Source organism: Scandinavium sp. M-37 (genome assembly GCF_043558715.1).
GTDB lineage: Bacteria > Pseudomonadota > Gammaproteobacteria > Enterobacterales > Enterobacteriaceae > Scandinavium > Scandinavium vulneris_A.
This window is the reverse complement of record NZ_JBIGIN010000027.1, coordinates 1-57,671: the sequence shown is the minus strand read 5'-3', so window position 1 is coordinate 57,671 and position 57,671 is coordinate 1. Positions and strand designations below refer to the sequence as shown.

The following is a 57,671-nucleotide window of genomic DNA, read 5'->3' as shown; positions in this document are numbered from 1 at the left end:
CGCTGGTTCATAGTACAGTGAGGTAGTGCGCATGCCGCCAAAATGGATGAACTTAACAATATAACTGTTACTGTAAATAAGAATTGAGGATATTCTTTCTATTAAGGTGCTTTTTCCGGTTAAGATAATCTCAATCATTTCTAACGCAGCAATAGCAACAGCAATTATAACCATCAGTAAAAAGGCACGAAGCACTTTCCTGTGATTATGAGCAGAAATTTTTTTGAACCTTCCGGCACTAACCAGGGCAATAGTAAGAATCGTATAAACGAAAAGAAGTGTGGAAGTTAAATATTTCCCTGAATTCCAGACTTGACCGAAAACATAGTTATATAGAATTAACCCCACCCCAATCCCTAGCACAATAAAAAACTGCTTTAGATTAATATGCGCGATAAACAGGAATAATAGCACGGGTAAAAACGTGACAATGGTGATTGGGAAGCTTTCGCCGAGCTGGGCGATTTTGACGTTAACCAGCAGGTAGATTAACGGCAGCAGCAGATAGCTACAGATTCTGATAGAACGAGACATATTCCTCCAGCATCTGTTGTCCGCTGTAGGCCTGACGGCTGCGGGTGCGGAACGCGTCAAGCGTGGTGCCGAAAATGGCCTCCGCAATCTGCGCTTTCGGCAGCTGTACCAGCTGCAACACTTCCCCGGCGCTGACGGTGCGACCGCCGGATTTCGCCAGCACTTCCTGCGCCGCCTCGCTTGGGGTGGCGATCACTGGCACGCCGATGGACAGCGCTTCACACAGGATCAGCGGATAGTTATCGACCCGCGAGCTGAACAGCAGCGCATCCAGTTGATTGAGTTCGCTCATCAGCTGGCGCTTGTTGGTCAGGAAGCCGTGGTTGATAACGTTGCTCCCCTCGAACGGGGAGAACTTGCCGAAGGTGTGAACTTCCACTGCATCGCCGAGGGCGATGATGTCGCGCACCAGCTGCTGGTTGGTTTTGCCGTCGTAGCGTAAATCATGCGCCACCACCGCGATTTTCGGCTTGCTGCCGGTGACGCTCATCGGCTGCAGTTCTGCCAGAATGGCTTCGGTCGCCACATCAATACCGTTGTTAATAATCTGGCAGTGCCCTTCCCCGTACAGACGATTAAAGGCGTCGGCTACGTGCTGGCTCGGCGAGATAAACTGGCAGCTCAGGGCAATCATTTCGCGGAACAGCTGGCGCTTACCGTTGACTAACTGGCTCGCGCGGTCAATTTTAACCGGCGGATAGTTGGTCAGCGTCGGGCATTTGCCGCAGCCACTTTTCCACGCGTCGCAACCGTCGAGAAACGCACAACGTCCGGTTACGCTCCAGTGGTCATGCAGCGTCCAGACGAAATTCACGTCGCCCTTGTGCGCTTTCAGCTTGTGGCAAAAATCCACCACCTCTTCCAGATTCAGCCAGTAGCTGTGCAGCACGTGAAAATGCAGCACCACCGGCCCGGCCGTGCGGGTCACGGTGCGGTAGAGATTGTTCAGATTGCCGAACACATCACGATTGAACAGACGGAACAGCGCCAGGTTGGCCATTGAGGTCACACGCGAGGTGTGTTTGATGACGTTCGGGTAGTCGTCATGGCTGACGCTTTTCTTGCCGCCCTTGCCGTAACCGTAGACAAAACGCGATGCCATGCCCTGTTGCAGCGCGCGCTGGTGTAAATCCAGCGCCACGCCTGCCGCCCCGCCTTCTGCGAGACGGACGTTAAATTGCAGAATATTCATTTAATGACCTTTACTCACGCAGGCCATCGACCAGCCGTTTACCGTTACGCACCGACAACAGCGTCAGCATCGTACGCCAGGTCATGCGCTTGTTGCGGATCTGGTACAGCGTGAACAGCTGATACTTTTTGCTCGCGCGGTCGAATTTGTCTTTGTGCTTACGGTAGAAGTGGAAATAGCCGGAGAATTTTTTCGGCGAGGTGGTGATCCGCATTTCACCGTGGTTGATGTGCAGTATTTGCGTCGCTTCTTCCACCTTCCACGGATCGCCATATTCGGTGACCATCCGCAGGAAAATGTCGTAATCCTGTGCCGCCTTCAGCTCGGTATCGAACAGGCACTCTCTAAAGCGCCACGCCCAGCTAAAGACCTGATTACCAATGATGTTGCGCTTGAAGAACAGCTTGCGCGAGAACGGTGATTTCGGGTACAGCGGCAGGCTCGCGGGCTGGGAATAAACTTCACCTTCGCAGACGTAGTCATTGGCATACAGAAACGCGTGCGATGTGAGCTGGTGCTTGTGCTCGAGGAATACCGACAGACGGTTCGGCGTCCATTCATCGTCATCGTCGATGCCGGTGATGAACTGGCCTTTGGCCTGCAAAATCGCCTGATTGCGTACCGCGCACGCCCCGGAGTTGAAGTCGTTGCGCGTATAACGCACGCGGGCGTCATTCAGCCCGTCGACATACTGCTGCAACTGTTCAAAGGAGGAGGAACAGTCGTCGACGATAATCATTTCCCAGTGAGGATAATCCTGGCGCAGCACCGATTTGATGGCGCGAATGGCCAGCTGCTGCCGGTTCCAGGTTGGCATATAAATAGAGATCAAAGCGTGTTGTGTTGTCATGTTCTTCCCAGATGACGGAGTGACCCTCTTCGCTTCCACAGAAAGGGTTAGTTGCTATCAGATTTGTATTCGTAATAGCCGTAATCCTGATATCCCCCAGCCCGACGGCAGCTGTAGTTGAGGATCACGCCTTTGACGTGGATTCCATTCTGTTCAAAGCAGTTGAGGCTGGTCTCCACTTCCCGGAGGGTGTTGACCGCATAACGGGCCACCATTAGCGTAATGCTCGCATAACGACCCACAATCGCTGCGTCGGTGACTGAAAGAATTGGCGGAGTATCGATAATCACCAGGTCATAATTCTGGCTTCCCCATTTCACCAATTCACCGAAGCGTTCACCCATTAATAGCTCCGATGGATTAGGCGGGATCGGACCACTGGGCACGAGATCGACATTCGCTATCGACGTCTGCCTGACACAATCGGCAATCTCTGCTTTGCCCGCCAGCACCTCTGAGAGGCCGTTGTCATTTGTGCTTCCGAACAGTTCGTGGATATAGCTTTTACGCATATCGCAGTCGATCAGCAGCACACGTTTATCTGCCTGACCACTCACCACCGCAAGGTTAGCGCCAACGAAGGTTTTACCGATAGATGGGCTGACACCCGTTATCATTAACACGTTGTTATCCGCCTGCATCATGGCAAAGTGCAGACTGGTTCGAAGGCTGCGCACCGCTTCGATGGCAAGGTCAGTTGGATTCCCCAGAGCAAGCAGTTGCCCCTGCTTGTAGCGTCTTACGCCTTTAACGGTTTTGACCAGATCATGTTTATTCTGCCATTCCGATCGAGGAATACTGGCATACACATTGATGCCGTGGTCTTCCAGCACCTGCGGGCTTTCGATCCCTCTATGAAACAGGGAGCGCAGTAACACGCCGAGGATGGAAAGAATCAGACCCAGAATGATAGCGCCAAGAATGATCAGTGCTTTTTTCGGTTTGAGTGCACCGGGTTGGGTGACGGCCTGGTCCACAATACGCACGTTGCCAACGGTGCTGGCTTCCTGAATTTTCAGCTCCTGCTGTTTATTCAGCAACTGCATGTATACCTGCTGACCAGACTCAACATCGCGGGTCAGGCGCACAATTTCCTGCTGGATTTTCGGCATTGCAGTAATACGTTTGTTGAGTCTGGCCTTCTCTTCTTCCAGCGTTTTGCGCTTTTCCAACAGCGTGCGATAGGCCGGGTGGCGTTTGGTGTAGAGTTTGGACACCTCAGCTTCGCTGAAGGTCAGTTGGTTGAGCTGGGCATCAATGTTGACCAGCGAATCCAGCACCGACTTGGCTTCCAGCGTCATATCCACCGAGTCTTTTTTCTGACGATAGGCGTTGAGTTTATTTTCAGCCGCATCAAGGTGGCTACGCACTTCTGGTAGCTGTCTGGAGAGGAAACGTAAGCTACTGGACGCCTCTTCCGATTTACGGGCCACGTTTTGTGCCAGGTAATTTTGCGTAATGTCGTTGAGGATATTGCGGATCTGGTCTTTGTCTTCCCCGATATACGTCAGACTCAACACCCCGGTGTCTTTGCCGTTTTCCGTCACCGTCAGGTTATTTTTCAGGGCGTTAATCATCCCCGTCGTGGAAAACTTGATGACGGTAAATTCACTGCCTTTCTGGGCATCGAGAACGCTCACCAGTAAGCTCACGCCTGCTTTACTCAGCAGTTTCCCAACGACACCACGGGCGCTGAACCCATCGTCGCTGGTAAACAGATAACTATCTGGACCCAACACTTCAAGCGTAAAGGTTTGATCGTGCATTGCGGCAGGTAGCGTGAAGGTTGCCACAGCCACTTGCTCATTGGCGCGCCCCATCAGACGTTCCCAACCAGCCCCGATAATCGGCAGGGTATTTTTAGTGACTACGATATTCAGATTCAGGTCGTTTACCGTTTTGCCCAGCACCATACGGGACTGGATCAGCTGTATTTCTGCATCTGATGCAGGCGGTTTGCTGTTCAGCGCCAGGTTTAAATCCTGAACCAGCGCGCGGTTGCCGCTTTCCTGTTCAATCTGTACCAGCGCATCGGCGCTGTAGATAGGCGTCGCAAAAAGGGTGTACACCACCGCAGCAAGGGCGAACACTGCGGTTATACCGAGCACCCACCATTTTGCCTCAACCACGGTACCGACCAGGCGGCCAATATCGATTTCATCACTGCCCAATGCGTGTGGGGGCGACTGTTTTGCGTTATATGTCATTGTTATCTCTGCTGTACTTCCAGTGTCTGCGCCCACTGACGGGCAGACTGATCGAGTAAGTGGTAAACCGCTTCAAAAGCGTCGCGACTCTTGCGATAGGGATCGGGGATCTCACGTTCGTTATCCCAGTGACCGAAAAGCATCACCTTGCCGCGCATTTCCGGTGCGATGTCGTACAGCCGGGCAATATGCTGTTTTTCCATCGTCAAAATAAGATCGTATTCGCGGCACATCTTTGCGGAGAGTTGACGGGCGCAGTGCCCGTCCAGGGAAATGTTGTGAATGGCAGCCACGCCTGCGGCGCTGTCGTCTGCCCCTTTACCCACCAACGCTCCTAGCCCTGCTGACTCCACGGTGTGTGACGGAAGATAATTTTTCAGCAGCCGCTCTGCCGTAGGGGAGCGACAAATATTGCCGACGCAGACCACCAGAATTTTGTTGAACATCACGGATTACCAGGTATGGATATCTTTTGCTGCCTCTGTCATGTAGCGAACGCCACTGATGGTCGGCAGCAGTTGAGTAATAAGACGATTCCAGCGGGTAACCGGCGCAGTGGTGACGTACACCACGTCATACGGTTGCAGGGTGAAGTTGGTCGCCATCACCAGCGAAGTGGCATCAGACATATCGAGCTGGTAGATATTGGCAATCTTGCCATTCTTGTCGTCTTTCAGCGGACGAATAACGAAGATACCTTTGGCGTCGGACGACGTCATGTCGATACCCTCGGCCTGGCCCAGCGCTTCGGTCAGCGTCATGCCGCTGAGGTCCATTTTGAGGAAACTTTGTTTCTTCACCTCGCCCATCACGAAGACTTTCAGATCATCGTTACGCGGTACGAACAGGATATCGCCCGGATAGAGCAGATGATTCTGGCTCAGATCGCCGTTTTGCATCAGCGCCTGCAGGGAAATGCGCTGTTTAGCGCCATTGTGAGTCAGCACCACGTTGCGCCAGTCCGCCAATTCAGTCATACCGCCCGCGGCGTTGATAGCATCCAGCACCGTCAGCGGTACATTGGTGATAGCCTGCTGGCCGGACTTATTTACCTGCCCGGAGATGTAAGCTTTTTGCGAGCGAAACGCCGCCACATTCACGTCAACCTGCGGATCGGTGATGTAGGTTGACAGTCGATGGGTGATCACCGTGCGAATTTCAGACAGTGTTTTGCCCACCACCTGCACGCTACCGATGTACGGATAGAAGATAGAACCATCAGGCTGAACCCAGTTACCGGTGTCGCTGGAACTGCGATATTGCCCGGCGGGTGTCGTCAGTTCCGGGTGATCCCAGACCGTAATACTGAGCACATCACCTGCACCGACGCGATACCGATAGTGACTTAAAACCTGATCCAGTCCCGTATTGGGTTGAGCGACCACTGGTCGTGGACGTAACTGTTCAATGAGCTGCGGGGTCAGCGGGTAAACATTTACCATCTGGTCAATATTAAAGTCAGCATCTTGCTGCTTGATGACATTTTTACCGGAGGTAGACATATTACTACCGGGAAGAACCGTGCAAGCGCTCATCAGGATTGCGGACACCAGTATTGGTATCAATTTTAGTTGGGATTTCATCATTGATTATTTATCACGTTGAAAGAGAAATTATTCAGCGCTCGACGTTTTAACTCACGATTTTCGAGCGAATAAAAAATAAATTCTCAATTATTACAAAACACCTCCCTCAATAAATCAACCCATCGTCTAAAGATTAAACCGATCAAGAAAAAGGTTTTACGATATGAACAGGAAATGAAATAAGAGTATGCTACCGCCCTTCGCCATCACCCCAGGCGCATAAGGTCATATCTTATAGAGGGACAAGTCACACCATCGACTTACCCGTTGTTGTGGGAATAGGTTGTTTAGTCAGGAAAATAGCGTACAAAAAACACTGCGTGGAATAATAAAAATCGTAATTCAGTCAGACTACCGCCCAACTTTTAATGTTAAGAGATACCGAACAATTAATGCAGGCGCTATCATCTCACAATGGAAGTATCCTGCCTCGGTTATCTATGATGAATAACATCGACAATAGATCACAAGATACTTAACCACTTAAAAATAAAAAGCGAAAACTCCACAAACAGATGGAAATCCAATCTAAAGCAATCACATTAAATAGCAACAAATACAAATGAAACAAAATGTAAAAATGATTATAAACAGCATCGAAAGGCAGGCATGGCGGTGGGTAAGCATTATTTTCTATAAATCAAAATAGCTTAATTAGCAGATTCCAACCCTATTATTTCTATTTTTCCGTGGCGATAAAATTAATTTATCAAAAGACATCTTTCTCATTTATTTTGGTCCTACTGTGACCCGATACCACCGGCAGATGGCGTATCGCTGGCTTTTTTTTCACATTCCTGTGACATACTATCGGGTAACACCGCAGAGCTGAATGAAGGAGCGAATGATGAATAATAAGGGTGCCGGTCTGACACCGGAACAAGCGCTGAAACAACTCGATGCGCTCTACAATCAATCGGTGACTGCGCTGCGTGAAGCGATAGGCCGTTACATCAACGACAACGTTTTGCCCGATGCCGAACAGCGTGCCAAAGGATTATTTGTCTATCCGTCGCTGTCGGTCTCCTGGGATGGTGAAGCACATAACGCCCTGAAAACCCGCGCCTGGGGCCGTTTTACCCATGCCGGTTGCTACACCACCACCATCACCCAGCCCACGCTATTCAGCCATTACCTGCTGGAGCAGTTGACCTCGCTGTATCAGGATTACGGCGCGCACATTACCGTCGAACTGTCACAGCACGAAATTCCCTATCCTTACGTGATTGATGGCTCCACGCTGACCCTCGATCGCTCAATGAGCGCAGGTCTGACGCGCCATTTCCCGACCACCGATCTGGCACAGATTGGGGATGAAACCGCAGACGGCTTATTCCATCCTACCGAGCTGTATCCGCTGTCGCATTTTGACGCGCGCCGGGTGGACTTCTCTCTCGCCCGCCTGCGCCACTACACCGGCACGCCGGTCGAACATTTCCAGCCGTTCGTGCTGTTCACCAACTACACCCGCTATGTCGACGAGTTCGTGCGCTGGGGTTGCAGCCAGATCCTCGATCCCGATAGCCCGTACATCGCCCTCTCCTGCGCAGGTGGGGTGTGGATCACCGCCGATACCGAAGCGCCAGAAACCGCCGTGTCGGACCTGGCGTGGAAAAAGCACCAGATGCCTGCCTGGCATTTAATTACCAAAGACGGCCAGGGTATTACGCTGATCAACATCGGCGTCGGCCCGGCGAATGCCAAAAATATCTGTGACCATCTGGCGGTGCTGCGCCCGGACGTGTGGCTGATGATTGGTCACTGTGGCGGCCTGCGCGAAAGCCAGACCATCGGCGATTACGTGCTGGCGCATGCCTACCTGCGTGACGATCACGTGCTGGATGCGGTGCTCCCTCCGGACATCCCGATCCCAAGCATCGCCGAAGTGCAGCGCGCCCTGTACGACGCCACCAAGCAGGTGAGCGGCATGCCGGGCGAAGAGGTCAAACACCGTCTGCGCACCGGGACCGTGGTCACGACCGATGACCGTAACTGGGAGCTGCGCTATTCCGCGTCTGCGCTACGTTTTAACCTCAGCCGCGCGGTTGCCATTGATATGGAAAGCGCCACCATTGCCGCCCAGGGCTACCGTTTCCGCGTGCCGTACGGCACCCTGCTGTGCGTCTCCGATAAACCGCTGCACGGTGAAATCAAGCTGCCGGGACAGGCAAACCGGTTCTATGAAGGGGCGATTTCGGAGCATTTACAGATTGGTATTCGCGCCATTGACCTGCTGCGAGCCGAAGGCGATAAGCTGCATTCGCGCAAACTGCGCACCTTCAACGAACCGCCGTTCCGTTAACTTTCAGGATTAACACAATGCAAACCGCATCACCTCTTTCCGCCCTGCGCAGCCATCTGCTGGCGCAGGGGCTTGATGGCATGATTGTGCCGCGGGCCGATGCCTGGCAGAGCGAATACGCCGCGCCGCATGACAACAAATTAGCCTGGCTGACAGGGTTTACCGGCACCGCCGGGGTCGCCCTTGTGCTTCGCGATAACGCCCTGATTTTCGTCGATGGACGTTATCAGGTGCAGGTGCGTAACGAAGTGGATTTGCAGGCATGGGAGATCCATCATCTGCACAACGATCCGCTGGAAAATCACCTCCCCGCCAACAGCCGGATTGGCTTTGATCCCATGCTGATGGTCAACAGCCAGTTCGAATTGCTGAACGCGACCGACTGCGAACTGATCCCGCTGAAAGACGACCCGTTCGTCGCCGTGTGGCACGACAGACCTGCCGCCCCGCAAGGTGCGATCCGCGAGATGCCATTATCCATTGCTGGTGAAAGTAGCGCTGATAAACGCGCCCGCATTGCCGCCGGGCTGGATGCCCGTGGCGTGGATTATCTGGTGATCACCCAGCCGGATAACATCGCCTGGCTGCTGAATGTGCGTGGTTCTGATATCGCCACCAGCCCGGTGCCGCTGTCGTTTGCCCTTCTCAGCCGCACCGGTGAGACGCAGTGGTTTGTCGATACGGCAAAAACGGCGAATTTATCGCAGGAACTGCTGAGCAGCCTGACGCTGTCGCCGATGGAAAGCCTGGTGTCCCGCTGTCAGGAGATAGCGACCGGCAAGCGTATTCTGCTGGATGCCGATAGCGCCCCGGTCGCGCTGCGCTTTGCCGTCGAGCAACACGGCGGGGAAGTGAACTGGGCCGCCGATCCTATCACTCTCATTAAAGCGACCAAGAATAAGGTTGAGCTGGAAGGCTATCGCGACTGTCACAAAAAAGACGGCGCGGCGTGGGTGAATTTCCTGGCCTGGCTGTCGCATGAAGTTCCGGCCCGTCTGGCGGCTGGAAATCCGCTCACGGAGCTGGAAGCGCAGGCCAAACAGCTCGCCTTCCGCGAGCAGCAGGACACCTTTATCGAGCAGAGTTTTGGCACTATTTCCGCCGCGTCAGCCAATGCGGCGATGTGCCACTATCATTCCAGCGAGGCGACCAACGCCGCCATCACCGCCGACAGTTTCTACCTCAATGATTCTGGTGGGCAGTATCACACCGGCACCACCGATGCCACGCGCACCCTGGCGTTTGGTTCGTTAGATCCGCAGCGTAAATTGCACTACACCGCGGTGCTGAAAGGCTTTTTATCGCTGATCACCCTGCAGTTCCCTTCCGGCAGCTTTGGGCATCAACTGGATGCGTTCGCCCGCCGTCATTTGTGGGAGTTGGGGATTGATTTCGATCACGGCACCGGGCATGGCGTCGGGCATCAGTTGCTTATTCACGAAGCGCCGCATCGCATTGCGAAAAAGGTCAACCTGTGGCCGCTGGCGGCGGGCAACATCATGACCATCGAGCCGGGCTATTATCTGGAAGGCGAGTATGGGTTCCGGATTGAAAATCAGGTGGAGATTATTGACGCGATGCCGGGCTTCTGCCGCTTTGCCTCACTGACCATGATCCCGATTGATTTGAGCCAGGTTGAGCTCAACATGCTCACCGACCGCGACAAACAGTGGCTCGACGACTACCACCAGCAGGTGCGCGACACGCTTTCGCCGTTGGTCGACAGCGATGCCCGCCCGTGGCTGTTTGCCGCCACCGCCCCGGTTCGGGTCCAGGTGAGTTAAAACCCCTCGACACGCCCGGCGGCGCACGCTTGCCGGGCCTACTAAGCAACGCAGCAAACGCCAGGGTTCGGTATTCCACCGGACTCAGGCCCTATTAGCTTCAGGCTGATGCACTCGTTGTTGTAGTAGCTGATATCCTCTTCTATGCACCTTTCAGCTCTTCCGTACCGCTGAACTAAAAAGCAAAAAGCCCGCTTAAGTTTCCTTAAGCGGGCTTTTTAAATATGGCTCCTCTGACTGGACTCGAACCAGTGACATACGGATTAACAGTCCGCCGTTCTACCGACTGAACTACAGAGGAATCGTGTGAACGGGGCGCATATTAGCGATGCGCCCTCGCCTTGTCAAAGGCTGTTTTTCACATTTTAAATCGTTTGCCGATTTCTTCTCCAGGCTGAGTAAAAATCACTCCCAGGCCCGTTCCGCTTTCGCGGCATCGAACTGCGGCGGCGGCTTGCGAAAGCGCCCTGTCAGCCAGGCCAGATACAACACTCCGACCGCAGCCCACACCAGACCCAGTGTCAACGAAGTGGCTTCCAGATTGACCCACAGTACCGCGACGGTCGCCGCGCCAATCAGCGGCAGGATCAGATAATGGATTTTATCCTTCCAGGTTTTATTCCGCCCTTCGCGACGCCAGAAGTGGTTGAACACCGACAGATTGACGAAGGTAAACGCCACCAGCGCGCCAAAGTTAATCAATGCCGTGGCGGTCACCAGGTCAAAGAACAGCGCCGACAGCGCAACAACGCCCACCATCAGCACGTTCAGCGCCGGGGTGCGCCATTTCGGATGCACGTAGCCGAAATATTTCTCCGGGAACACGTTGTCACGGCCCATCACATACAGCAGACGTGAGACGCTGGCATGTGACGCCAGGCCAGACGCCAGGGTGTTCACAAAGGTGGTGCAGAGGAAAATCGACTGGAACAGTTTGCCCCCGACGTACAGCGCGATTTCCGGCAGCGCCGCGTCCGGGTTCTTAAAGCGGCTGGTATCCGGGAAGAACAGCTGCATAAAGAACGACGCCAGGATAAAGATGACCCCGCCGTACACCGCCGTCAGGAAAATCGCTTTCGGGATGGTCTTCGCCGCATCCGGGGTTTCTTCCGACAGGGTGGTCACGGCGTCAAAGCCGAGGAACGAGAAGCAGACTATCGTCGCCCCGGTGATGATCGGCACCAGATGCGCGTTTTGGCTGATAAACGGCTGGAGTGACCAGACTGTGCCGACGCCCTCGCCTTTATGTAAGCCTTCTACCACCAGGATAATGAACACCACTATGATGCAAATCTGCACCAGTACGAACAAGGTGTTGAAGTTGGCGACCAGATTCACGCTTTTAAGGTTGGCGGCGGTAAGGATCGCCACAAAGCCGACGACCCAAATCCATGGCGCGACGCCAGGGAACAGCGCGGACAGATAGATTTTCGCCAGCAGGACGTTAATCATCGGCAAGAACAGATAATCCAGCAACGATGACCAGCCGACCATAAACCCGACGTGCGGGTTGATCGCTTTTTGCGCATAGGTGTAGGCGGACCCCGCCTGAGGGAACTGGCGCACCAGTTTGCCGTAGCTGATGGCGGTGAACAACACGCCTGCCAGCGCCAACAGATAGGATGCAGGAACGTGGCCGCTACTGATCCCGGACACAATCCCGAAGGTGTCAAACACCGTCATTGGCGTGAGATAGGCCAGGCCCATCATCACGACCTGCCAGAGTTTTAACGATTTGCGCAGCTGCGGTTTACCCGTCTGCGACTGGAGTTCGAGAGAGGAATTAGTCGCCATGACGAAGCCCCCCCATGCGCGTCCAGGTTTGCGATGATGTCGTCGTTAGTGCAAACCTGCGTAGCCTGGGGGTGCGTCGTGGAGTCAAAGGAGTTAACGTCGGGTTATGACTGTTCGCCGGTCCGTCGTAGTCACTGCGGCAACGGCATTCACCTTCGCCGTGCGGGTATTTGAACATCTGCATCATCTCATTTCCTCGTCATACAATCTGTCGTTTAACTGAAGACCCGTTGCCGCCAGCGCTCCATTACGCGACTCCGGGAAATGGCAGGTTGCCCTGCAAAACGTCCGGCCTGACTCCGCTCAGACCGTATGATGCTGCTTATTCTTTCTTTTTTGCCCGGTTGCCCGGTGGTGCTTACGCTTACCGGGCCGACAAAAAACAGACCGGTCAGGCGTTTTTCAGCATCCACTCAATTTCAGTTTCTGTGATCAGACGCTCAAACTGAATCAACTCGTCATTCTTACAGGCGTGGAATACATGGCTGAAACGTTCTCCCATCAATTCACGCAGACTGTCGTTTTGCGCGAACTCCCACAGCGCATCGCTCTGGCGGATAGGGAACGGCAATCCCTCCTGTTCCAGACCGTTGCCTTCCACTTCTTCCTGTAACGGCAGGTCGTTATCCAGGCCATGCAAAATGCCCGCGAGGATCGACGCCATCACCAGATAGGGGTTGGCATCGGCACCCGCAACGCGGTACTCAACACGGTGATTGTCACGATCGCCACACGGGATGCGCAGCGCAACGGTACGGTTGTTGTGCCCCCATGATGCTTGGGTCGGCACATACATACCTGGCTGGAAACGACGGTAGGAGTTAACGTTCGGCGCTAACAGTGCCATAGATGCTGGCATCAGATCTATCATTCCTGCCAGTGAACGCTTGAGGATGCTCGAATCTTCGCCATCGGCATCGGCCAGCACGTTCTCGCCTTTGCTATTCAGCATACTGATATGAATGTGCATCCCGCTGCCCGCATGTTCCTCATACGGCTTGGCCATAAAGGTGGCGTGCATTTTGTGTTTCTCCGCCACGGTGCGCACCAGACGTTTTAACGCCAGCGCATCGTCGCAGGCATCGAGCACGTTATCGGTATGGTGGAGGTTAATTTCGAACTGACCCGGCGACGCTTCCGCCACCGCGCCATCGGCCGGAATCAACTGCAGACGTGCCAGATCGTCAATGTCAGTCAGGACATCTGCGAAGTGGTTGAGGTTATCAACGGAGTAAACCTGGCTCTGGGTGTTACGGTCATCGGTGCCCGGCGCGCACGGTGGCTGCAGGTAACCTTCATTATCGCGCTGACGGTCAAGTAAATAGAACTCCAGCTCTACCGCTACCACAGGGAACAGGCCGCGCTGGCGCAGTTGCTGCCAGAGTCGGTTCAGCACGTTCCGTGGCTCAACGTCAAAGGGAGCGCCATCTTCATCCAGCATAGTCAGCATCATCTGCCCGATAAACTCCGGGTCAGCTGCCGACGGGGTTAAGGTGCCCAGCACCGGAACACAGCTGCGGTCCGGTTCGCCCAACTCCTGCCCGAGCCCCGCCTCTTCGACAACGTTACCGAGAATGTCCATCGCAAACACCGACGCCGGGAAGTAGCAGCCTTTTTCAATCTTACGCAGGCTGGACACCGGAATACGTTTGCCACGGAAGCAACCGTTCAGGTCGGTCAGCAGGACATCAACATATTGGGTATTGGGATAACGTTCGAGAAAGGTTTTAACTTCGCGTGCAAACGCGCTACTTCGTCTCTCTTCGGAATGCTGAACAAAATTCTCAACTTCTACGATATTGGTTTCCATGATTCACCGCCGTTGCTTTGGATGCCGGTCGCTTTTTTGACCGTTAAATATAATGTCCACTTATCGACAATGGCGCTAACCAAAATGTTTGTCAAATGTTAAATTGAGTTTGCAAAGAGGTTATCGCACTGCTAGATTGAGAAAATATTGAACGGAAATGAGCCATATGGAAGAGTTTGGCAATAATTTAGTCCAGAATGTGAGGTTGATCATGGGCAATATATTTGACAAGCCAGTTATCGGTGTCGTGATGTGCAGGAACAGGCTTAAGGGTCATCAGACCCAAACATTGCAAGAAAAGTACCTGAATGCCGTTTTACATGCCGGCGGTTTGCCGATTGCCTTGCCACATGCGCTGGCAGAGCCGGAACTGCTGAATGCGCTGTTGCCAAGACTGGATGGGATCTTCCTGCCAGGCAGCCCCAGCAATGTGCAGCCGCACCTCTATGGTGAAAACGGCGATGAGCCTGACGCCGATCCCGGGCGTGATGAATTGAGCATGGCGCTGATTACCGCCGGGCTTGAAAGGCGCATCCCCATTTTCGCCATCTGCCGGGGTTTGCAGGAACTTGTTGTCGCCACCGGCGGGACTCTGTATCGTCGCCTGTGCGATCAGCCTCAGTTCCTGGAACATCGTGAAGATCCGGAACTCCCGGTGGAGCAGCAGTACGCACCATCACATGAAGTCCAGGTTCAACAGGGAGGATTGCTTTCAACATTAATACCGGGTTGCAACACGTTTTGGGTGAACTCATTACACGGACAAGGCGCTAAATCGCTCGGCCCGTTGCTGCGCGTGGAAGCCCGCTCGCAGGATGGCCTGGTGGAAGCCGCCAGCGTGCACGATCACCCGTTCGCGCTTGGCGTGCAGTGGCACCCAGAATGGAACAGTAGCGAATACGCCCTGTCGCGTTTGTTGCTTGAAGGTTTTATCACCGCTTGTCAGAACCACCTCGCTGAAAAACAGCGACTCTGACCCCTACAGTTAAGGAAATGCCAATATGAGCGATGACGGCCTGGCGCCGGGTAAACGTTTGTCAGCGATCCGCCAGCAGTTGGGTCTCTCTCAACGTCGTGCCGCCGAACTGTCTGGATTAACGCATAGCGCCATCAGCACCATAGAACAGGACAAAGTCAGTCCTGCCATCAGTACGCTGCAAAAGCTGCTGAAAGTTTATGGGCTGTCGCTCTCCGAGTTCTTCGCGGAACCGGAAAAACCTGATGAGCCGCAGGTGGTTATCAATCAGGACGACCTGATTGAGATCGGCAGTCAGGGGGTTTCAATGAAGTTGGTTCATAACGGAAATCCGAACCGAACACTGGCGATGATCTTCGAGACTTACCAACCCGGTACAACCACCGGGGAGAGGATTAAACACCAGGGGGAGGAAATCGGCACGATACTGGAAGGTGAAGTCATACTGACCATCAACGGCCAGGACTATCACCTCGTTGCAGGGCAAAGTTATGCCATTAACACCGGCATACCGCACAGCTTCAGCAACACCTCGGCAGGCATCTGCCGCATCATCAGTGCCCATACCCCCACCACGTTCTGATTTTCCTGGATTAAATTTGGCCTGAGGTTCTCAGGCCTTTTTAAACGCCGCCTTTTTTACAGGATTAATTTCCTGGGGCGTTTTGCAGCCCGATTTTGCCGTTAGCAGCAGAGAAAGACCGATTATCTTATTGAATTAAAAGGAGTCATCATGGACTTTCAGCATCTGAATTACTGGCAGGAAAAAGCGAAAAATGTCTCGCCTGAAACCCGTTTATTTATTAACGGCGAATATTGCCAGGCGCAGGATAACAGCACCTTTGAAATTATTGACCCGGCCGGACAGCGTCCGCTGGCGCAGGTGGCTCGCGGTAAAAAAGCCGATGTCGACCTCGCCGTGCGCGGTGCTCGTGAGGTGTTTGAACGCGGAGACTGGTCACAGGCATCGCCTGCTAAACGCAAAGCGGTGCTGACTAAGCTGGCGGATTTAATGGAACAGCATCACGAGGAGCTGGCGCTGCTGGAGACACTCGATACCGGCAAGCCTATCCGCCATAGCCTGCGTGATGATATTCCCGGCGCGGCCCGCGCTATTCGCTGGTATGCCGAAGCGATTGATAAGGTGTATGGCGAAGTCGCCACTACCGGCGTGAACGACCTGGCGCTGATTGTCCGGGAACCGATTGGCGTGGTAGCCGCCGTGGTGCCGTGGAACTTCCCGCTGCTGCTGGCGTGCTGGAAGCTCGGCCCGGCCCTCGCCGCGGGCAACAGCGTTGTGCTCAAGCCCTCCGAAAAATCCCCGTTAACCGCCCTTCGTCTGGCACAGCTTGCGAAAGACGCCGGGCTGCCGGACGGCGTGTTTAACGTCATCAGCGGTTTTGGAGATGAAGCGGGTCAGGCGCTGTCACAGCATCCTGACGTGGACGTGATTACCTTCACCGGTTCAACCCGCACCGGTAAACAACTGCTGAAGGACGCGGGCGACAGCAACATGAAACGCGTGTGGCTGGAAGCCGGTGGCAAGAGCGCCAACATCGTGTTCGCCGACTGTCCCGATCTCGAGAAAGCGGCAGCCACCACCGCCGCCGGTATTTTCTACAACCAGGGCCAGGTGTGTATCGCCGGAACCCGTTTGCTGCTGGAAGAGAGCATCGCAGACACCTTTATTGAACTGCTGAAAGCCCAGGCCAAAAACTGGCTGCCGGGCAACCCGCTCGACCCGAAAACCACGATGGGCACGCTAATTGATAACGCCCATGCCGACACAGTGCACAGTTTTATTCGCGATGGCGAAACCCAGGGCACGCTGGCGTTGGATGGCCGTGAGGGCAAGCACCCGGCGGCCATCGGCCCGACCATTTTTGTCGATACCGCCCCGAATGCCCGCGTGGGCCGGGATGAAATCTTCGGCCCGGTGCTGGTCGTCACCCGCTTTAAAAACGAAGCGCAGGCGCTGGAGCTGGCCAACGACAGCGATTATGGCCTCGGGGCCGCCGTGTGGACCAGCGACCTGTCCCGCGCGCACCGCATGAGCCGTCGTCTGAAAGCCGGGTCCGTGTTCGTTAACAACTATAACGATGGCGACATGACCGTGCCGTTTGGCGGGTATAAGCAGAGCGGCAATGGACGCGATAAGTCCCTGCACGCCCTGGAAAAATTTAGTGAATTGAAAACTATCTGGATAGCCCTGGAGCCTTAATCATGACTGAACATACCACCAGCTATTACGCCGCAAGCGCCAATCAGTATGAACCGTTTCCGACGCTGACCGAATCCGTCACCTGTGACGTGTGTATCGTTGGCGGCGGCTACACCGGGCTTTCTTCGGCACTGCATCTTTCGGAAATGGGTTATGACGTGGTGCTGCTGGAGTCCGCCCGAATTGGCTTTGGGGCCAGCGGCCGTAACGGCGGTCAGTTGGTTAACTCCTACAGCCGCGACATCGACGTGATTGAACGCACCTACGGCCCGGATGCAGCCAAAATGCTCGGCAGCATGATGTTTGAAGGCGGAAACATTATTCGCGAGCGCATCAAGCGTTATCAGATTGACTGCGATTATCGTCCGGGCGGCCTGTTCGTGGCGATGAATCACAAACAGCTGGAAACGCTGGAAGAGCAGAAAGCCAACTGGGAACGTTACGGCAATACCCAGCTTGAACTGCTCGATGCCAACGAACTGAAGCGCGAAGTGAACAGCGATCGCTACGTCGGCGCCCTGCTCGATCACAGCGGCGGCCACATTCATCCGCTGAATCTGGCAATTGGCGAGGCCAATGCGATTCGCCTGAACGGGGGGCGTGTGTATGAGCAGTCGCCAGTGACGAAGATTCAGCATTCCAGCCCGGCGGTAGTCAGCACCGCGAAAGGCCAGGTTACGGCGCGGTATGTCATTGTGGCGGGTAACGCCTATCTCGGCGATAAGCTCGAGCCGGAACTGGCAAAACGCAGTATGCCCTGCGGGACCCAGGTGTTAACCACTGAACCGTTGGGGGAAGATGTCGCCCGCTCGCTGATCCCGAAAAATTACTGCGTGGAAGATTGTAACTATCTGCTGGATTATTACCGTCTGACCGGCGATAACCGCCTGCTGTACGGCGGCGGTGTGGTGTACGGCGCGCGCGATCCAGCGGATATTGAGCGTCTGGTGATGCCTAACCTGCTGAAAACCTTCCCGCAACTAAAGGGCGTTAAGATTGATTACAGCTGGACCGGCAACTTCCTGCTGACGTTGTCCCGTATGCCGCAGTTTGGCCGTCTGGATAACAACATTTACTACATGCAGGGCTACAGCGGCCACGGTGTGACCTGTACCCATCTGGCAGGCCGTCTGATTTCCGAACTGCTGCGCGGAGATGCCGAACGCTTCGATGCCTTTGCCAATCTGCCGCACTACCCGTTCCCGGGTGGCCGGACGCTGCGCATTCCGTTTACCGCCATGGGGGCGGCCTACTACAGTCTTCGCGATCGCCTTGGGGTATAAATTTGCTCGAATTCTTTTGAGCAATAATGATGTAACTCGCCCGACGCACAGCGGTTACCCCTGTGCGTTTTTTTATGTGCTTTTCACCCGCGGGTATTTCCACAGCCAGCGGCCGCTGACCATGCGCCAATAGAAGGCCACGCCGCGCACCGCCCAGTCGAGGAACATCCCCAACCACACGCCGACCACGCCCCAGCCCAGCACAATGCCAAGGAAGTAACCGGCAACCACGCGGGCGCCCCACATGCTGAACATCGACACCCACATCGCGAAACGGGCGTCGCGTGCGCCTTTCAGCCCCGCCGGTAAGACCCACGACGCGGCCCAGATAGGCATAAAGGCGGCGTTAAGCCACAGCAGGTGTTTCACCACCTCTTTAACATCTGCCTCGTGGGTATAGAAGGAGGCGAATAGCCCGGCGAACGGTGCGGTGCCCCAGGCGATGGCGGTGAGCACAATCGTCGAAAGCCAGAAAACATGTCGCAGCTGTTTTTCAGCCTGCCCAATCTGACCTTTGCCCAGACGCTTACCGGTAATAATGGTCGAGGCCGATCCCAGGGCGTTGCCCGGCAGGTTGATCAGTGAGGCCACCGAGAAGGCAATAAAGTTACCGGCAATCACATCGGTGCCCATTCCGGCGACGAACATTTGGGTCAGCAGTTTCCCACTGTTAAACAGGACCGATTCGATACTGGCAGGAATGCCGATGCCCATCACTTCCCAGATAATGGCGAAGTTAAGCGGCTTGATATAACTCTTGAGCGGAATACGCAGCGCCGGGTTAAAGCCGACCGCCAGCACCGCAACGATCGCCACCGCGCCAATGTAACGCGAAATCGTCAGGCCCAGCCCCGCGCCAACAAAGCCCATGCCCTGCCAGGAAAAAGCCCCGTAAATCAGGATGCTACTGATAATAATGTTGAGGATGTTCATCCCGCCATTAATCAGCAACGGAATTTTAGTATTCCCCGCCCCGCGCAGCGCCCCGCTGCCAATCAGCGCAATCGCCGCCGCCGGATAGCTCAGCACGGTCAGCTCAAGATAGGTCAGCGCCAGTTCTTTAACATGCGGTGAGGCGGCCCCGGCCACCACTTCGATAATCTCCCGACCAAACAGATGAATGACCACCGCGAGAATAATCGAGAACAAGGTCATGATAACCAAAGACTGACGGGCCGCCGCCCGGGCCTGTTTTCGATTGCGTTTGCCGAGACTGAAGGCCACCACCACGGTAGTCCCGAGATCGATAGCGGCGAAAAACGCCATGATAACCATGTTAAAGCTGTCTGCCAGCCCGACCCCGGCCATCGCATCCGCCCCGAGCCAGCTCACCAAAAAGGTGCTGAGCACGCCCATCAACAGAACGCAGGTGTTTTCCAGAAAGATAGGTACGGCAAGCGGGGTGATTTCACGCCAGAACAGAACACGGTAGGTTTTGCGGTTTTTATACCAGGTTGTGCGAGTGACGGCCTGGCTTACTGCGGCAGAGACGTTCAAAGGGTACCTTAGAGAGAAAGTTGAAACCTCGTTTTAAATGATGAGGGAGAAATGCCAAACCTGCAACGTTGATTTGCGTTTAAATTGTGGGGAAATACAACAAATTGTTGACATAACCGACAGTCGCGACGAAAGGTCTCAATTGAGGTTTGACAAAAATTTTTTCGCCGCTAAGATAAGCCTCCAACCGATTCCTCTGTAGTTCAGTCGGTAGAACGGCGGACTGTTAATCCGTATGTCACTGGTTCGAGTCCAGTCAGAGGAGCCATATTTAAGAAGCCTGCTCAGGAAACTGAGCAGGCTTCTTGCTTTCTCATCTTAGCGGTTATTCAGAACTGCCCGACCTTTGTCAGCCCCCCACCAATCATCACCGGCATCCCGGAACGGCGGGTTAACGCGGCGCTGACTACGCTGGCATCCACGTCGGCCCCCTGAGTGGCTGCGTGCAATGCCGCGGTCATCGGCAGCGGAACTTTCCTGTCAGATTCAAACTCGGCCCGGTTTCGGGACAGTGGCTCATGCACTTCCAGCCAACGCCGTCCATCTGGCTCCAGGGTGGTTTTCACCGGTTGATCGATAAGCTGAACGCGCGTTCCCACCGGGACGTTATCAAACAGATATTTGATATCGTCTTTGCGCAAGCGAATACATCCCTGACTCACGCGCAGACCGATACCAAAGTTGGCATTGGTGCCGTGAATAGCGTACAGCCTGCCGATATAAATGGCGTATAGCCCCATCGGATTATCCTCACCCGGCGGCACGAACGCAGGCAAGGTTTTCCCCTCTTTGGCATATTCACGCCGGGTATTCGCCGTTGGGGTCCAGGCTGGCGCTTCTTGCTTACGCTCCACTTTCGTCACCCAATTACGCGGCGTTTCACGCCCGGCCTGACCAATGCCAATCGGTAACACCTCCACCGTATTCCCCCCTGCCGGGTAGTAATACAGCCGCATTTCGGCGACGTTAATTACAATGCCCTCGCGGACCGTATCCGGCAGGATCAGCTGCTGCGGAATGGTCAACGGCGTTCCGACTTTGGGCAGGAACGGATCGACACCGGGATTAGCCTCCAGCATATTGCTGAACCCCTGCCCGTACTGCGCAGCAAAATACTCCAGCGGCTGGGTATTCCCCTCCGGCACGGTAACGGTAATCGGTGCACCGATAAGACGGCTCCCTTCAGGCGGCAGCGGATAACTCACCGCTAAAGCGCTGTGGGTCACGGCAGTGAGCACCAGGGCAAGCAAAAGCGAACGGATCATAATTTCCCTATTATCAGACGTGATGGCACTACGATTACTATAGCGCTCCACATCGGGAGCGCAATCTTCCTTACGTTACCGGGCTGACACGGGGGTAATGGCCTTGTCTCAGCCATAAAAAAACCCCGCGTCGGCGGGGTTTCACATTCAGCTCACTGCGAGGTGCAAACTTACTCGGCTTTCGGTTCTGCCGTTTTCAATTCGCCCATCACTTTCAGCTTTTTAGAGATCTCGCGACGTTCTTTCGACAGCTCAGCATTTTTGATGATGTAGTCGTCAACGCGATCTTCATAGTCGGTTTTCATGCTGGCGATGATGCCCTGAATGGCTTCAACGCTCATGCCTGGTTTGATGTAGTCGCTGAGGTTATCAAGCAGCAGCACACGCTTCTGGTTGTCACGGACCTTTTTCTCAACGTCCTGAATTTCGCGCTGCAGTTTGTTTTTACGACGGAACAGACGAACAAACTCCAGAACGTCCTGGAACGAAGGTTTGGTTGTTTCCATTTTTACACCCCTGATAATTGAGATTCGGATTCGTAAAACAGCCGCTAAGGGTAAACATAACTGCTGGCGGCCGTGAATGACAATGGTTTTTGCTCTGGGTTCATCATAACCCTAAACGCAGCTGAATCGAAACAAGCACAGGGTAAACCCTGATCATATGGATGTTATTTGCGCAACGCCCGGCAGATCAGATGCGACAAAAGTTCCAGCTGTCGTGCCAGTTCCATACTTAACCATACATAGCCATGCATCGAGGTTTCAGCCAGATTTTCGTCCTGATGCTCGCGCATCAGCTGGCGCAATTCCGTCACTATCTCGTTAAGCTTTTCGTTGTTAGCAAGGATGGGCTGCGGGTTGCCTTCATACAACGCGTGGGCGATGGTCAGCAACGTCTGCTGCGTCATGGTCTGCATATCGCGCAGGGTATGCGCGTTAAGCATCACGTAATGACTGGTGCGAGAGGCCCAATAGGCGTTGATCTGCAGTTCCAGCATACACACCAGATTGCGGTTGACCGTCTGGATGCCTTCGAATATGGATTTCTGGATATGCGTCTCTTTGCTGGCTGGCGTGATTAAGCCACGCATTTTGACCACGTCGGTCAGGATTTTCTGCAAACGGCGTTCGAGTCGCGGACGCTCCAGCAAATTGGGAGAGAACCCGGTTTGATACAGGCGGTTAAACTCAGTGACATAGTTCGCCATCTGGATGCGCCAGTGGATGAACGCCCGTTGCGGCCAAATCCCGGTAAACAGCATTGCCAGCAGCGAGCCAATGACCACATCCCCGCTTCGCCACAGGGCGATATGCATATCACCTGCGGGTGCGCCGACCACCACCGCAAGGGTAATGCCAATCAGTAAAGCCTGATAGGGTCTCTTCCCCAGCGCCAGCCAGCCGCAGAGGAACATCGCTGCCGCGCACCATACCATCATCAGCGGCAACGATAGCAATTCCAGTTTTAGCGCCACAAGACCCAGCGCGGAGCCAAATATGGTGCCACCGATACGCTCGAAAGCGCGCGGGACCACATTCCCCCAGAAGGAGATTGGGCCCATGATGACAACGATAGTAATCAGAGGCCACGTCCCTTCTGGCACATCAAAAAGGCGCACCAGCAGGAACGTCAGCACAAAGGCCAGGGCAATACGCACGCCGTGAACCACACGGTAGTGACGGTATAAACGGATTTCGAAAGGGCTTAACGATTTATCGGCGCGCACACCAGCTCTCCGCTAGGACTGAAAACACAATTGTATCTGTTTTTCTGCCGCTGGCATCACGCCTGCGCAAATAACCTTTCATTCACCAGGTTATTTAACCTTAAAATGCGCGTTTTTTAACAGGCACATACATCTCGATATCCCAGTGCCCATCTTTGTTACCGTCATTGAGGTAAAGCTCGAAGCACGGCTTCTCGTCAAGCTCATGCTCGTTATCCTGCAACACGCTATTGAAGAATTGATACCACGGCGTAGCGAAGTCGTTCCCAACGACGCGAGCCAGAGCTTTCGCGTACAGCCCAGCCGCGATTTCTGTCACAATCACCCCTTCGCTGTTGACCGGTGGCGTAAAACCTTCATCGACGGTGACGACCGTGTCGCAGCGCAGTTTTTCCGCTGGCACCTGGTCGGGATTGTCGTAATAGACCGCCACCCACTCTCTGGCCGGGATCTTCTGCCCGTTGACCCACATCGCTAATTGTTCAAAACCCTGTTTAACGGTCTTTTCCCAAGGGCCTACCATGTGAAATCCTGCCACCACACGCCGATTTTCCTGCTTGATGCTGTAATCCATATTGCCTCCGCTAACACGTTTACTGGATAAATATACATACAAAACTTAGCAAACAGCCCCGATTGAGTATGTGCGATGTTTCACAGAACGGAAAAGTAAAACGCCCTCCGAAGAGGGCGCTGTGTCTGGCCGATACCGTCAGGATTTGTGGTGCATCCAGTCGCTAAAACGGGAGAACATGCCGCCTTTGCCGACGCTTTCCAGCGTCACCAGCGGCCAGTGGGCGACAATCTTATCGCCATCGTAAAGCTCAATTTCACCCACGCGCTGATGGGCAGCAATCGGTGCCTCAAGCTCTTTCTTATCCATAACGTATTTGGCTTTGATGTGTGGCACTTCCGCCTTTGGCAGCGCCAGCCAGAAGTCCTGATCGGTGCCAAGATCGATGTGCTCTTGAGAGCCGTACCAGATCCGCTCCGAACCCACCTTTTTCCCTTTATGGAGGATTTGCACCGTATCAAAGTTCTGTTGGCCCCACTGCAGCAGCTTTCGCGCCTGATCTTCACGACCTTTCGAGCTTTGCGCCCCCATGACTACCGCTATCAGACGCCGTTTCCCGTCGACAGCAGAGGCTATCAGGTTAAAGCCCGCGCTGGCGGTATGCCCGGTTTTCAGCCCGTCGACATTCAACGTTTTATCCCACAGAAGACCGTTACGGTTGTACTGCGTGATGCCGTTCCACGTCAGACTCTTTTCGCTGTACATATGATAGAAGTCTGGCTCACCGTGGATGATAGCCCGGGACAGAACCGCCAGGTCGTACGCTGAACTGTGCTGTCCTGGCGCATCAAGACCGTGCACAGTTTCGAAGTGGGTATCTTTCAGGCCCAGCTTCTCCACGTAATCATTCATCATGTTGACGAACTGCGGCTGGCCGCCCGCGACGTAGTCAGCCAGCGCCACGCAGGCATCGTTCCCGGAATCGACAATCAGGCCACGGCTCAAATCGTGGACGCTCACCCGATCGCCTGCTTTCAGAAACATCAGCGATGAGCCGTCAAACACTGGATTGCCTTTGGCCCAGGCATCGCGTCCGACGGTGACGATGTCATCGGGTGAAATACGGTGGCTGTCGATAGCGCGGTCCACGACATACCCGGTCATCAACTTAGTGAGGCTGGCGGGATTACGCTGCTGGTGTTCATTACCGGCAGTCAGAACCTGGCCTGTGGTGAAATCCATCAGCACCCAGGCAGCAGCCTGGATAGCGGGAGGTTGGACCGGTGCGGGAATATAATCTGCGGCAACTGCGCAGGAAATGCTCGATGCGAGCAAAGAAACAGTAATAAAAATACGGCCTTTCAACAGCAAGTCCTCAACGTTCTCAAATTCCCGTTCTTTTTACGGCAGTTGCGCCTTCGTGACAGCGTTTAATTGCAAGAAAATATGACATTTCCTGCGAGCGACGCCGCGAGAATGCCCCTCTCCGCTTCTGATGAATAGGCAAATCGTTTACCATAACCGGCTAACGCGCTCACGGGTAACAGACAGACCATGCAAGAAACGCAACCGCAAGCCGGATTCCTGTTTCACGATTATGAAACCTTCGGCACCAGCCCGCAGCTGGACAGGCCAGCACAGTTCGCAGCCATTCGCACCGACGCTGATTTCAACATCATCGGCGAACCCGAGGTGTTCTACTGCAAGCCCGCTGACGATTATCTGCCCCAGCCTCAGGCAGTAATGATAACCGGGATAACCCCGCAGGAAGCGCTGGCAAAAGGCGATAACGAAGCGGCTTTTGCCCGTCGTATTCATGACCTGTTTACCGTGCCGAAAACCTGCGTGGTGGGCTATAACAACGTCCGTTTCGATGATGAAGTCACGCGCAATATCTTTTATCGCAACTTCTACGACCCGTATGCCTGGAGCTGGCAGAACAATAACTCACGCTGGGATCTGCTCGATGTAATGCGCGCCTGCTACGCGCTGCGCCCGGAAGGGATTAACTGGCCAGAGAACGACGACGGTTTGCCAAGCTTCCGGCTCGAACACCTGACCAAAGCCAACGGGATTGAACACAGCAACGCCCACGACGCGATGGCCGACGTGTACGCCACTATCGCGATGGCGAAGCTGGTTAAAACGCGTCAGCCGCGGCTGTTTGAGTATCTCTACACCTACCGTGGCAAGAACAAACTGGCGACGCTGATTGATGTGCCGCAGATGAAACCGCTGGTGCATATCTCCGGCATGTTCGGCGCCTGGCGCGGCAACACCAGTTGGGTAGCCCCGCTTGCCTGGCACCCGGATAACCGCAATGCGGTGATTATGGTCGATCTGGCGGGAGACATCTCGCCCCTCCTCGAGTTGAACGCGGATGAATTACGCGGGCGTTTGTACACCCCGAAAGCCGATCTCGGCGAGCTGGCGGCCGTGCCGGTGAAGCTGGTGCATCTGAACAAATGCCCTATTCTGGCCCAGGCCAATACCCTGCGCCCGGAAGATGCGGACCGCTTGGGTATCAATCGCCAGCAGTGTCTTGATAATCTGAAAGTGCTGCGCGATAACCCGCAGGTTCGCGACAAAGTGGTCGCCATTTTCGCCGAAGCGGAACCGTTCGTACCCTCTGACAACATTGATACTCAGTTGTACAACGGCTTCTTTAGCGATGCAGACCGCACGGCGATGAAAATCCTGCTGGAAACCGAGCCGCGCAACCTGCCTGCCCTGGATTTGACCTTTGCCGACGCGCGCGTCGAGAAGCTGCTGTTTAACTATCGGGCGCGTAACTTCCCCGGCACGTTGGACGAAACGGAGCAGCAGCGCTGGTTAGAGCATCGTCGCAATGTGTTTACCCCGGAATATCTGCAAGCCTACGCCGACGAGCTGCAAGCGCTTTACGCGCAGTATGAAGGGAATAGTGAAAAGCTGGCTCTGCTGAAAGCGCTGTATCAGTATGCGCAAGAGATAGTCTAAGGCTAAACGTCAGGTATAAAAAAACCGGAGACAGTTCATGTCTCCGGTTTTTTTTATCGCTATGACTTACGCGACGTCTTCGTACTGCGGAACCGGGTTGCGGAAGCTACGGGTGACACAGGCCAGGTAAATCAGGCCAATCGCGCCCCAAATCAGGCCCAGTACCATTGAGCTTTCTTCCAGGTTGATCCACAGCGCACCGACGGTCAACGCACCACATACCGGCAATACCAGGTAATTGAAGTGGTCTTTCAGCGTCTTGTTACGCTTTTCGCGGATCCAGAACTGGGAGATGACCGACAGGTTAACGAAGGTGAAAGCCACCAGCGCACCGAAGTTAATCAACGCCGTTGCCGTTACCAGGTCGAATTTAATCGCCAGCAGCGCAATCGCACCCACCAGCAGCACGTTCCATGCCGGAGTACGCCATTTCGGATGAACGTAACCGAAGAAGCTTTTCGGGAACACGCCATCACGGCCCATGACATACATCAGACGAGATACGCCTGCGTGTGCGGCCATACCGGATGCCAGTACGGTCACGCTGGAGAAAATCAGCACGCCCCACTGGAAGGTTTTACCCGCAACGTACAGCATGATTTCAGGCTGTGACGCATCTGGATCCTTAAAGCGAGAGATGTCCGGGAAGTACAGTTGCAGGAAGTAAGAAGCAACAATAAATACCATCCCGCCAATCAGCGCCGTCAGGAAAATAGCTTTCGGGATAACGCGTTCAGCATCTTTGGTTTCTTCAGACAGAGAAGAGATCCCATCAAAGCCCAGGAACGAGAAGCACAGAATCGTCGCACCGGTGATCATCGGCGTGATATGCGCGCCATCAGACCAGAACGGACGACTGCTGGTCAGCGTACCTGCACCCGTACCGTTGTAGACGCCCCAGATGATCATGCCGACGATAACGGCAACGATACCCATCTGCAGCACCACAATCAGGGTGTTGAAGTTAGCCACGGTTTTGATGCTGCGCAGGTTCGAGATGGTCATAAAGGCCACCAACCCGACAACAAATATCCACGACGGTACCGATGGCACCAGCGCTTCAAAGTAAATTTTTGCCAGCAGGATGTTGATCATCGGCATAAACAGATAATCAAGCAGCGAAGACCAACCCACCATAAAGCCAACCGTCGGGCTAATGGATTTCTGGGCATAGGTATAGGCTGAACCCGCTGACGGATAGCGGCGAACCAGCTTACCGTAACTTAATGCAGTAAACAGGATGGCTATCAGAGCGAATGCATAGGCTGTCGGGACGTGACCATCGGTCAGTCCAGATACGATACCGAAAGTATCGAACAGCGTCATAGGCTGCATATAGGCAAGACCCATCATAACAACCGGAATCAACGTAAGAGACTTACGTAGTTCCACGCGAGAGGTGTTTGGAGTAACGTTATGCGACATGGCTATTCCCCTTTACGGTGAAAACCGTCGCGTAAGCAAAAAATTGCCCCATTTGTGTGGATCCTCAGCGACAACAACTGTCGATTTTTAAGTAAGTATCTATCCGGTACGAAGCCCGGCCTCTTGTTTGAATGAGTGTTTCGAAAACAAAAAAATAACCGACGCCTTTTAAAATTGCGTCGGTTACTCCTTTTTTTCTGGCGCGTATTTTGCCCCCATCTCCTGACAAAAACAAGAGAATGAGAAGTCCAGCAATAAATTCTTGCGCACAACTGCCTGATTATTCATCACTGCCGCGCTGGTACACGGCCGCGATAGCACTATTTGCTAAAACAGCCTCTCGCCACCAGGCACTGGCCAGCCCCGCCGTCTGTTCGTTCCAGCCAATCCACACCGCATCAAACGCAACGTGAGCCGCTACCTGTTTTTCCACCAGCGCACCGGTGTCGATAAAACGCTGCGCCAGATAACGGGGTAAATAACCACAGCCGATGCCGGTAATTTGTAGCTCCAGCTTGGTTTTGAAATCAAAAACGGTGATCGCTTCCTGATCATCCAGCAACTGCTGGAAGGCCGGACAGTCCGGGGTTGTACCATCGCCCACCACGATGGCACGATGCTGTCGGATGGTTTTACGGCTCAGCGGTTCGGCTTCACCGGCTAACGGATGATGCGGGGCGACGACAAAAATCTGCTCCAGCTTGCCGAGCGGGGCAAAGCCAAAATCGCTGAGCGGGGGCGGGTCGTGCAGGGCACCGATCACAATATCTGCCCGTCCCTGTACCAGAGCATCCCAGGAACCGCCGAGTACGCCATTGATAAATTTAAGTCGTGTGACGCTGTGCCGTTCGTAGAACTGTTCAATTAACGGGGCAAGTAAGGAAAAGGGAAAGGTGTCGTCGACGCCAATCACCAGATCGTTCTCCCAGCCTTCATGCAGTTTGATGGCCTGCTTCTCCAGCTCGCGCACCGTGTGCAGCACTTCCCGCCCTTTCTCCAGCAGCATCTGTCCGGTACGGGTAAATTTCGCCCGGTGTCCGCTGCGGTCAAGCAGTTGAATATTGAGATCGCTTTCCAGCTTATGAACGGTGTAACTCAGCGCCGACGGGGTCTTAAAGAGCTTTGCCGATGCTGCAGCAAAGCTCCCTTCTTTATCGAGCGCATCAAGAATGATGAGAACTTCCAGCAATGGTTTCATCTTCGCCCCCAGAGGGTACGCGATGTCACCGCAGGCCGTTTACTCCAGCGGCATCACCAGCGGATCGGGATACTGATACTCAAAACCCAGTTCAGAACAGATGCGGTTACCATCAATTATCCGTCCCTTCTCAGCGCTATCGCTGAACACAGGCGGCTCGAGCCCAAGCTCACGCGCCATCTGCGGATAAAAAGTCGATCGTGAAGGATGGCCCGGCGCACAGAGATTATAGATGTGACCGCCCTTCGGTGCCTGCAGCAATAGCGTTATCGCGGAAACGACGTCTTCCAGATGCACGAGGTTAACGCCCTGCTGCCCGTCCGGGGCCGATTTCCCGGCAAAGAAGCGCCCCGGATGACGCCCTGGGCCAACCAGACCGGCGAGGCGCACAATATCGACCGACGTACCTGGCAGATTATGCAGCCAGTCTTCAAGCTCTTTCAGCACCCGGCCGCTCGACGTTATCGGTTCACGCGGCGCGGTTTCTTTAAGGGTCCCTTCCCCTTTACCATACACCGAGGTCGAACTGGTGAAGACGATGCGAGGGATGTGGTACGCCAGGGCGGTATCGACTATTTCCTGAACCGCCTGCAAGTAGAACTCTTCCCCCGGCCCGCTGCGTCGGGCTGGAAGCGTTATCACCAATGCGTCAACGTTCATCAGCGCGTCGAGATCGTCCGTATCACAGACCAACTGCGGATCAAGGCGCAATATATAGCTGTCAATTCCGCACATTTTTGCAGCTTCAATTCCATCTTCGGTAGTTTTGCTGCCGGACACCTGCCAGCCTCGCGCCGTTAACGACAGGGCCAGCGGCATACCCAGCCAACCTAAACCGACGATTGCGACCTTTTTCATCTGTGCTCTCCTGACTCATTCGCGTTCCTTTAATAAGGCTACGCCAGCCCTGGCCAACTGACAATTTATCTGATGAATATGAAATGAATTAAAGTTGTAAAAAAGCCCTTGCTTTCCGGCGTTGAACTGGTTTAGGTTAAAAGGTATCAAATGCATAAGCATTCAACGAGAAAATTATGAACTGCGTTCAATTTAAAAACCACCATCATCACCATCACCCTGACTAGTCTTTCAGGCGATGTGTGCTGGAAGACAGTTAGATCTTCCAGTGGTGCAGAACGCAAGAGAGAGCCCCCGGAAGATTCACACTTCCGGGGGCTTTTTTTTTGGGCGCGAGTTTCAGTGATTCAGACAGGACTACGAGGATAAGAGAATGTTAGACAACAACCGTTTACGCATAGCTATGCAGAAATCTGGGCGCTTGAGCGATGATTCACGCGAATTACTGGCCCGCTGCGGCATAAAAATCAATCTGCACACCCAGCGCCTGATTGCGCTGGCAGAAAATATGCCGATCGACATTCTGCGCGTGCGTGACGACGATATCCCGGGCCTAGTGATGGATGGCGTGGTCGACCTCGGCATCATCGGTGAAAACGTACTGGAAGAAGAGTTACTCAGCCGCCGCGCCCAGGGCGATGATCCGCGCTATTTCACACTGCGTCGTCTGGACTTCGGCGGCTGCCGCTTATCCCTGGCCACCTCCGCAGATGAATCCTGGGACGGCCCGGCAGCTCTCGACGGCAAACGCATCGCCACCTCGTATCCACACCTGCTCAAGCGCTACCTCGACCAGAAAGGCATTTCGTTCAAATCCTGCCTGCTGAACGGCTCCGTTGAAGTCGCCCCGCGTGCCGGTCTGGCCGATGCGATTTGCGATTTGGTCTCGACCGGCGCAACGCTTGAAGCCAACGGCCTGCGTGAAGTGGAAGTGATTTATCGCTCCAAAGCCTGTCTTATTCAGCGCGACGGCGAAATGCCGGAAGCCAAACAGCAACTGATCGACAAACTCCTGACCCGTATTCAGGGCGTGATTCAGGCACGTGAATCGAAATACATCATGATGCACGCCCCAACCGAGCGTCTGGAGGAAGTGATTGCCCTGCTGCCAGGAGCTGAACGCCCAACGATTCTGCCTCTGGCAGGCGATCAGCAGCGCGTCGCGATGCACATGGTCAGCAGCGAAACTCTGTTCTGGGAAACGATGGAAAAACTGAAAGCGCTTGGGGCCAGCTCCATTCTGGTACTGCCTATTGAGAAGATGATGGAGTAACCGACCATGAGCTTTAATACTGTCATCGACTGGAACAGCATCAGCCCCGAGCAACAGCGCGATTTGCTGATGCGCCCGGCGATTTCCGCCTCGGAAAGCATCAGCCGCACCGTGACGGAGATCCTCGACAACGTCAAGGCCAGAGGCGATACCGCGCTGCGTGAGTACAGCGCAAAGTTCGACAAAACCGAGGTCGCAGGGCTGAAGGTCAGCGCCGAGGAGATTGAGGCCGCAGGTTCTCGCCTGAGCGATGAGCTGAAGCAGGCAATGGCCGTCGCGGTGAAAAACGTCGAGACCTTCCACGTGGCGCAAAAACTGCAACCGGTCGATGTAGAAACGCTGCCGGGCGTACGCTGCCAGCAGGTCACGCGCCCGATTGCCTCCGTCGGGCTGTATATTCCCGGCGGCTCTGCGCCGCTGTTTTCTACCGTATTAATGCTCGCGACTCCGGCGCGTATCGCCGGTTGTCAAAAAGTGGTGCTGTGCTCGCCGCCGCCGATTGCCGATGAAATTCTGTATGCGGCGAAACTGTGCGGCGTGCAGGATATCTTTAACGTCGGCGGTGCGCAGGCCATTGCTGCGCTGGCGCTGGGCACCGAATCCGTGCCGAAAGTCGACAAAATTTTTGGCCCTGGCAATGCGTTCGTGACCGAAGCCAAGCGCCAGGTCAGCCAGCGTCTGGACGGGGCGGCGATTGATATGCCTGCCGGTCCTTCCGAAGTGCTGGTGATCGCCGACAGCGGTGCGACACCTGATTTCGTGGCGTCTGATTTGTTATCCCAGGCAGAGCACGGCCCTGACTCTCAGGTCATTTTGCTCACCCCGGATGCTGACATGGCCGGTCGCGTCGCCAAAGCCGTTGAGCGTCAACTTGCCGAACTCCCCCGGGCAGAAACCGCGCGTCAGGCACTGGCTGCCAGCCGTCTGATTGTTGCCCGCGATTTAGCGCAGTGCGTGGAAATCTCTAACCAGTACGGGCCGGAACACCTGATCATTCAAACCCGCGATGCGCGCGCTTTGGTCGACAGCATCACCAGCGCGGGCTCGGTATTTTTAGGCGACTGGTCCCCGGAATCTGCAGGCGACTACGCGTCAGGCACCAACCACGTGCTGCCGACCTACGGCTACACCGCCACCTGTTCCAGCCTCGGTCTGGCGGATTTTCAGAAACGCATGACCGTGCAGGAACTGTCGCAGGACGGTTTTGCCGCCCTGGCCTCAACCATTGAAACCCTGGCCGCCGCCGAGCGCCTGACCGCCCACAAAAACGCCGTTACCTTACGTGTGGCCGCACTCAAGGAGATGAAATGAGCATTGAAGAGTTAGCCCGTAAAAATGTTCGCGACCTCACGCCGTACCAGTCTGCCCGTCGACTCGGCGGTAAAGGCGATGTCTGGCTGAATGCCAACGAATTTCCGACGGCGGTCACGTTCGACCTTTCCCAGCAAACGCTCAACCGCTATCCGGAGTGTCAGCCGAAAGCGGTCATCGACAACTATGCGCAGTACGCGGGTGTGAAGCCGGAACAGGTTCTGGTCAGCCGTGGGGCGGATGAAGGCATCGAACTGCTGATCCGCGCGTTTTGCGAGCCGGGTAAAGATGCCATTCTGTTCTGCCCGCCGACCTATGGCATGTACAGCGTCAGCGCCGAAACCTTCGGCGTGGAGTATCGCACGGTGCCCGCCCTGGAAAACTGGCAGCTGGATTTGCAGGCCATCGCCGACAAACTCGATGGCGTTAAAGTGGTGTACGTGTGCAGCCCGAATAACCCAACCGGGCAGATTATCAATCCGCAGGACCTGCGCGTCCTGCTGGAAATGACCCGTGACAAAGCGCTGGTGGTGGCCGATGAAGCCTATATAGAGTTTTGCCCGCAGGCGACGCTGAGCACCTGGCTTGCCGACTATCCGCACTTAGTGGTGCTGCGCACGCTCTCTAAAGCGTTCGCCCTGGCCGGACTGCGCTGCGGCTTTACGCTGGCCAATGAAGACGTCATTGCCCTGCTGATGAAAGTGATTGCCCCCTACCCACTGTCGACCCCGGTTGCGGATATCGCCGCCCAGGCGTTAAGCCCGCAGGGAATCAATGCGATGCGCGAGCGCGTGGCGCAAATCCTCGCCGAACGTCAGTACCTGGTGACCCAGCTGCGGGAGATCCCTTGCGTGGAACAGGTCTTCGATTCTGAAACCAACTACATCCTGGCACGCATTACGGCCTCAAGTGCGGTCTTCAAATCGTTGTGGGATCAGGGCATTATCTTACGTGACCAAAATAAACAACCTTCTTTAAGCGGCTGCCTGCGTATCACTATCGGCACCCGCGACGAGAGCCAGCGCGTCATTGACGCCCTTCGTGCGGAGAAAGTATGACCCAGAAGTTCCTCTTTATCGATCGTGACGGCACCCTGATCAGCGAGCCGCCGAGTGATTTCCAGGTCGACAGGTTCGACAAACTGGCGTTTGAAGCAGAGGTCATCCCTTCGCTGCTGAAGCTGCAAAAAGCAGGCTATAAGCTGGTGATGATCACCAATCAGGACGGACTGGGCACCGACAGCTTCCCGCAGGCAGATTTTGATGGCCCGCATAACCTGATGATGCAGGTGTTCCGCTCTCAGGGCGTGCAGTTTGACGATGTGCTGATTTGCCCACACTTCGAAACCGACAACTGCGAATGCCGCAAGCCGAAAACCCAAATGGTGGCTGCGTGGCTGAATGATGGTGTGATGGACGTAGCGAACAGCTATGTGATTGGCGACCGCGCTACTGACGTAACGCTGGCGCAAAACATGGGTATCGTTGGCCTGCGTTACAGCCGCGATGACCTGAACTGGCTGAAAATCACCGAGCAACTCACCCAGCGTGACCGCTATGCGCACGTCGAGCGCAACACCCGCGAAACGCAGATTGACGTTAAAGTCTGGCTCGACCGCGAAGGCGGCAGCAAAATTAATACCGGGGTCGGTTTCTTCGACCACATGCTGGATCAAATTGCCACCCACGGCGGCTTCCGCATGGAGATCACCGTTAAAGGCGACCTCTACATCGACGATCACCACACCGTGGAAGACACCGGTCTGGCACTCGGCGAGGCGCTGAAGCTGGCGCTGGGCGATAAACGTGGCATCAACCGTTTTGGCTTCGTGTTGCCGATGGATGAATGTCTGGCCCGCTGTGCGCTGGATATCTCGGGCCGACCACACCTGGAATACCGCGCCGAGTTTACCTATCAGCGCGTGGGCGACCTGAGCACCGAGATGATCGAGCACTTCTTCCGCTCGCTCTCGTACACCATGGGCGTCACGCTGCACCTGAAAACCAAAGGTAAGAACGACCACCACCGCGTGGAAAGCCTGTTCAAAGCCTTTGGCCGCACGCTGCGTCAGGCCATTCGGGTGGAAGGCGACACCCTTCCCTCCTCGAAAGGAGTGTTGTGATGAACGTCGTTATCCTTGATACCGGCTGCGCCAACCTGAATTCGGTGAAATCGGCCATCAGCCGCCACGGTTACGAGCCGGTAGTCAGCCGCGACCCAGATATCGTGCTGCGTGCTGACAAACTGTTCTTGCCAGGCGTCGGCACCGCTCAGGCCGCGATGGACCAGATTCGCGAGCGCGAGCTGGTTGATCTCATTAAAGCCTGTACCCAGCCGGTGCTGGGTATTTGCCTCGGGATGCAAATCCTGGGTCGCCGCAGCGAAGAGTCAAACGGTATCGACCTGCTGGGCATTATCGATCAGGACGTGCCGAAGATGACCGATTTCGGCCTGCCGCTGCCGCACATGGGCTGGAATCGCGTTTACCCGAAAGCGGGCGATCGCTTGTTTCGCGGCATTGAAGAGGGGTCGTACTTCTATTTCGTCCACAGCTATGCGATGCCGGTCAATCAATGGACCGTCGCCCAGTGTAATTACGGCGAACCCTTTACCGCGGCGGTACAGAAAGACAATTTCTTCGGCGTGCAGTTTCACCCTGAGCGCTCTGGCGCCGCAGGCGCGCAGTTGCTGAAAAACTTCCTGGAGATGTAATGATCATTCCAGCTTTAGATTTAATTGATGGCACCGTGGTTCGCCTCCATCAGGGTGATTACGGCCAGCAGCGGGATTACGGTAATGACCCGCTGCCGCGTTTGCAGGATTATGAGGCGCAGGGCGCGCAGATACTGCATTTGGTCGATCTGACGGGCGCGAAAGACCCGGCTCAACGCCAGATCCCCCTGATTAAACACCTCGTGGCGGGGGTGAATGTTCCGGTGCAGGTTGGCGGCGGTATTCGGACTGAAGCTGACGTCTCTGCCCTGCTGGACGCGGGCGTGGCGCGAGTGGTTATCGGCTCGACGGCGGTAAAATCGCCAGATGTTGTGAAAGGCTGGTTTGAACGTTTCGGTGCAGAAAAACTGGTGCTGGCGTTGGACGTGCGGATTGATAGCCAGGGCACTAAACACGTCGCGGTCAGCGGCTGGCAGGAAAACTCGGGCGTCACGCTGGAAGAACTGGTGGAAACCTATCTGCCCGTCGGCCTGAAGCACGTGCTGTGCACCGACATTTCCCGCGACGGCACCCTCGCCGGGTCTAACGTTTCATTATACGAAGAGGTTTGTGCCCGTTATCCACAGGTCGCGTTTCAGTCTTCTGGCGGCATCGGCAGCCTCGATGATATTGCCGCCCTGCGCGGAAGCGGCGTGCGTGGCGTGATTGTCGGACGAGCCTTACTGGAAGGTAAATTTAACGTAACGGAGGCCATCCAATGCTGGCAAAACGGATAATTCCTTGTCTGGACGTGCGTGATGGTCAGGTCGTGAAAGGCGTGCAATTCCGCAATCACGAAATCATCGGTGATATTGTCCCGCTGGCAAAACGCTATGCCGAAGAAGGCGCAGACGAACTGGTATTCTATGACATCACCGCCTCCAGCGATGGCCGTGTGGTCGACAAAAGCTGGGTGTCGCGCGTGGCGGAAGTCATCGACATTCCTTTCTGCGTGGCCGGCGGGATTAAAACCGTGGACGACGCGGCAAAAATTCTGTCGTTTGGCGCAGATAAAATATCGGTAAACTCCCCGGCGCTTGCCGATCCGGAGCTGATCACCCGCCTGGCCGATCGCTTTGGCGTGCAGTGCATCGTGGTGGGCATCGACACCTGGTTTGACGCAGAAACCGGGAAGTATCACGTGAATCAATACACCGGTGACGAAAGCCGTACCCGGGTTACGCAGTGGGAAACCCTCGACTGGGTGCAGGAAGTGCAAAAGCGTGGGGCCGGTGAAATCGTTCTGAATATGATGAACCAGGACGGGGTGCGTAACGGCTATGACCTCGAACAGCTGAAAAAAGTGCGCAATGTCTGCCACGTTCCGCTGATTGCCTCCGGTGGCGCGGGCACGATGGAACATTTCCTCGAAGCCTTCCGCGATGCAGACGTCGATGGCGCGCTGGCGGCATCGGTATTCCACAAGCAAATCATTAATATTGGCGAACTAAAAGCGTACCTGGCACTGCAGGGCGTGGAGATCAGGGTATGTTAACCGAACAACTGGACTGGGAAAAAACCGACGGACTGATGCCCGCCATCGTACAGCACGCGGTATCCGGTGAGGTGCTGATGCTGGGCTATATGAATCAGGAAGCCCTGACCGCCACGGAAAAAAGCGGCAAAGTGACCTTCTACTCGCGCACCAAACAGCGCTTGTGGACCAAAGGTGAAACTTCCGGTCATTTCCTCAACGTGGTCAGCATCACCCCGGATTGCGACAACGACACCCTGCTGGTGCTGGTGAACCCGATTGGCCCGACCTGCCATAAAGGCACCTCCAGCTGCTTTGGCGATACCGCACACCAATGGCTGTTCCTGTATCAGCTGGAGCAGCTGCTGGCCGAGCGTAAGACCGCCGACCCGGCCAGCTCTTATACCGCCAAACTCTACGCCAGCGGTACTAAACGTATCGCCCAAAAAGTGGGTGAAGAAGGCGTAGAAACCGCGCTGGCCGCCACGGTGAACGACCGGCATGAGCTGACCAATGAAGCCTCTGATCTGATGTACCACCTGCTGGTACTGCTGCAGGATCAGGAGCTGGATTTGACGACCGTGATTGAGAATTTACGCCAGCGTCATCAGTAGTCTTTTTCAGGCGTAAAAAAACCGGGCGAATACCATGCCCGGTTTTTTAATGCCTAAATAAACGGTTAGGCTTTTGGCTGATAGTTACGCAGCGCATTGCGGCCTAAGACGACACCTGCTCCAACCATACCGCCCAGCAGCACGGACAGAACCAGAATAATGGCGCGTTTCGGGCTGTCACGGCGGAACGGCAGCGTTGGTTTCATCACGTAACGGTAGGCGTGAATAGCTGGTATTTTTGGCCGATCGTCTTTACCCCCGGACATCAGATTATTCACGTCCAGCAATGTCTGACGCGTCTGATAGTAACTGGCAGGGAACTCCAGCGGCCGTGTGGCTTCATTTTTAACCATGGCACTCAGCGCATCGCTGCCGAGCATGAACATGGTGTCTTGAGAGACCTGGTCAACCTGCTGGATTAACGGCAACTTAATTTTAGATTGCTCAGCAATGGTCAATGCCTGGCTAATTTGCGCAATACGTAATGCCTTCTGCTCGGTAACCACTTTTTCCTGCGTGGTCAACGATTGCTCAATATCGTTCTTACGAGAGGTGATGTTATCTTTTAAATCACCTTCAACGGCCTTGGCCACGCTGTCGTCAACCTGCTGGATATACTGTGCCAGCGTCTTCTGCGCTTCTTCCGCCGTATGGGCCACATACGATACGCGCAAAGGCAGACTCTGGCCTTTTACCGCGGCTTCAATATCCAGTTTTTCCGGCTGCTCCTGATTGTCTAACGACTCAGAGAGGGCGGAAAACGTAGAGTTAAAGCGCGTAATCAAATCCTGCTGAATCGCACCCACTGACGGCGAGTTACTGCCATAGAGAATGTTCATCGCGTTGTAATAGCTTGAAACCTGTCCTGAATCTGGCTGGGTGATGAGCGCCGTCGAGGTCCATTTCTCTTTGGCAACCATGAGGTAACCCACCGCGAGCAGAATAGCGACAACCACGCACACCATGATGGTGACCTTCCCGCGCCAGATTTGCATCACCAGATCGATGAGATCAATCTGTTCCGGCTCGTTGCTGCGAGCGTAAAAACTTTTATTGTTATCCTGCGTCATACAAACCTTAACTGCGAAATTTATGAAAAGCCCACAAGGCGGAATAGTGTACTTACGTGTATCAGAATTACTATAAGAATTATGCTCAAAGGCCCGCTAATGTACCGAAAAAACGGGCTACGCTAATTGTAGATAACGATTATCTTTTTGCACCCGCTAACGGTATGATTTTACTTTCGGTTGCACCAGACGCATGTGGCGATTTTCTGGTCAGATTGTGAGGAATAGTGATGAAATATCTGGTTACCGGCGCAGCCGGCTTTATCGGCTTCCATGTTAGTGAGCGTCTGCTGCAGGCAGGCCATCAGGTGGTGGGGATTGATAATCTCAACGACTACTATGACGTGAACCTGAAACAGGCCCGGCTCGACCTGCTACAAAAGCCAGGTTTCAGTTTCCATAAAATGGATTTGGCCGATCGTGAGGCAATGGCTGCCCTGTTCGCCGATGCGAAATTTGACCGGGTTATCCATCTCGCCGCCCAGGCCGGGGTGCGTTACTCGCTGGAAAATCCACACGCTTACGCTGACGCCAACCTGATCGGTCATCTGAACGTGCTCGAAGGCTGTCGCCATAATAAGGTTCAGCATCTGCTGTATGCGTCGTCGAGTTCGGTTTACGGTCTGAACCGTAAGATGCCGTTCTCGACCGATGATTCTGTGGATCATCCTGTGTCGCTCTACGCCGCCACCAAAAAAGCCAATGAGCTGATGTCGCACACCTATGCGCATTTGTATGGTTTACCCACCACCGGCCTGCGTTTCTTCACCGTCTATGGCCCATGGGGTCGCCCGGACATGGCGCTGTTCAAGTTCACCAAAGCCATGATTGAAGGCAAGAGTATCGACGTCTACAACTACGGCAAGATGAAGCGCGATTTCACCTACATCGACGACATCGCGGAAGCCATCATTCGTCTGCAGGATGTTATTCCGCAGCCTGACGCCAACTGGACGGTTGAAACCGGTTCCCCGGCCAGCAGCTCTGCCCCGTATCGCGTGTACAACATCGGCAACAGCTCCCCTGTTGAATTGATGGATTACATTACCGCCCTGGAAGAGGCGTTAGGCATCGAAGCTACGAAGAATATGATGCCGGTACAGCCGGGCGACGTGCTGGAAACCAGCGCCGATACCCAACCGTTGCAGGAAGTAACCGGCTTCAAACCCGAAACCACGGTGAAAGACGGGGTGAAAAACTTCGTGGACTGGTACAGGAATTTCTATAAGGTATAATAGTGATGGTATGAGGGTGGGTAATATACTCTCCCTTATACCATCTAACGGCAACCCCTTGCATTTAATAACAACTAATATTTATTTTAGTTTTAAATAATAATAAAAATATAACAATGCGAAGAGAGTTCTTGCTAGCAGTAGCATCAGTATCGCACCAGTGGCGCCATAAAAATGCATTAAAGGATAACCAATCAATGCAGGTATGACTGATGAAATTAATGATATTTTTTTAAAGATAGAATCCATCTTCTTCGGCAAAAAATACCCATACGAGAATGAACACAAAAAAGAGTACAATATTATTCCCGGTGAGCATAATAACAAATACCAATAAGCTTCTTCGTAACCCTCACCTAAAAATAAATTTACAACCTCATGACCAAAAGTCAATATCAATAAAAATGGAACGAGTGCAAATAACAAATTAATGGCAAACAAAGCCTTCAGTGAAGATGAACCTTTTACCACCATAGGGTAAACAGATTTAGCAGCAATCGACTGAAAACTCCCAGCAATGTTAGTTATTCTCAGAGCTATAGAATAACAAGCAAAAACTACCGGGCTTACCATCGCTCCAATAACTAAGGGAGGGATATTACTATAAAGATTCGGTGAAAACTCACCAATAAACGCATCAAACCCTTCTTTGAAATTTTGTAGAGAGAACCGATATGATTTTAATGATTTAACATTCATTCTGTAATACCGGAAAATGGCAAGAATGATGCCTGTCGCCATAAATGCATAAGCATTAAGGCGCATTGCGGAATGAATAGAATCAGCATCTCGAACAAAAACAAATAATAATAAAAGTTGAATTAAACGTGTTGAAATAGTGATAAATGAAAAGAACGCCAACGTCGATGTACCCTGATGAAACCAAGGGGCCGACAGGTAGTAGCCAATTGCAGAAACTGACAATAACTCAAGATAAAACAAAAAATCAAAATTAGCAAAAAAATAGTAACAATAAATAATTGATAGTGGAATAAATAAAAAAGTTAATAGCAGCCTTATCCCTTGATATTTTATGTATACCGAGGTTAGCTGATTTGAGTTCTTGGTATTCAAAGCACATTCACGTACGCCAGTAATGTTAGTGCTATAATCAATGATAATCATCATAGAAATAGATAATGTCGAGAATAACAATACTATTCCATACCCTTCAGCACCAAGAACACGGGAAAGATAAGGCATAGTTACAATAGGTATTAACATACCTAAAACATTAATAGAGGAGAGCCCGATGAAGTTACTCAAAAACTCCCTATTAAATAACCTCAACATCTCTTATTCCTACTGAACGAATCATTATCGTGTTCATAGCTTTCATCCCAAAGAGTCCCCCATAATTCATCATAGGAGTATGGATTAAAGGTCTCTCCAGAACAACCATGCGTAAGTGTTATTTCTCCAAACAAAGGCCTATCATCAACAATATACCAATCTATACGTGAATAAGCCAAGTCACTACATAGTTTCTTTGAAAGCATCAGCATTTCATTCAGACATTCAGGTTTTTCTGCACGAACATCAGAATTATTAAAATCTAGAGTAAATGGAACGAAATTCCATTCTTCATCAAAGAAATCTCTAGTATGCGCATCACCATCATTTACAAAGCGATCGTAATCAACTTGGATATAAAAACGTGTGCCTTCACGTGTGTTAAAACAATGAACTTTATAATCATAGGGTATTTGACCACTTTTGGTAGTTAGTAATTCCTCTGCCAATAACTTCCTGTCAATATATTTATAATGCTTTTCAAGGTTGACTTTACTAAAATCCATAGCAAGCCACTTCTGTGTTAGTTGTACTACATCATCATATGAATAATCTTTTTTTGACCTTACTATTAGATTGGTCCCGCTTGCGTGATTTGCTTTCAGGACGAAAGAGTCTGGAAGGTTATTCCATACATCTTCTGTTAAAACTTTACCTTCCCAAAAAACTGGTATCAAATACTCCTCGCCAACATGCCGGCTAACATAGTCCCGAACGGCCACTTTATCAGATAAGAGTGAATAAAATAATTTTGGTCTCCGCATACGAAGCGCAATTTTTTCGCTAAATGTTTTAGGTCTAATTAATCTTGGAAAAAAACCATGTAGCACTCTAAACCGATAACACAGCAAGAGAAATTCAGGAGTAATATATTTCAAATATTTTTTCATTAGTTTAATCACGAATAATTTTTAATGGCCTAACATCCAAATTGCATTTACAATTATTTAAAACGGATGATGTTCACATTGAGTACTACTGATTTAATTCTTTCGCACTTCTGATAACTTTAGCTGGGTTTCCGCCTGCGATGACCATATCAGGTATGTTTTTTGTCACAACACTACCTGCCGCGATTATTGTTCCATTACCGATTGAAACACCCGGTAAGATAATACAACCTGTTCCGATCCACACATCATCGCCAATAATAATAGCATCGCCCTTGCTACTAGTATTGATTCGATTTTTAACATTATCAAAAGAAATTTCATGACCATTACTATCAATAATTTGACAGTTGGCTGCAATTAAACATCGCTTCCCGATTTCAACATGTTTATATGCATGTATACATGCCCCATGGATACGAGTGTGATCACCTATTTTTATACATGCGTTTGGTCGGTCGGCTAGCAACTTCACTTTCGCAAACATATTAACATGATACCCACTATTATCCGAATTTAACGTGCAGTTATCCCCAATATAAATCTTCGCACCTTCCGATAAATTTATCATAGGAACTTTCTTTATTCTAACATTAGTACCAAGTTTTAGACCTTTTTTTCGTTTTAGAGCAATGGTCATTATAAAACTTAATATACGATTAAATATCATCGAAATGATGAACATCACCAGCACCCTTGATATTTTTCAGATTGTGAATGAGTAACTACTAAAAGGTGTAAATAGGCCCCTGTTTTACAGGGGCTCATTAACATCAATCGCTTCCAAAAAGGTCACGGGTATAAACTTTATCCGCCACATCTTCCAGCTCTTTCGCCATGCGGTTGGAGATAATCACATCGGCTTCCTGCTTGAACGCCTTGAGGTCACGCACCACGCGAGAATGGAAGAACTCATCTTCCTGCATCACCGGCTCATAAATAATGACCTGCACGCCTTTGGCTTTGATGCGCTTCATGATCCCCTGGATAGATGATGCACGGAAGTTGTCAGAGCCACTCTTCATGATCAGACGATAAACGCCAACCACTTTTGGTTTACGCGACAGAATGGAGTCTGCAACAAAATCTTTACGCGTACGGTTGGCATCGACGATAGCCGAAATAATGTTATTCGGCACCGACTCGTAGTTAGCCAGCAGCTGCTTGGTGTCTTTTGGCAGGCAGTAACCACCATAGCCAAACGACGGGTTGTTATAGTGGTTGCCGATACGCGGGTCGAGGCAAACGCCTTCGATTATCTGACGGCTGTCCAGGCCTAAGCTTTCTGCGTAGCTATCCAGTTCGTTGAAATAGGCAACGCGCATCGCCAGATAGGTGTTGGCAAACAGCTTGATGGCTTCGGCTTCGGTGGAGTCAGTGAACAGAGTCGGGATCTCTTTCTTAATTGCCCCTTCCTGCAACAGCGCGGCAAAACGCTCTGCGCGCGCGGAGCGCTCGCCGATAACAATACGTGATGGATGCAGGTTATCGTACAGAGCCCGGCCTTCACGCAGGAATTCCGGCGAGAAAATCACGTTATCGATGCCCAACTCGTCTTTAATAGACTGGGTGAAACCCACCGGAATGGTCGACTTGATGATCATCACCGCTTTCGGGTTGATCGCCACCACATCGCGGATCACCGCTTCTACGCTTGACGTGTTGAAATAGTTGGTTTTTGGGTCGTAATCGGTTGGCGTCGCGATAATCACATACTCGGCATCGCGATAGGCATCCTGCTTGTCCGTCGTGGCGCGAAAGTTGAGCGTTTTAGTCGCTAAATACTCTTCAATCTCTTTATCGACAATCGGCGATTTTTTCTGATTGAGCATGTCCACTTTGGCCTGCACGATATCCAGCGCCACCACTTCGTGGTTTTGAGCAATCAGAATGCCGTTTGAAAGGCCAACGTAACCTGTACCGGAAATTGTAATTTTCATTAGAACGCAACTTTATTCAGTTAACGGGTAGAGATGGCACCCGGGCCACCACGATAATCAATAGCTGCTGGGATTTAACCTCTTGCGTGAAGGCACTGTCAAGGCGCAGCCCCTGAATTCCCGCAATGTTGAGGTGACATTCAGACTACTTCGAATACCCGAGCGCATTTTGGACAAAAAAACCCGGAGACATGCTCCGGGCCTTGATGCGGCATTAGATTATTTAAGATTAATCCATCCACTCGGTGTGGAACACACCGTCTTTATCGGTACGCTTGTAAGTATGCGCCCCGAAGTAGTCACGCTGCGCCTGAATCAGGTTCGCTGGCAGCACTTCTGCACGATAGCTGTCGTAGTAAGCGATGGCCGCAGAGAACGTCGGGACAGGAATACCGTTCTGCACGGCATATGCCACAACGTCACGCAGCGCCTGCTGATAATCGTCAGCGATTTTCTTAAAGTACGGGGCCAGCAGCAGGTTCGCGATGTCAGCGTTTTCAGCATAAGCATCGGTGATTTTCTGCAGGAACTGGGCACGAATAATACAACCCGCACGGAAAATCTTCGCGATTTCACCGTAGTTCAGATCCCAGTTGTACTCGTTTGACGCTGCACGCAGTTGAGAGAAGCCCTGCGCGTAAGAAACGATTTTGCCCAGATACAGAGCACGACGCACTTTCTCAACGAATTCTGCTTTATCACCCGCCGGTTTAGCCTGCGGGCCGCTCAGCACTTTAGACGCGGCAACTCGCTGCTCTTTCAGAGAAGAGATATAACGTGCGAACACAGATTCGGTGATCAGTGACAGCGGTTCGCCGAGGTCCAGAGAACTCTGGCTGGTCCACTTGCCGGTACCTTTGTTAGCCGCTTCATCCAGAATCACATCGACCAGGTAAGTCCCTTCTTCATCTTTTTTGGTGAAGATGTCTTTGGTGATGTCAATCAGGTAGCTGTTCAGCTCGCCGTTGTTCCACTCGGTGAAGACCTGCGCCAACTCTTCGTTAGAAAGCTTCAGGCCACCTTTCAACAGGGAATAGGCTTCTGCGATCAGCTGCATGTCGCCGTACTCGATCCCGTTGTGCACCATCTTCACGTAATGACCTGCGCCATCAGGACCGATATAGGTCACGCACGGCTCACCGTCTTCGGCAACAGCAGCGATTTTAGTCAGGATCGGTGCAACCAGCTCGTACGCTTCTTTCTGGCCGCCAGGCATAATAGATGGGCCTTTCAGGGCGCCCTCTTCACCACCAGAAACACCGGTGCCGATGAAGTTGAAACCTTCAGCAGACAGTTCGCGGTTACGACGCACGGTGTCCGGGAAGTAGGAGTTACCCCCTTCGATGATGATGTCGCCTTTATCCAGGTAAGGCTTCAGAGATTCGATGGCTTTGTCCGTGCCCTCGCCCGCCTTCACCATTAACAGGATACGGCGTGGTGTTTCCAGAGACTCGACGAATTCCTGCACCGTGTAGAAAGGAGCCAGTTTCTTGCCTGGATTCTCGGCAATCACTTCTTCTGTCTTTTCACGGGAGCGGTTGAAGATGGAGACGGTATAACCACGGCTTTCGATGTTGAGCGCCAGGTTGCGCCCCATCACTGCCATACCGACGACGCCGATCTGTTGCTTGGACATTACATACTCCTGTCAGGTGTGGTCACCACGCGAGGTGTGCGTGGCTTGAAATGTGGTGAAGATGTTAACTCATCAAGTACAACGTTGTGTAGTACATAATTTTCAAAACAATCTCACATTAATGTGGAAGAAAAAATTACGCTATACTCATACTATAGGATTCGATGATCCCCGCATTATTATATGTTATATACAATTGGACACATGAAAATAAAAACATCAATGTGATATATATCCACCGCTGCCTTTCCGTAATAAAGCCAATCAGATTAGACAAAAGAACCACCTGATATACTAAAAAGAACTCACTTATTCTAAAGCTGAGTACCGGAAAATCTATGAACATATAAAATGAAACAATTGAGATTCCATACAGTTTAAACGCCACATTCATTTTCGCGTCAATGAATACGCTACGTAAATAGCAAAAAATCAAAAAGATAATTACATTAATGCAAGCGAGTGTATTGAATGGATTCACAACCAAATCTGATGTTCCATTCACATAGGTTAAATAGTTTGCAGGAGCATGAAGAAGAGCCATCAATGTAAATAGATAGCCTTTTATATCAATAAATGATAACGCTAAGCCTATGAGCAAGGCCATGAACCAAAATAACACATTAGGCTTTCTATTATTAACAAAATAGATAACCATGAACATAATTGAACTGAGATGAAAAAGAAAAGCAAGCATTATATACATGAAAGTTGTAATTTTTTTTTCATGAATATAAGCTTCGAAAGCCAATAAGCACAAGGATATAGCGACCGCTGCACGGACTTGCGTAAGGTCCAAAAGCAAAAAAAGCTTGCCGAAGTAAATTATTAAAAATAGCCCTACTGGTAGTGCTAATTTTTTAATGGCTTTAAATTTTATAATTATCGAAAGAAATGCAAAAATTACAAAGCTAACCGATATTGACATGCCTGACCTATTTGCGCCATTAAATATTATTCGCGAAATAGGCTCAGGAAAATACTCAGCGTTTGATAAATAATATCCATTGTAATAATTTTGAAAATCATGACTAACGTCCGGGGCGATGAAAGCAGCCATTAAAAATAGAACAAGTAGAGATATAGCACTAAATAATTTATTTTTTAACAATGTGCTTAGATATAAATACGTAAGCACCGCCCAGTAAGTCATAATTCTCTTCCATTATCAATAGTTTGAGGTAACGCAATATCTTAAAACACTTTTAACATGCCATAAAAAATGCTTGGAAAATAACTTTCGGTTATTGTGTGCAGCTAAATGAAGAGCTTTAACCGTTGGAATATAAAGCACTCTTTCATTTGTTAATGTGTATGCGCGTCGGCAAATATCAAGATCTTCACAGTACATGAAGTATCGTTCATCAAACCCGTTAATTTCCTTATACAACGAACTTTGAAATAATAAAAACGAACCTGATGCCCAATCAACGTAACAACTACTATCTATCAGATCCTTGTCAATGATCGTATCATTTTTTTTATAAAGATAAGAAGTAATAAAATCTTTGATTTTAGGAAAATTACGAATATTTGCATCATACTCTCCCTTTTCTTTGACTAAATTAATAGTTGCAATTCGCGCCGATTTAGAAACCATCTCACCCTGCACACTTCTCAACGCTTGAGCTGTAATAGAAACATCAGGGTTTAGCACCAAGAAATAGTCATCGGGTTTCATCTGTAGGTGCGCGACGGCATATTGATAATTTTGATTATTATTTTCGCCAAAGCCTTTTCGGGATTTATTTTCTATATAATGAACACCGTTATCTAAACAAAAGTTTTTTAACGATGTTTGCCCAACATTGTCAGTTACAATAATTGTAAACTCACTAGATAAAGCTTTTATCGTGCCGATTCTATTAATTAAATCACTATGCCCGTGAGACACTATTGAAATGAACATTATCTACCCAAACCCTTAAAAATAACAAAATAAGTCCCTAGTGTTTTGAGAAAAGAGCTTTTCCTTAATTTAACTGTAAGTGCTGCATATAATCTTTGTGCACTAGAAATATCAGGAGACAGATACAAAGCAAGAGCATTAATAAATTTGATATTCTCTTCTGGTATATCGTCATTAAACCGTCGCTTAAAATCTAACATTTGCTTCACAGTTCGATGATAGTTAACTTTGGCAATCTCAAATGACTTTTTAAACTTAGCAAATACTACTAAAAAGCTATTTCTTTTTGCACCAACTTGATTATTTCCATGTTGCCTGTATTTAATGAAAGTTTCTTTCTCTATAAACCTGATATTTCCATAAAGTTTACAAACCAGCATTAGCCACCAATCATGCATCAAACAATCATCAGGAAATGGCAGGCTTTTTTCTATTAACTTCTTATTAAATAACATTGTACAACCAGGTGCTAAATTCTGAATAAGAAGATGATCAAGTTTATTTATCCAATCTGAGTTTATCGATTGATAATTTAAGAAGGATTTATCAATAGTATTTAAATTAGCGTCGACTATTTCAAGATCGCTAAACACGATCAGTGGAATGCCACTATCGCATTTTCCCGCAACCTCCAGGTAACGAACTAATTTATTTTTTCCCCAAACATCATCTTGGTCAGACAACATAATATACTCACTGGTACTTAAAGCTATCCCTCTCTCGAAATTTTTTGCTGGACCGTATGGTTTGCCTTGTTCATTTTTAATTAGAACAAGTTTATTAATGGGGATGATTTCCTTGATGATATCTAGAGTGTTATCAGATGAATTATCATCACAAACAATAATAGAATTCACCAATTCATCAAAGCAATCCATCATCAAAATTGAATTAAGTTGCTCAGATAAATATTTCGCTCCGTTGTACGTAGCTAAAACAATATCCAGCTTACCAACAGCATTAGACATTGAACAAGGATCCTATAGTTCTGTTAATAATTTTCTTTAGTTTTGTACTCAAAGTAGCATGTCTATTATTTGCATGACTCATGTATTTGAAATACTCTTGATCAAACCGCGCATCACTTGAGCCCATGTTGTTAATTTTATAATTCATTTTCCATATGACATATGGCAGCGCAAGTTGATCTCTTTTAGCACTAAACTCACTACTATACTCGGACCACCACATTTCCATGAGTCGCATAACATCGGCCTTATTATGCGATCGTAGCAAAATATTTGCTTCGAATAATTCTCTATAATTAAAGCCTTCAGCTTTGTATTTTTTTAACTGCCTATTAATCACCCAAAAATAATCAGTACCTATGAATGAACAAATTTTACCTTCATCAAATATATTGTCCCTTTCAGGATGATTAAAAATTGCGAAATCATTATTTGAAAGTTGTGCCTTACTCCAATTATAGATGTCACCGCATAATAATATATTCCCATCAATGTATAAAGAATGTTGATGATTTGGAAATAAAATGTGAGGATTGATTTTATAATATCTATTGAAATTTTTATTGTCTAAACCATCAGTTGAGGGCGTAAGCAACTTCCATGGTTCAGGTAACACGATATGCTCATTACTTACAATATAGTAATCACAATCACTATCTATATTTTCAACGGGTAATACTTTGTCATATCCACCAGTAATAACACTGTAGATAACAAGTCTATTTTTACTTTCTTCTAAATTGACCATATCTGCACTTGAATAATGAGATTGTGTATTTATGCCCTGCTATAATCTGATATTTAACCAAACACTGCCGCGTCAGAAAACTTCAATTGCACACTATCTTTAGCAGAAAGGATTTTCTCTCCTATTTCCGGCCATTCAATACCGATATCAGGATCATTCCAAATTATCCCTCGATCGCTCTCTGGATGATAATAATTGGTAGTTTTATACACGAATTCAGCTGTCTCACTTAAAACAAGGAATCCATGCGCAAACCCTTCTGGGATCCACAACTGGCGCTTATTCTCCGCTGAAAGATTGACTCCGACCCATTTACCAAAAGTTGGTGATGACTTACGAATATCAACGGCAACATCGAACACTTCACCAACAACGCAACGCACTAATTTGCCCTGCGCATGGGGTTCAAGTTGATAGTGCAGTCCACGAAGAACGCCCTTAGCCGACTTCGAGTGGTTATCTTGTACAAATTCAACTTTGCGCCCTACTGCCTCTTCAAATATTTTCTGGCTATAGCTTTCAAAGAAAAAACCACGATCATCACCAAAAACTTTAGGCTCGATAATCATGACATCAGGAATATCTGTTTTGATAATATTCATCTATCAATAACCTTTAATCATTTTAAGTAAGTACTGTCCATATGCGTTTTTCTGCAGCGGTTTTGCCAGAACTTTTACTTGTTCTGCATCAATAAAACCTTTCCGGTATGCAATCTCTTCTGGACATGCAACTTTAAGTCCCTGACGTTCTTCAATAGTTGCAATAAAGTTGCTTGCTTCAATCAAACTCTGATGCGTGCCCGTATCAAGCCAGGCATATCCACGTCCCATCATGGCCACTGAAAGGCGTCCCTGTTCCATGTAAATACGGTTGATATCCGTAATCTCAAGTTCGCCACGAGCAGACGGTTTAAGATTTTTTGCCATTTCAACGACGCTGTTGTCATAGAAGTAAAGGCCGGTTACCGCATAATTACTTTTCGGCTCCAGCGGTTTTTCCTCAAGACTAATGGCGGTGCCGTTTTTATCAAACTCCACTACGCCGTAACGTTCTGGGTCATTTACGTGATAGGCAAATACCGTTGCGCCAGACTCTTTTTCTACCGCCGCATCCATTAACTTCGGCAAGTCATGCCCGTAAAAAATGTTATCACCTAATACCAATGCACAATCATCATTTCCGATGAATTCTTCACCAATAATGAAAGCCTGGGCGAGACCATCCGGACTTGGCTGTACTTTATATTGCAGATTGAGTCCCCACTGACTCCCATCACCCAGTAATTGCTCAAAGCGCGGAGTATCCTGCGGGGTACTAATGATCAGAATATCTTTGATACCCGCTAGCATCAGTGTGGACAGTGGGTAATAAATCATCGGCTTATCATAAATAGGCAGTAACTGCTTACTTACTGCCATTGTTACGGGATATAGCCGAGTGCCTGAACCGCCAGCCAGAATAATACCTTTACGCGTAGTCATCTTTTTTCTCTATAAATACTAAATGCCCGTATTCGGGCATTTATGAGTTATCAAACTGTTTGAGTAGTAAATAGCTCAGCGAGCATACGTTTAACGCCCATTTCCCATGAGGGTAAAATCAGCTCGAAGTTTTGCTGGAATTTCTGTGTATCCAGCCGGGAGTTATTTGGTCGACGGGCTGGAGTCGGGTATGCATCTGTGTTAACCGGCTTGAGTTGTTCCAAAGCCAATTCAACGCCCGCAATACGCGCTTCTTCAAATACCAGCGCAGCGTAGTCATACCAGGTTGTTGTCCCCGAAGCGACCAGATGATAAAGCCCTGCAACTTCAGGTCTATTCATCGCGACACGAATGGCATGAGCAGTACAATCTGCCAATAGCTCAGCTCCCGTAGGTGCGCCAACCTGATCGTTGATAACCGACAACTCTTTACGCTCTTTCGCGAGCCGCAGCATCGTTTTTGCAAAGTTATTCCCTTTGCCGGCATATACCCAACTGGTGCGGAAAATCAGATGCTTTGTGCAGTTGTCCTGAAGCGCTTTCTCACCGGCGAGCTTAGTTTCACCATAAACGTTAAGTGGTGCAGTCTCATCCGTTTCAACCCACGGCGTTTCTCCGTTACCCGGAAAAACATAATCAGTAGAATAGTGCACCACCCATGCGCCTATTTTTTCGGCTTCTTTTGCGATGGACTCAACACTCGTCGCGTTCAGCAGTTGCGCAAACTCAGGTTCTGATTCGGCCTTATCTACCGCAGTGTGCGCTGCAGCATTGACGATGACATCAGGTTTAATACGGCGAACGGTTTCAGCCACCCCTTCTGGATTGCTAAAATCACCACAGTATTCCGTGGAGTGGACATCAACGGCGATCAGATGACCTAATGGGGCAAGGGATCGTTGAAGTTCCCAGCCCACCTGCCCTGTTTTTCCAAACAGTAGAATATTCATTATTCGCGGCCCTCATAATTCTGCGCGATCCAGGATTTATAAGCCCCGCTTTTCACATTCTCAACCCATGTTGTATTAGCGAGATACCATTCAACCGTCTTGCGGATCCCGCTTTCGAAAGTTTCTTCAGGCTTCCATCCTAACTCACGGCTGATTTTGTCCGCATCAATCGCATAACGACGATCGTGACCCGGACGATCGGTAACATAGGTTATTTGCTCACGATAAGAGGTCTCTTTCGGTACAATCTCATCCAGCAGATCGCAAATAGTATGTACGACATCGAGGTTTTTCTTCTCGTTATGGCCACCGATATTATACGTTTCACCCTGTTTACCTTGGGTTACTACTGTATACAGCGCGCGAGCGTGGTCTTCCACATACAACCAGTCACGGATCTGATCACCCTTGCCGTAAATAGGGAGAGGTTTGCCATCCAGCGCATTCAGAATCACTAGTGGGATCAATTTTTCCGGGAAGTGGAACGGTCCGTAGTTATTTGAGCAGTTGGTGACAATCGTTGGCATACCGTAGGTGCGTAGCCATGCACGAACCAGATGATCGCTGGATGCTTTGGATGCAGAGTAAGGGCTACTCGGCGCGTAGGCGGTTGTTTCGGTGAAGAGAGGCAATTCAGCCCCCTTCTCAACTTCATCAGGATGAGGGAGATCGCCGTAGACCTCATCGGTTGAGATGTGATGAAAACGGAATGCCGCTTTTTTGGTCTCATCTAAGGCTGACCAATATTTGCGAGCAGCTTCCAGCAGTACATAGGTTCCGACGATGTTTGTCTCAATAAAGGCAGCGGGACCTGTGATGGAGCGATCAACATGGCTTTCCGCTGCCAAATGCATGACAGCATCGGGTTTATGTTCAGCGAAAATACGCGCCATTGCTTCACTATCACAAACATCCGCATGCTCAAATGCGTAGCGAACATCGCCTTCAATTTCTGCCAGAGACTCAAGATTGCCAGCGTAAGTCAGTTTATCAACATTGACGACAGCATCCTGGGTATTATTAATAATATGTCTGACAACTGCAGAACCAATAAATCCCGCACCACCGGTAACCAGAATTTTCACGTTTATATTTCGCTCTTAATATATATTTGAGTAAGAAAGGACGTTTTATTTCACAGCAAATGCAATTACAGGAAATGTGCGGACACGCTACCGCCCCTGGCTCAACAGCTACCAGTGCACTGCAAAAAATATCAGTATGTCGTTACATGAATGGGTAAACAGCACCCATTACGTCCATCAATCGAATCCATTATTGTGGTCTGAATTACGGCTCAAAACAAGGGGAAATCCCCTAGAGGCAATAGAAAATTGCGCAACACCCTACTATATTTAGTCATTGATTTTAAACGAAAAAACGGCAGTGATGCTATGAGTGCGCGTTAATCGCATCATAACCTCCCCTGCCGTTTACACGAACATTCAAACTAACGGATGGATTAATCCACCAGCAGCTTCTTAATGCTCTCTCTGAACTTCGCACCCTCTTTCAGGTTGCGCAGCCCGTACTTAACGAAAGCCTGCATGTAGCCCATTTTCTTGCCGCAGTCGAAGCTGTCGCCGGTCATCAGCACCGCATCGACGGACTGTTTTTCCGCCAGCTGGGCGATAGCATCGGTCAGCTGCACACGACCCCATGCGCCCGGCTCGGTTTTTTCCAGTTCAGCCCAGATATCGGCAGACAGAACATAGCGACCCACGGCCATCAGATCGGAATCGAGAGTCTGCGGCTGGTCCGGTTTTTCGATGAAATCAACGATACGGCTGATTTTACCTTCGACTTCCAGCGGCTCTTTAGTCTTGATGACCGAGTACTCACGCAGGTCGCCTTCCATATGCTTCGCCAGCACCTGGCTGCGGCCGGTTTCGTTGAAACGGGCAACCATCGCGGCGAGGTTGTAGCGCATTGGGTCAGCGGTGGCGTTGTCCAGCACGATGTCTGGCAGGACAACCACAAACGGGTTATCGCCGACAATCGGACGGGCGCAAAGAATTGAGTGGCCCAGACCCAGCGGTTGTGCCTGGCGCACGTTCATAATGGTCACGCCCGGCGGGCAAATGGCCTGCACTTCAGCCAGCAGCTGACGCTTTACGCGCTGCTCGAGCAGTGACTCAAGTTCATACGAGGTGTCGAAGTGGTTTTCCACCGCATTTTTGGATGCGTGGGTGACCAGGACGATTTCTTTGATCCCTGCAGCAACAATTTCGTCGACGATGTATTGGATCATCGGTTTGTCAACGATCGGCAGCATTTCTTTAGGAATAGCCTTGGTGGCAGGAAGCATGTGCATCCCGAGGCCAGCTACCGGAATAACTGCTTTCAAATTAATCATTATCATGTCCACCTGTGAATGGTTGGAGAATTATAGCCAGTCAGAACGTTTTATCCAGCATGTTTTTTTGATGATACCTGGCAAGTTTTGATAAAACTTCGGTGTTAATCCGATAGTTGCGACAATATCCCAGGAATCGTCGTATTTTATTTACCCGGCAGCCTGAAATTTAACCCGCTGGCGTTGACGACCTGCTGATCAACCCGGTCGATGTCGACCGAACGTACGCCCTTCTCGTTCACCGCCCTGATGTTGGCCAGTGAGAGCAGCGTGTCCTCTTTTGCCATGAACTTACCGCGCACGTCTTTGCGCAGGTCGAAGTTCATCGACAGTGCCGGGCCGCGGTCGGCATCCTGCATCACGCTGATGTTGCGCATAAACAGATGCTGCGGCTTGTTGTGCATCTCAAGCGAGGCACGTTTCAGGTTGAGGTTGGTTATCGCCACAAACGACTGCGCGTTGCCGGAAGATATCTGGATCCCACGCAGCTTGTACGGCAGCGTGGTGTTATCCATCGTCACATCATTGAGCCTGAAGTTTTGCGGGATCGAGAGGTATTTGCCCTTGATAACGCCATAGCCAATCAGCATCCCGGCGCTATTGACCATATCGACATTATCAATAATGAAATTATCACAGCCGTAAATGGCTACGGTGGCGTTATCAATGCCCGCCTTCTTACTGAACTCCGGGGTAATATTACGCGCGTTGATATTACGAATAATAAAGTGTTTGCCGTTCTCGACGTGAACCAGCTGCCGACAGTTGCTACCGGTGATATTGGCCACCACAAAATTCTTGACCGCCTGCTCTTCCGGGTAGCCATTGTCGTAGGTACTGCCCGCCAGGCCAATGCCGATCCCCCAGTTGATTTTGCCGTTGGTGCAGTTGATGTTGTCGATAACGTGGTCTGAGATCAGGATATTTTTATCGTTGATCGCCACGTTCCATTCGATGGCATCTCCCTGCAAATGGGTGAAACGACTGTGAGTAATCTTCACCCCGTCAAACTGGTTATGAAAGCCCTGACGCAGAATGCCGTAGTTGGCCCTGGTGACGGTGATGTTGTCGATCAGCAGATTACGCATGTTGCGCTTATTTTTTCCGCCAATATATATCTGTGCGACCGGGCCGTAACCACTCAGCGTCACGCCCTGAATCACACAGTCTGAGCCGCGCACATCGAGGCAGATATTGTTCAGACTGCCGTTTTTGCCGATGATTTTACAGCCATCCTGCAACGCAAAGCGCCCGCGCCCGTTGCCCTTCAGGGCACCGGCTATCTGCAGGGTTTTGCCCGGCGGAATGATGATCCCGGTGTTGATATTTTCACAGACCACGCCCGATGGCACTTCAACCACGTCGGCGTCTTTAAACGCATCGTTGAAAGCACGGATCCAGTCGTTGCCGGGATTGTGCTGGCGGATATCGACCGGATCTTTACGCCCCAGCGCCCGGGCGGCAGGCGTGTTAATGAGCGGCAGAGCGGCCAGCGCAGAGCTGGCCCCAAGGAAGGCGCGTCGTGATAGCGTGATTTTTTTATCGGTCATGCGTCCTCTTTTTTTACAGCGTCTGCAGCAGGCTGGCTAACTCGCGGTTAATCACCTGCTGGTTGAACTCAGCTTCGACTTTGGCCCGCGCTTTGGTCACTACCGGGTGCAGTGCCTGCTGGTCAAACGCCCCCAGCGCGTTGAGTCTGTCGGCCAGCGATGCCGCGTCGTTCTCCGGCACCAGCCATCCGGACTCACCGGCATCGATAAGCTCCGGAATGCCGCTGTGCACCGTGGACACCACCGGAATGCCCACCGCCATCGCTTCCATCAGCGCGACAGGAATGCCTTCCATATCGCCATCAGCCCCGGTGATGGACGGCAGCAGAAACACGTCAGCCTCATCGAGCATCGCTTTCACCTGATGGCTGGGCGCAAACCCGGGCATCTCTATCACGTCCTCAAGCTGATACTGCTCGATAAGCGTACGCAGGCGGCGCTCCCAAGGGCCAATGCCCAGAATGCGATAGTGAAAACGCACCCCGCGCTCTTTCAGCTGACGGCAGGCCTCTATCGCCACGTGCAGTCCTTTTTTCTCGGTTAAGCGCGCGACGGAGATAATGTGCAGCGTCTCATCCGGGGCTTTTACCGGGCGTAGCGCAAAGCGCTCCATGTTGACGCCCATCCGCGACACCACGATTTTGTCCGCCGGGCAGCCCATCGTCTTCAGACGCCCCGCCCACAGGTCACTGATCGGCAGCATTAAATCGCCGCGACGAAACAGCTGCTGATACTCCGGGGTGTAATGGCTGAGGACCTCCCGGCTGGAGATGTCGATCCCGTGGAAGACGGTGGCAATTTTACCGCGCAGAACGCCCAGCTCGCGCAACTTGGCGGCGGTCACGCCCGCCGGGCCAAAGTGGGCGATAAACACATCGGCGCAAATGGGCGTGGTGTTTTGCGCCGCAATAGAGGAGAGGATTAAATTGCGCGCTTCATGGCCGTAACGGCGGGCGTTCAGTGCCCGCCAGGTCGCACCCCGATGCAACCCTTTCAGGGTATTGAACGCACGATAGCGCAGTTTGGTCAGTTTGCCCGCGGGTTCATCCTGCAACCAGCGGGTTTTCTGCGCCAGGCCGTAGCGGGTATACGCCTCATGGGTGTGGGTCATGTCGCCCTTCAGTAGCGCGACAATCTCCACCTCATAGCCCATCTCAATAAACGCCACAATCTGATTTAAAACAAAGGTCTCTGACGACAACGGGAATTTTAACAGGAAGAAACCAACCTTCATTTTCCCTCCCCGATGCGGTCCAGCACGGATTTGACCATTTGCATACCGGTCTGGCGCTCGGCCTTCACCGCCACGCGCAGGCGTTCATTAATCGCGGGCAACTGGCCGAGGGTGTCGGCCACCCTCGCCCCGAGACTGCCGTCGAGCAGATGACGGATGTCGATAGCCATTTCCGGCATCCCGAGCTGCTGCATGATCCCGGCGGACTTGTGTTCGTAGTTGACAGCAATCGCCGGGGTGTCGAAGTTCATTGAGATGATCGCCGAATGCAGACGGGTGCCGACGGTCAAATCACAGGCGCCGAGGATTTTGCCCATTTCGAGGTCATTCAGTTCGTCCATCACCACGTGGTAGCGGGAGGGGTCGCTGATATGCTTTTGCAGGTTCAGGGCCACCATGCGGTCGTCTTTGTTGTAGCTGTCGATCCCGGTGCAGGTTGAGAGCGCAATCACCTGATAGCCAGATTCAATAATACGGTTCACCACCCCGGCAAAGGCTTCTTCGTACGCCTGCTGGGTGGTGCCAAGACGTTTATCAAACGGCGCCAGTTCACGCAGGGTAACGGCCACGGTTTTTTGCTGGCCGATTTTGTTCAGCCAGTACTCCACCGCATAGCTGGCGGTGAAATCGTGTTCGTGATGATCGACCAGCCAGGCGGTATCGACCCCCTGCTCAACGTTGGCGGTGGTGATATCGCTGCGCTGCATCAGGTTCAGGCTGACGGATTCACGCAGGATCAGCGCATCGCACTGGCCGAAAACGTAGTTCGCGAGCTGGTTAAACTGCGGCTCCTGGAACGGGCCGACGCTGTGACCCATCATGTACAGCGGTTTTTTGGCCATGAACGTACAGAGCGCATGCTCAAACTGCGGCGCACCGTACAGGTCCACAAAGAACGAACCGCCTACCTGAATAATCGCGTCATAGTGGCTGAGCAGACGAACGAAATCGGTAAACCCCTGCGCGATGGCGATATTGCGCAGCTTGCCGCTGTCGGTAACGCGGGAGAGCAGCACCTGA

General features: G+C 51.6%; 53 protein-coding genes, 2 tRNA genes, 1 pseudogene and 1 other annotated feature (1 of these 57 running past the window's edge). Of the genes and pseudogenes, 18 read left to right on the top strand and 38 right to left on the bottom strand.

The window, feature by feature from the left end:
* The 6 genes in view from wcaD to ACG0Z5_RS17890 are tightly spaced (at most 47 nt apart) and all read right to left on the bottom strand, a layout consistent with a single transcriptional unit that may run on beyond the window.
* Positions 1-534: the start of a putative colanic acid polymerase WcaD gene (wcaD, locus tag ACG0Z5_RS17915; protein ID WP_394449857.1), read on the bottom strand. The gene continues 699 nt to the left of window position 1, outside the view; the window shows 534 of its 1,233 coding nt (coding positions 1-534); the start codon lies at positions 532-534; its stop codon lies beyond the left edge, outside the window.
* Entirely contained in the window at positions 509-1,726 is a 1,218-nt protein-coding gene (wcaC, locus tag ACG0Z5_RS17910; protein WP_394449855.1) for a colanic acid biosynthesis glycosyltransferase WcaC, read from the bottom strand. Before wcaC ends, wcaD begins: the two co-directional genes overlap by 26 nt.
* Positions 1,727-1,736: 10 nt before the next feature.
* Entirely contained in the window at positions 1,737-2,576 is an 840-nt protein-coding gene (wcaA, locus tag ACG0Z5_RS17905; protein WP_394449853.1) for a colanic acid biosynthesis glycosyltransferase WcaA, read from the bottom strand.
* Positions 2,577-2,623: 47 nt separating this feature from the next.
* A complete protein-coding gene (gene wzc, locus ACG0Z5_RS17900) occupies positions 2,624-4,783 on the bottom strand; it encodes a tyrosine-protein kinase Wzc (RefSeq protein WP_394449851.1) in 2,160 nt (719 codons plus the stop codon).
* 2 nt (positions 4,784-4,785) lie between these two features.
* On the bottom strand, positions 4,786-5,229 hold the full coding sequence (gene wzb, locus ACG0Z5_RS17895) for a low molecular weight protein-tyrosine-phosphatase Wzb (protein WP_394449849.1): 444 nt from the start codon (positions 5,227-5,229) through the stop codon (positions 4,786-4,788).
* 6 nt (positions 5,230-5,235) lie between these two features.
* On the bottom strand, positions 5,236-6,369 hold the full coding sequence (locus ACG0Z5_RS17890) for a polysaccharide export protein (RefSeq protein ID WP_394449847.1): 1,134 nt from the start codon (positions 6,367-6,369) through the stop codon (positions 5,236-5,238).
* 847 nt (positions 6,370-7,216) lie between these two features.
* Between ACG0Z5_RS17890 and ACG0Z5_RS17885 the strand changes: the two genes are divergently transcribed.
* A complete protein-coding gene (locus ACG0Z5_RS17885) occupies positions 7,217-8,671 on the top strand; it encodes an AMP nucleosidase (protein ID WP_319785976.1) in 1,455 nt (484 codons plus the stop codon).
* A 17-nt stretch (positions 8,672-8,688) separates the two neighbouring features.
* Entirely contained in the window at positions 8,689-10,455 is a 1,767-nt protein-coding gene (locus ACG0Z5_RS17880; protein ID WP_394449844.1) for an aminopeptidase P family protein, read from the top strand.
* A gap of 225 nt (positions 10,456-10,680) precedes the next feature.
* Here the strand turns inward: ACG0Z5_RS17880 and ACG0Z5_RS17875 are convergent.
* The 3 genes from ACG0Z5_RS17875 to ACG0Z5_RS17865 all read right to left on the bottom strand — a co-directional run bounded on the left by ACG0Z5_RS17875 (position 10,681) and on the right by ACG0Z5_RS17865 (position 14,059).
* Positions 10,681-10,756, bottom strand: a tRNA-Asn gene (locus ACG0Z5_RS17875).
* A gap of 104 nt (positions 10,757-10,860) precedes the next feature.
* Positions 10,861-12,249: an APC family permease gene (locus ACG0Z5_RS17870; protein ID WP_394449842.1), complete on the bottom strand. Its 1,389-nt coding sequence runs from the start codon at positions 12,247-12,249 to the stop codon at positions 10,861-10,863.
* Positions 12,250-12,640: 391 nt separating this feature from the next.
* Positions 12,641-14,059 carry a glutamine synthetase family protein gene (locus tag ACG0Z5_RS17865; RefSeq protein WP_394449840.1) on the bottom strand — a complete coding sequence of 473 codons (1,419 nt, stop codon included), beginning with the start codon at positions 14,057-14,059 and terminating at the stop codon, positions 12,641-12,643.
* 211 nt (positions 14,060-14,270) lie between these two features.
* On the opposite strand from ACG0Z5_RS17865, the gene puuD reads away from it, so the two are divergent.
* The 4 genes from puuD to ACG0Z5_RS17845 all read left to right on the top strand — a co-directional run bounded on the left by puuD (position 14,271) and on the right by ACG0Z5_RS17845 (position 18,539).
* Complete coding sequence (gene puuD / locus ACG0Z5_RS17860; RefSeq protein ID WP_319627935.1) at positions 14,271-15,035, top strand: gamma-glutamyl-gamma-aminobutyrate hydrolase; 765 nt, start codon at positions 14,271-14,273, stop codon at positions 15,033-15,035.
* Between the two features lie 25 nt (positions 15,036-15,060).
* A complete protein-coding gene (gene puuR, locus ACG0Z5_RS17855) occupies positions 15,061-15,618 on the top strand; it encodes an HTH-type transcriptional regulator PuuR (RefSeq protein ID WP_319627735.1) in 558 nt (185 codons plus the stop codon).
* A gap of 150 nt (positions 15,619-15,768) precedes the next feature.
* A complete protein-coding gene (puuC, locus tag ACG0Z5_RS17850; RefSeq protein WP_394449838.1) occupies positions 15,769-17,256 on the top strand; it encodes an aldehyde dehydrogenase PuuC in 1,488 nt (495 codons plus the stop codon).
* A gap of 2 nt (positions 17,257-17,258) precedes the next feature.
* Entirely contained in the window at positions 17,259-18,539 is a 1,281-nt protein-coding gene (locus ACG0Z5_RS17845; RefSeq protein WP_394449836.1) for an NAD(P)/FAD-dependent oxidoreductase, read from the top strand.
* 72 nt (positions 18,540-18,611) lie between these two features.
* Here the strand turns inward: ACG0Z5_RS17845 and ACG0Z5_RS17840 are convergent, their stop codons facing one another.
* Positions 18,612-20,036, bottom strand: coding sequence for an EmmdR/YeeO family multidrug/toxin efflux MATE transporter (locus tag ACG0Z5_RS17840; RefSeq protein WP_394449834.1), 1,425 nt, complete (start codon positions 20,034-20,036; stop codon positions 18,612-18,614).
* 79 nt (positions 20,037-20,115) lie between these two features.
* Entirely contained in the window at positions 20,116-20,178 is a 63-nt protein-coding gene (locus ACG0Z5_RS17835) for a hypothetical protein (protein WP_394449864.1), read from the bottom strand.
* 50 nt (positions 20,179-20,228) lie between these two features.
* On the opposite strand from ACG0Z5_RS17835, the gene ACG0Z5_RS17830 reads away from it, so the two are divergent.
* A tRNA-Asn gene (locus tag ACG0Z5_RS17830) sits at positions 20,229-20,304 on the top strand.
* Between the two features lie 61 nt (positions 20,305-20,365).
* On the opposite strand, the gene ldtA is transcribed toward ACG0Z5_RS17830, so the two are convergent.
* From ldtA to dacD, 5 genes are all read right to left on the bottom strand, one after another.
* A complete protein-coding gene (gene ldtA, locus ACG0Z5_RS17825) occupies positions 20,366-21,301 on the bottom strand; it encodes a L,D-transpeptidase (RefSeq protein WP_394449832.1) in 936 nt (311 codons plus the stop codon).
* A gap of 170 nt (positions 21,302-21,471) precedes the next feature.
* Positions 21,472-21,807 (bottom strand): DUF496 family protein, encoded by a 336-nt coding sequence (locus ACG0Z5_RS17820; RefSeq protein ID WP_097161971.1) that lies wholly within the window; start codon positions 21,805-21,807, stop codon positions 21,472-21,474.
* 164 nt (positions 21,808-21,971) lie between these two features.
* Positions 21,972-23,030, bottom strand: coding sequence for an FUSC family protein (locus tag ACG0Z5_RS17815; protein ID WP_394449830.1), 1,059 nt, complete (start codon positions 23,028-23,030; stop codon positions 21,972-21,974).
* Positions 23,031-23,130: 100 nt separating this feature from the next.
* Positions 23,131-23,604, bottom strand: coding sequence for a DNA gyrase inhibitor SbmC (gene sbmC / locus ACG0Z5_RS17810; protein WP_394449828.1), 474 nt, complete (start codon positions 23,602-23,604; stop codon positions 23,131-23,133).
* A 138-nt stretch (positions 23,605-23,742) separates the two neighbouring features.
* Entirely contained in the window at positions 23,743-24,915 is a 1,173-nt protein-coding gene (dacD, locus tag ACG0Z5_RS17805) for a serine-type D-Ala-D-Ala carboxypeptidase DacD (protein WP_394449826.1), read from the bottom strand.
* A 183-nt stretch (positions 24,916-25,098) separates the two neighbouring features.
* On the opposite strand from dacD, the gene sbcB reads away from it, so the two are divergent.
* Positions 25,099-26,523 carry an exodeoxyribonuclease I gene (sbcB, locus tag ACG0Z5_RS17800; RefSeq protein ID WP_394449824.1) on the top strand — a complete coding sequence of 475 codons (1,425 nt, stop codon included), beginning with the start codon at positions 25,099-25,101 and terminating at the stop codon, positions 26,521-26,523.
* Positions 26,524-26,589: 66 nt separating this feature from the next.
* Here sbcB and ACG0Z5_RS17795 read toward each other — a convergent pair whose 3' ends face one another.
* From ACG0Z5_RS17795 to ACG0Z5_RS17780, 4 genes and pseudogenes are all read right to left on the bottom strand, one after another.
* Positions 26,590-27,948, bottom strand: a complete 1,359-nt coding sequence (locus ACG0Z5_RS17795; protein ID WP_394449822.1) for an APC family permease — start codon at positions 27,946-27,948, stop codon at positions 26,590-26,592.
* Complete coding sequence (gene yoeI, locus ACG0Z5_RS17790; protein ID WP_319627934.1) at positions 27,938-28,000, bottom strand: membrane protein YoeI; 63 nt, start codon at positions 27,998-28,000, stop codon at positions 27,938-27,940. The genes ACG0Z5_RS17795 and yoeI overlap by 11 nt, the downstream gene beginning before the upstream one ends.
* A gap of 131 nt (positions 28,001-28,131) precedes the next feature.
* Positions 28,132-29,146 (bottom strand): annotated as a pseudogene (locus ACG0Z5_RS17785) (LysR substrate-binding domain-containing protein).
* A gap of 39 nt (positions 29,147-29,185) precedes the next feature.
* On the bottom strand, positions 29,186-30,004 hold the full coding sequence (locus ACG0Z5_RS17780; RefSeq protein ID WP_394449820.1) for an SDR family oxidoreductase: 819 nt from the start codon (positions 30,002-30,004) through the stop codon (positions 29,186-29,188).
* Positions 30,005-30,180: 176 nt separating this feature from the next.
* On the opposite strand from ACG0Z5_RS17780, the gene hisL reads away from it, so the two are divergent.
* The 9 genes from hisL (at position 30,181) to hisIE (ending at position 37,388) form a co-directional block, all read left to right on the top strand.
* The gene (gene hisL / locus ACG0Z5_RS17775) at positions 30,181-30,231 is read left to right on the top strand and encodes a his operon leader peptide (protein ID WP_159775649.1); all 51 of its coding nucleotides are present in this window, start codon (positions 30,181-30,183) and stop codon (positions 30,229-30,231) included.
* Positions 30,207-30,331: a sequence feature (His leader region), on the top strand. Its footprint overlaps the gene before it by 25 nt.
* A 46-nt stretch (positions 30,332-30,377) precedes the next feature.
* Positions 30,378-31,277 (top strand): ATP phosphoribosyltransferase, encoded by a 900-nt coding sequence (gene hisG / locus ACG0Z5_RS17770; RefSeq protein WP_394449818.1) that lies wholly within the window; start codon positions 30,378-30,380, stop codon positions 31,275-31,277.
* A gap of 6 nt (positions 31,278-31,283) precedes the next feature.
* Positions 31,284-32,588, top strand: a complete 1,305-nt coding sequence (gene hisD, locus ACG0Z5_RS17765; RefSeq protein WP_394449817.1) for a histidinol dehydrogenase — start codon at positions 31,284-31,286, stop codon at positions 32,586-32,588.
* Positions 32,585-33,646, top strand: coding sequence for a histidinol-phosphate transaminase (gene hisC / locus ACG0Z5_RS17760; protein WP_394449815.1), 1,062 nt, complete (start codon positions 32,585-32,587; stop codon positions 33,644-33,646). Before hisD ends, hisC begins: the two co-directional genes overlap by 4 nt.
* Positions 33,643-34,710 carry a bifunctional histidinol-phosphatase/imidazoleglycerol-phosphate dehydratase HisB gene (gene hisB / locus ACG0Z5_RS17755; RefSeq protein ID WP_394449813.1) on the top strand — a complete coding sequence of 356 codons (1,068 nt, stop codon included), beginning with the start codon at positions 33,643-33,645 and terminating at the stop codon, positions 34,708-34,710. Before hisC ends, hisB begins: the two co-directional genes overlap by 4 nt.
* On the top strand, positions 34,710-35,300 hold the full coding sequence (gene hisH / locus ACG0Z5_RS17750; protein ID WP_394449811.1) for an imidazole glycerol phosphate synthase subunit HisH: 591 nt from the start codon (positions 34,710-34,712) through the stop codon (positions 35,298-35,300). Before hisB ends, hisH begins: the two co-directional genes overlap by 1 nt.
* On the top strand, positions 35,300-36,037 hold the full coding sequence (gene hisA / locus ACG0Z5_RS17745) for a 1-(5-phosphoribosyl)-5-[(5-phosphoribosylamino)methylideneamino]imidazole-4-carboxamide isomerase (protein WP_394449810.1): 738 nt from the start codon (positions 35,300-35,302) through the stop codon (positions 36,035-36,037). Before hisH ends, hisA begins: the two co-directional genes overlap by 1 nt.
* Entirely contained in the window at positions 36,019-36,795 is a 777-nt protein-coding gene (gene hisF / locus ACG0Z5_RS17740; protein ID WP_394449809.1) for an imidazole glycerol phosphate synthase subunit HisF, read from the top strand. The genes hisA and hisF overlap by 19 nt, the downstream gene beginning before the upstream one ends.
* Entirely contained in the window at positions 36,789-37,388 is a 600-nt protein-coding gene (hisIE, locus tag ACG0Z5_RS17735; protein WP_394449808.1) for a bifunctional phosphoribosyl-AMP cyclohydrolase/phosphoribosyl-ATP diphosphatase HisIE, read from the top strand. The genes hisF and hisIE overlap by 7 nt, the downstream gene beginning before the upstream one ends.
* Before the next feature lie 65 nt (positions 37,389-37,453).
* On the opposite strand, the gene wzzB is transcribed toward hisIE, so the two are convergent.
* Positions 37,454-38,458 (bottom strand): LPS O-antigen chain length determinant protein WzzB, encoded by a 1,005-nt coding sequence (wzzB, locus tag ACG0Z5_RS17730; RefSeq protein WP_394449807.1) that lies wholly within the window; start codon positions 38,456-38,458, stop codon positions 37,454-37,456.
* Positions 38,459-38,688: 230 nt separating this feature from the next.
* On the opposite strand from wzzB, the gene ACG0Z5_RS17725 reads away from it, so the two are divergent.
* Positions 38,689-39,693 carry an NAD-dependent epimerase gene (locus ACG0Z5_RS17725; RefSeq protein WP_394449805.1) on the top strand — a complete coding sequence of 335 codons (1,005 nt, stop codon included), beginning with the start codon at positions 38,689-38,691 and terminating at the stop codon, positions 39,691-39,693.
* 81 nt (positions 39,694-39,774) lie between these two features.
* Here ACG0Z5_RS17725 and ACG0Z5_RS17720 read toward each other — a convergent pair whose 3' ends face one another.
* From ACG0Z5_RS17720 to wcaK, 17 genes are all read right to left on the bottom strand, one after another.
* Positions 39,775-40,986 carry an oligosaccharide flippase family protein gene (locus ACG0Z5_RS17720; protein WP_394449803.1) on the bottom strand — a complete coding sequence of 404 codons (1,212 nt, stop codon included), beginning with the start codon at positions 40,984-40,986 and terminating at the stop codon, positions 39,775-39,777.
* A complete protein-coding gene (locus ACG0Z5_RS17715; RefSeq protein WP_394449801.1) occupies positions 40,980-41,876 on the bottom strand; it encodes an ATP-grasp fold amidoligase family protein in 897 nt (298 codons plus the stop codon). The genes ACG0Z5_RS17720 and ACG0Z5_RS17715 overlap by 7 nt, the downstream gene beginning before the upstream one ends.
* 85 nt (positions 41,877-41,961) lie before the next feature.
* Positions 41,962-42,561: an acyltransferase gene (locus ACG0Z5_RS17710; RefSeq protein WP_394449799.1), complete on the bottom strand. Its 600-nt coding sequence runs from the start codon at positions 42,559-42,561 to the stop codon at positions 41,962-41,964.
* A gap of 88 nt (positions 42,562-42,649) precedes the next feature.
* Entirely contained in the window at positions 42,650-43,816 is a 1,167-nt protein-coding gene (ugd, locus tag ACG0Z5_RS17705) for a UDP-glucose 6-dehydrogenase (RefSeq protein WP_394449797.1), read from the bottom strand.
* 229 nt (positions 43,817-44,045) lie between these two features.
* A complete protein-coding gene (gene gndA / locus ACG0Z5_RS17700; protein ID WP_394449795.1) occupies positions 44,046-45,452 on the bottom strand; it encodes an NADP-dependent phosphogluconate dehydrogenase in 1,407 nt (468 codons plus the stop codon).
* 136 nt (positions 45,453-45,588) lie between these two features.
* Positions 45,589-46,605 carry an EpsG family protein gene (locus ACG0Z5_RS17695; RefSeq protein ID WP_394449793.1) on the bottom strand — a complete coding sequence of 339 codons (1,017 nt, stop codon included), beginning with the start codon at positions 46,603-46,605 and terminating at the stop codon, positions 45,589-45,591.
* Between the two features lie 15 nt (positions 46,606-46,620).
* Positions 46,621-47,361: a glycosyltransferase family 2 protein gene (locus ACG0Z5_RS17690; RefSeq protein WP_394449791.1), complete on the bottom strand. Its 741-nt coding sequence runs from the start codon at positions 47,359-47,361 to the stop codon at positions 46,621-46,623.
* Positions 47,361-48,329, bottom strand: a complete 969-nt coding sequence (locus ACG0Z5_RS17685; protein WP_394449789.1) for a glycosyltransferase family 2 protein — start codon at positions 48,327-48,329, stop codon at positions 47,361-47,363. The genes ACG0Z5_RS17690 and ACG0Z5_RS17685 overlap by 1 nt, the downstream gene beginning before the upstream one ends.
* Complete coding sequence (locus ACG0Z5_RS17680) at positions 48,322-49,077, bottom strand: glycosyltransferase domain-containing protein (protein WP_394449787.1); 756 nt, start codon at positions 49,075-49,077, stop codon at positions 48,322-48,324. Before ACG0Z5_RS17680 ends, ACG0Z5_RS17685 begins: the two co-directional genes overlap by 8 nt.
* Before the next feature lie 53 nt (positions 49,078-49,130).
* Entirely contained in the window at positions 49,131-49,679 is a 549-nt protein-coding gene (gene rfbC / locus ACG0Z5_RS17675; protein WP_394449785.1) for a dTDP-4-dehydrorhamnose 3,5-epimerase, read from the bottom strand.
* Between the two features lie 3 nt (positions 49,680-49,682).
* Positions 49,683-50,561, bottom strand: coding sequence for a glucose-1-phosphate thymidylyltransferase RfbA (rfbA, locus tag ACG0Z5_RS17670; RefSeq protein ID WP_394449783.1), 879 nt, complete (start codon positions 50,559-50,561; stop codon positions 49,683-49,685).
* Between the two features lie 50 nt (positions 50,562-50,611).
* Positions 50,612-51,511, bottom strand: a complete 900-nt coding sequence (rfbD, locus tag ACG0Z5_RS17665) for a dTDP-4-dehydrorhamnose reductase (RefSeq protein WP_394449781.1) — start codon at positions 51,509-51,511, stop codon at positions 50,612-50,614.
* Complete coding sequence (gene rfbB / locus ACG0Z5_RS17660; RefSeq protein WP_394449779.1) at positions 51,511-52,596, bottom strand: dTDP-glucose 4,6-dehydratase; 1,086 nt, start codon at positions 52,594-52,596, stop codon at positions 51,511-51,513. The genes rfbD and rfbB overlap by 1 nt, the downstream gene beginning before the upstream one ends.
* A gap of 377 nt (positions 52,597-52,973) precedes the next feature.
* A complete protein-coding gene (gene galF / locus ACG0Z5_RS17655; RefSeq protein ID WP_319629314.1) occupies positions 52,974-53,867 on the bottom strand; it encodes a UTP--glucose-1-phosphate uridylyltransferase GalF in 894 nt (297 codons plus the stop codon).
* 146 nt (positions 53,868-54,013) lie between these two features.
* Positions 54,014-55,417: a colanic acid biosynthesis protein WcaM gene (wcaM, locus tag ACG0Z5_RS17650; RefSeq protein WP_394449777.1), complete on the bottom strand. Its 1,404-nt coding sequence runs from the start codon at positions 55,415-55,417 to the stop codon at positions 54,014-54,016.
* Between the two features lie 13 nt (positions 55,418-55,430).
* A complete protein-coding gene (gene wcaL, locus ACG0Z5_RS17645) occupies positions 55,431-56,651 on the bottom strand; it encodes a colanic acid biosynthesis glycosyltransferase WcaL (RefSeq protein ID WP_394449775.1) in 1,221 nt (406 codons plus the stop codon).
* The coding region (gene wcaK, locus ACG0Z5_RS17640; RefSeq protein ID WP_394449773.1) for a colanic acid biosynthesis pyruvyl transferase WcaK at positions 56,648-57,671 on the bottom strand (1,024 nt) is incomplete at its 5' end. The genes wcaL and wcaK, both read right to left, overlap by 4 nt.

Bases quoted from the DNA above. Each gene is read 5' to 3' on its own strand.
- ACG0Z5_RS17845 (WP_394449836.1), top strand. From the start codon at position 17,259: ATGACTGAACATACCACCAGCTATTACGCCGCAAGCGCCAATCAGTAT.
- hisA (WP_394449810.1), top strand. From the start codon at position 35,300: ATGATCATTCCAGCTTTAGATTTAATTGATGGCACCGTGGTTCGCCTC.
- wzc (WP_394449851.1), bottom strand. From the start codon at position 4,783: ATGACATATAACGCAAAACAGTCGCCCCCACACGCATTGGGCAGTGAT.
- hisD (WP_394449817.1), top strand. From the start codon at position 31,284: ATGAGCTTTAATACTGTCATCGACTGGAACAGCATCAGCCCCGAGCAA.
- ACG0Z5_RS17720 (WP_394449803.1), bottom strand. From the start codon at position 40,986: ATGTTGAGGTTATTTAATAGGGAGTTTTTGAGTAACTTCATCGGGCTC.
- ACG0Z5_RS17865 (WP_394449840.1), bottom strand. From the start codon at position 14,059: ATGGAAACCAATATCGTAGAAGTTGAGAATTTTGTTCAGCATTCCGAA.
- ACG0Z5_RS17780 (WP_394449820.1), bottom strand. From the start codon at position 30,004: ATGAAAAAGGTCGCAATCGTCGGTTTAGGTTGGCTGGGTATGCCGCTG.
- sbcB (WP_394449824.1), top strand. From the start codon at position 25,099: ATGCAAGAAACGCAACCGCAAGCCGGATTCCTGTTTCACGATTATGAA.
- ugd (WP_394449797.1), bottom strand. From the start codon at position 43,816: ATGAAAATTACAATTTCCGGTACAGGTTACGTTGGCCTTTCAAACGGC.
- hisG (WP_394449818.1), top strand. From the start codon at position 30,378: ATGTTAGACAACAACCGTTTACGCATAGCTATGCAGAAATCTGGGCGC.
- ACG0Z5_RS17690 (WP_394449791.1), bottom strand. From the start codon at position 47,361: ATGTTCATTTCAATAGTGTCTCACGGGCATAGTGATTTAATTAATAGA.
- ACG0Z5_RS17880 (WP_394449844.1), top strand. From the start codon at position 8,689: ATGCAAACCGCATCACCTCTTTCCGCCCTGCGCAGCCATCTGCTGGCG.
- hisC (WP_394449815.1), top strand. From the start codon at position 32,585: ATGAGCATTGAAGAGTTAGCCCGTAAAAATGTTCGCGACCTCACGCCG.
- galF (WP_319629314.1), bottom strand. From the start codon at position 53,867: ATGATTAATTTGAAAGCAGTTATTCCGGTAGCTGGCCTCGGGATGCAC.
- ACG0Z5_RS17885 (WP_319785976.1), top strand. From the start codon at position 7,217: ATGAATAATAAGGGTGCCGGTCTGACACCGGAACAAGCGCTGAAACAA.
- ACG0Z5_RS17695 (WP_394449793.1), bottom strand. From the start codon at position 46,605: ATGACTTACTGGGCGGTGCTTACGTATTTATATCTAAGCACATTGTTA.
- puuD (WP_319627935.1), top strand. From the start codon at position 14,271: ATGGGCAATATATTTGACAAGCCAGTTATCGGTGTCGTGATGTGCAGG.
- gndA (WP_394449795.1), bottom strand. From the start codon at position 45,452: ATGTCCAAGCAACAGATCGGCGTCGTCGGTATGGCAGTGATGGGGCGC.
- sbmC (WP_394449828.1), bottom strand. From the start codon at position 23,604: ATGGATTACAGCATCAAGCAGGAAAATCGGCGTGTGGTGGCAGGATTT.
- ACG0Z5_RS17710 (WP_394449799.1), bottom strand. From the start codon at position 42,561: ATGTTCATCATTTCGATGATATTTAATCGTATATTAAGTTTTATAATG.
- wcaM (WP_394449777.1), bottom strand. From the start codon at position 55,417: ATGACCGATAAAAAAATCACGCTATCACGACGCGCCTTCCTTGGGGCC.
- rfbD (WP_394449781.1), bottom strand. From the start codon at position 51,511: ATGAATATTCTACTGTTTGGAAAAACAGGGCAGGTGGGCTGGGAACTT.
- wcaL (WP_394449775.1), bottom strand. From the start codon at position 56,651: ATGAAGGTTGGTTTCTTCCTGTTAAAATTCCCGTTGTCGTCAGAGACC.
- puuC (WP_394449838.1), top strand. From the start codon at position 15,769: ATGGACTTTCAGCATCTGAATTACTGGCAGGAAAAAGCGAAAAATGTC.
- ACG0Z5_RS17680 (WP_394449787.1), bottom strand. From the start codon at position 49,077: ATGGTCAATTTAGAAGAAAGTAAAAATAGACTTGTTATCTACAGTGTT.
- wzzB (WP_394449807.1), bottom strand. From the start codon at position 38,458: ATGACGCAGGATAACAATAAAAGTTTTTACGCTCGCAGCAACGAGCCG.
- wcaC (WP_394449855.1), bottom strand. From the start codon at position 1,726: ATGAATATTCTGCAATTTAACGTCCGTCTCGCAGAAGGCGGGGCGGCA.
- puuR (WP_319627735.1), top strand. From the start codon at position 15,061: ATGAGCGATGACGGCCTGGCGCCGGGTAAACGTTTGTCAGCGATCCGC.
- ACG0Z5_RS17795 (WP_394449822.1), bottom strand. From the start codon at position 27,948: ATGTCGCATAACGTTACTCCAAACACCTCTCGCGTGGAACTACGTAAG.
- ACG0Z5_RS17890 (WP_394449847.1), bottom strand. From the start codon at position 6,369: ATGATGAAATCCCAACTAAAATTGATACCAATACTGGTGTCCGCAATC.
- wzb (WP_394449849.1), bottom strand. From the start codon at position 5,229: ATGTTCAACAAAATTCTGGTGGTCTGCGTCGGCAATATTTGTCGCTCC.
- ACG0Z5_RS17715 (WP_394449801.1), bottom strand. From the start codon at position 41,876: ATGAAAAAATATTTGAAATATATTACTCCTGAATTTCTCTTGCTGTGT.
- ACG0Z5_RS17820 (WP_097161971.1), bottom strand. From the start codon at position 21,807: ATGGAAACAACCAAACCTTCGTTCCAGGACGTTCTGGAGTTTGTTCGT.
- ACG0Z5_RS17685 (WP_394449789.1), bottom strand. From the start codon at position 48,329: ATGTCTAATGCTGTTGGTAAGCTGGATATTGTTTTAGCTACGTACAAC.
- hisB (WP_394449813.1), top strand. From the start codon at position 33,643: ATGACCCAGAAGTTCCTCTTTATCGATCGTGACGGCACCCTGATCAGC.
- hisF (WP_394449809.1), top strand. From the start codon at position 36,019: ATGCTGGCAAAACGGATAATTCCTTGTCTGGACGTGCGTGATGGTCAG.
- rfbC (WP_394449785.1), bottom strand. From the start codon at position 49,679: ATGAATATTATCAAAACAGATATTCCTGATGTCATGATTATCGAGCCT.
- wcaA (WP_394449853.1), bottom strand. From the start codon at position 2,576: ATGACAACACAACACGCTTTGATCTCTATTTATATGCCAACCTGGAAC.
- ACG0Z5_RS17725 (WP_394449805.1), top strand. From the start codon at position 38,689: ATGAAATATCTGGTTACCGGCGCAGCCGGCTTTATCGGCTTCCATGTT.
- hisH (WP_394449811.1), top strand. From the start codon at position 34,710: ATGAACGTCGTTATCCTTGATACCGGCTGCGCCAACCTGAATTCGGTG.
- rfbA (WP_394449783.1), bottom strand. From the start codon at position 50,561: ATGACTACGCGTAAAGGTATTATTCTGGCTGGCGGTTCAGGCACTCGG.
- ldtA (WP_394449832.1), bottom strand. From the start codon at position 21,301: ATGATCCGTTCGCTTTTGCTTGCCCTGGTGCTCACTGCCGTGACCCAC.
- ACG0Z5_RS17870 (WP_394449842.1), bottom strand. From the start codon at position 12,249: ATGGCGACTAATTCCTCTCTCGAACTCCAGTCGCAGACGGGTAAACCG.
- hisIE (WP_394449808.1), top strand. From the start codon at position 36,789: ATGTTAACCGAACAACTGGACTGGGAAAAAACCGACGGACTGATGCCC.